This is a genomic window from Mycobacterium sp. ACS4331, assembly GCF_001667265.1.
GTDB lineage: Bacteria > Actinomycetota > Actinomycetes > Mycobacteriales > Mycobacteriaceae > Mycobacterium.
Map to the genome: position 1 here is coordinate 1 of NZ_LZHW01000051.1, position 55,026 is coordinate 55,026.

Genomic DNA, 55,026 nt, shown 5'->3' on the forward strand with positions numbered 1-55,026 from the left:
CGCACACCCGCCGAAGAACTCGACCGACTACTGTCAGACCCGTCCGCATACACCGCAGCGACCGGTTGAATCCGCCCCGTCGAACGCGTACAAACGCGGACGCTCGGCGTGGCACGGGGCGTGTCCTTAGACTCAGCGGGTGCGCTACCTCCTGCTCGGTCCGCTGCACGTGGTGCACGACGGGCGTCGCGTCGACATCGGCCCGCCCAAACAGCGCGCCGTGCTGGCCGTACTCCTGCTCGCGCGTGGCGCGGTGGTCTCCACCGACCGGCTGATCGACGCCGTCTGGGGTGACGATGCACCCGGCAGTGCGACCGCGAGCCTGCAGGCCTACATCTCGAATCTGCGCAAGGCGCTGCGCAGCGAGGAGGGCGCTGCCGCGGCGATCGTGCGGCAGGCCCCCGGGTACTACCTGGCGTCCGAGGACCTCGACCTGGTGGAGTTCAGCGACCACTGCGTGGCCGCCCGACACGCCGTGGCGGAAGGACGATGGCGGGCCGCGGCCGACGCCACCTCCGCCGCACTGGGCCTGTGGCGTGGTGGTCTGCTGGCCGATCTGGGCGACGAACCCTGGGTGCGCGAGGAAGCCGTCCGCATCGACGAACTGCACACCGAGTGTCGCGAGAACCGCGTCACCGCGCTGTTGGCGCTGGGGCGCATCGCCGAAGCGCTCGAGGACGCCGCCGAACTGCGCGCCGACGAGCCGCTGCGGGAGCGCGCCTGCTGGCTGCACATGCTGGCGCTGTACCGCGCGGGTCGCGGACCCGAGGCACTGACCGTCTACACCGAGCACGCCGCCCACCTCGACGCCGAACTCGGGCTGCGCCCCGGAACCGAACTGCGCGACCTGCAGACGGCGGTGCTGCAGCAGTCACCCGAACTGGCGGCCTGGCCGCGGTTGCCGGCCTGGTCCGGCGCCGACGCCGTCGTCACACCGAGCAGCAGCACTGTCGAAGCGCCGGCGCCGGTCGGTCCGCAGTCTCTGCTGGTGGGCCGAGACCGCGAAGTCGCCGTCGTGAAAAGGCTGGTCGCCGAAGCCATCCGGGGCTCCGTCAGGTGGCTGGTGCTCACCGGGCCGCCCGGAATCGGGAAGACCCGCCTGGCCGAAGAGGCTGCGGCCACCTTCGCGGCCGCCGGTGGACGGGTGGTGTGGGTCAACTGTCCCGACGAACTGGGCACCCCACCGTGGTGGTCGATGCGCCAGTTGGTGCGGGCGGTGGGTGCCGACGCCGACGACGTGCTGCAGGTCCCCGACGGTGTCGACCCGGACAGTGCCCGGTTCAGCATCTACGAGAAGATCCACACCCTGCTGCGAGACCAGGGCCCGCTCGCGGTCGTGATCGACGACGCGCAGTGGGCGGACTCCAGTTCGGCAAGCTGTCTGTCGTATCTCGCTGGCGCACTGCGGGAACAGCCCGTCGCCGTGATCGTCACAGTGCGCGACGGCGACCATGGGACGGAGCTGAGCCGCCTGTTGGCGACTGTCGCGCGCGGTGACCGCAATCGCCGCATCGACGTACCCGCGCTGGCCCCCCGCGAGGTGGCGATGCTGGCCAACCATGTCGCGGAGTCGCCCGAGGACAGGCTCAGCGACGCCGAGGCCGAGGTGTTGGCCGACCGCACGGGGGGCAACCCGTTCTTCGTCTCCGAGTACGCCCGCCTGCCGCGTGAGGAGCGTGAGGCCGGCGACATCCCCTCTGCGGTCAAGTCGGTGCTGGAACGACGCCTGGCCAACCTGGATCCCGCTGTACTGCAGGTGCTTCGGGCCGCCGCCGTCATCGCCGAGACGCTCGACGGGCCCGCGGTCACGGTGCTGGCCAAGACCACGCGACTGGACCTCGACACCCTGGCCGACCACCTCGACGAGGCGGCCGACGAACGAATCCTGATCTCCGCACACGACAGCACCGGTTACGAGTTCGCCCACGGCCTGCTGCGCGAACAGCTGCTGATCTCGATGCCCGCCCTGCGCCGGCAACGACTGCACGCCAAGGTCGCGGAAGTCTTGGCCGACAGTGCTTCCCGTGATGCGGTGAGCCGGCGCGCGCAGCATCTGATCGCCGCCCTGCCGTTGGTGGAACCCGCGGTGGTGGTCGAGGCCTGCCGCGCCGCCGCAGAGGAGGCCACGGAACAGTGGAGTTCGGACACCGCCGCGGGATGGTGGCGTGCCGCACTGGACGCCTATGACCTGCTGCCTGCGTCCGAGAGGGACGACTCCGAACGCGACGCTCTCACGGTCGCCATGCTCGAGGCGCTGGGTCGGGCCGGCCGTGGTCAAACGGTACTCGACACCGCGGCAACGGGGTTGGCTGAGGCGCTGGAGTCGTCCAGATCGGCGACCGCGGGCCGGGTGGCCGCAGCGCTCATCCGGGTCAGCGGCGGATGGCCCTGGCTGGCGCCGGGCAGCGACCCAACGGAGTTGATCGGACTCCTGATGCGGGCCGTGGAGGAGATTCACGACGACAGGGCGGCAGCGGCACGGGTCCGTGCCGCGCTCGCAATCGGGATGTGCTACCTCCCGGACGCCACGGTGGCGGCCGGACTCCTGTCGACGGCAGCGGAATTCGCCGCAGAGCTGGGGGATCCGGACGTGCTGGCGGATACGCTGCTCGGGCGTCTGGTCGCCTATTCCGGTGTGGCCGAGCACAGTGCGTCGAGTCTGGAGGCGGTCGACACGCTGCTCGCACTGCGGCACAGCCGAAGTCGCGAGGACACCGTCATCGCGCACTCGGTGGCGACGATGGCGGCCATGAACCTCGGTGACCTCGACGCCGTCGAACGGCACCTGCGGGCCGGTATCGAGGGCAGTGAGAAGCTTCGGCTTCCGGTGCTGCGCGCCCAGCTGCGGTGGATGGAGGCGGTGCTCGCGGTGTGGCGCGGGGATTTCCCCGAAGCGCACCGGCACCACACCATTGCGGCGCAGGTGCACGAGCGGACCGAACTCTACGAGGCCGGCAGCGGTCTGATCGCGGCGACCTCGCTGCTGCGGGAGCGCGGCGGATTCGTCGACGAGGTGACGCTGCTGGCACCGTACGCAGACATCGGCTCCGACGACGTGATCAGGGTGGCCAAGGGCATGCTGCTGACGCTGCGCCGCGACGAGGAGGCCCGCGCCGAGGCGGCCGAGATCCTCGCCGTCGGCGTCGACGTCGGTCCGCACGTCTGGACCCACCTGGGTCACACGACACTGCTGGCGCACCTGTGTGCAGACCACCGACTGCCCGAATTCGCCCCCGCACTGCTCGATGCTCTGCGTCCCCACACCGGGCGAATCGCCGCCATCGGTCAGGTCGGCAGCGCGGGGCCGGTGGCATTGGCGACGGCCCGACTGCACGCCCTGCTCGGTGACACCGGCTCGGCGCGGTCCGACGTCGCGTACGCCCAGGCGATGGCGGAGCGCAGCGGGGGTGTGCCGACTTTGCTGCGCTGCGCCCTGCTGCTCTGTGAACTCGATGCTGCGGCTGGGGAGGACGTTGCCGACCGTTTGGCGTCGATCGCCTCCGAGGCCGACCGGATCGGCATGCAGTCGGTGGCCGCACTGGCCCGCGCACTGGCTTAGCAACACTTGGAGAATTCTTGGCGTCCGCGGACCAAGGGTTCACCAAGGCCAGCCCGCCAGAGTTGGGGCAATTCGTTCCCTGACCTTCTGGAGTGACCAAATGACCCTCATGTCCGTCACCGATGACGCGCTCGCCGACGATCTGCGCAGCCGCATCTCCGGCACCGTCGCAGTGCCCGGCGACCCGGACTATCAGCGCATCCAGCCCTGGAACGTGGCCGTGCCCGTATCACCGCGAGCCGCGGTGTTCGTCGAGTCGGCGCAGGACGTGGCCGAGGTGATGCGGTTCGCCACCCGCTCGGGCCTCAAGGTGGTGGTGCAGTCCACCGGGCACGGCGCGGTGCCCGTGGGCCAGGACGCGATCCTGGTGCACACCGGGCAGCTGACCAGCTGCACCGTCGACGCGCTGAACCGCTTCGCCCGTGTCGGGGCCGGGGTGCGCTGGCAGCAGGTGATCGACGCGGCCACGCCGTACGGCCTTGCGCCGCTGTGCGGCTCGTCGCCCAGTGTCGGTGTGGTGGGTTTCCTCACCGGCGGAGGGATCGGCCCGCTGGTGCGCAGTCTCGGGGTGTCCGCGGACTACGTTCGGGCCTTCGAGCTGGTCACCGGCTCGGGGGAGGTCCTGCGGGTCACTCCCGCCGAGCACAGCGACCTGTTCTGGGGTCTGCGCGGCGGCAAGGCCACGTTGGGCATCGTCACCGAAGTTGAGTTCGAACTGTTGCCGATTCGTGAGTTCTACGGTGGCGCACTGTATTTCGACGGTGCAGATGCGGCCGCGGTGCTGCATCAGTGGCGTCGCTGGTGCGCGGATCTGCCCGAGTCGGTGACCACGTCGGTGGCAGTGCTTCAGCTGCCCGAGATGCCCGATGTGCCGCCGCCGCTGGCCGGCCGGATGACCGTCGCGGTGCGGTATGTGGCCCTCGGTGACGTCGAGGAGGCACAGCGTCTGCTGATGCCCATGCGAGAGGCCGCCGACCCGCTGATCGACGCGGTCAGCGTGATGCCGTACGCGGCGATCGCCGCGGTGCACGCTGATCCGGCGGACCCGATGCCCACCTATGAGAATCACGCTCTGCTGCACGAGCTTCCGGCCGAGGCTGTCGATGCGTTGTTGGCCGTCGCCGGGCCCGGCAGCGGCAGCATGCAGGTGATCGTCGAGCTGCGCCAGCTCGGCGGGGCGTTCGCGCGTGCGCCGCGGCATCGCAGCGCGTTCTGCCATCGCGACGCCGCGTTCACGCTGACCACCATCGGCGCCCCCGCACCCGAGATCGCCGAGGCCGTCGCGGCCCACGCGGACACCGTGATCGCCGCGGCGGGGCAGTGGTCGACCGGCGGGCAGCTGCCGAACTTCGCGCCCGCGGCCGACGCGGCCCGACTGGCGCGCTGCTATGACGAGGACACGCTGTACCAGCTGGCCGCGTTGGGGGAGCGCTACGACCCCGCCGGCGTCCTGCGGAGCGGCCAGGTGGCCCGCTACCCCCTGTGACCTCCGTCTCGCGAGAGGCCGTGTCTGTACGTGAACACGCCGCGGGGTGCGTACAGATCCGGCCGCTCGCGGGCCCGGAAACGGCCTCTGACCAGTCGATTTGGAGCTTCGGCGCAGCGTCAGTAACCTAGTGTTCACCCGTCGCGGGGTGGAGCAGCTCGGTAGCTCGCTGGGCTCATAACCCAGAGGTCGCAGGTTCGAATCCTGTCCCCGCTACTAGTAGGAAGTGGCCCTCAGGCGAAAGCCTGGGGGCCATTTTCCATTCCGCCGCAAGCACCTTCGTCGCAGCGGTGCCCCCCGGAACCCTGACCCAGCTTCCCTCGGCGGCGGCGCCCACTATTACGGAACTCTTGAATTCCGGAAACGTCTGGTTCACTATTGACCCCGTGCCGAGCAACGTGCCGATCGCCGCGCCGACGAGGGCCAAACGCGACGCCCCCCGGCGCGGGCGTCCCCGCGACGACCGACTGGACGCGGCGATCGTGGAGGCCACGATCGCCGAAACCGCCGCCAAGGGCTGGACCGGCGCGACGATCGAGGGGATCGCGGCGCGGGCGGGCGTCGGCCGCGGTTCGATCTACCGGCGGTGGTCCAGCAAGTACGACCTGTTCCAGTACGTCGCCAGCTGCATCACCCGGCCCGCCGACGGCGTGGACACCGGGTCCTTCGTCGAGGACCTGTTCGCGGCACTGCTGCCCATCGCCGAGATGCTCACGCAGCCCGAACTCTCCGCCATCCTGCCGTCGCTGCTGGCCGAGGCCGGCACCGACGAGTCGATCCGGTCCACGGTGCGCACCTTCGCCCGACGGTGCCGGCAGCAGACGTTCGAGGCGGTCCAACGGGCGGGGCAGCGCGGCGACATCCCCGCCGACACCGACGCCGACGCGCTCGTGGACATGCTCGCCGGCGCCCTGGTGTACCGGCGGCTGCTGCTCGGCGAGCCGACCGACGCCGACGCCATCCGCGCGCTGATCGACCAAGCAGTCCGAAGCTGTTCACCCGAACCCGAGAGGAAGCCGTGACTCACGTCCTGGATGTCGACCTGACGGATCCACAGTTGTATTCGGAGGGCTTCCCACACGAGCTCTTCACCGAACTGCGCCATCGCGGCCCTGTGCACCGCCACCAGGCGGTCGAGGGCAGGCCGGGCATTCCGCCGATTCCGTTCTGGTCCATCGTCACTCACCCCGAGATCCAGCAGGCCAACCGCGACTGGAAGACCTTCGCCGCCGCGGGCGGACCGATGATGGCGCCGGACCCACTGTTGGAGGCCGGCCCCACCCTGGTGTCGATGGACCCGCCCGAGCAGGCCGAGATGCGCCGCATCATCACCTCGGAGTTCACGCCCAGGATGATCGGCCGCCTCGAGCAGCTGATCGCCACCCGGACCCGAGACGTTCTGGCCGCGGCCGCCGGTGACACCTGCGACTTCGTCGGTGACGTCGCCTATCAGGTGCCCATGCACCTGATCTCCGACATCGTCGGCATTCCGGAGTCCGACCGGCCGTGGGTGTTCGAGCGTGTCGACAGGCTTCTGCGAACGGCCAACCCGTCCAACGGTTTCTCCGAACAGGACCAGCTCGCACTGCAGGTCGAACTCTTCGAGTACGCGCAGCGACTCACCGCCGACAAACGGGCCCATCCCACCGACGACGTGTGGACCAAACTCGCCAGCCGACTCGACGGTTTCGAACTGGAGATGTTCTTCATCATCCTGGCCATGGCCGGCAGCGAGACCACCCGGAACGCGTTGTCGCAGGGCCTGGTCGCGCTGCTGGACAATCCCGACCAGTTGGCCGAATTGCGCCGCGATCCCACGGTGGCCGCGACAGCGGCCGACGAGGCCATCCGCTGGGCCAGTCCGGTGCTGTTCTTCGGTCGCACCGCCACCACCGACGTGACGATCGGCGGCCAGGACGTGAAGGAGGGCGATCGGGTGCTGTTCTGGTACCCGTCGGGCAACCGGGATGAGGCCGTGTTCGAGGATCCGTTCCGGTTCGACGTCCGGCGAACACCCAACCCGCACCTGTCCTTCGGTGGTGGCGGGGTGCACTACTGCCTCGGTGCAAACCTCGCCCGCAAGGAGGTGCAGGTGGTGTTCGCCGCCCTCGCCGACTACGACATCGAGCGGGTCGGGCCCGCGGTGTGGGCCGGCGGGGGACCGGTGCACAACGTCGGTCTCGGAATCGACTCGCTGCCCGTGCGGATCACCGCCCGGCCGAAGGGATGACCCCGCCTACTCCGTGAACGTCAGCTGAGCCCAGCGCTCGCTGCGCTCCAACTTCCCCCGCGGCGGCACGTCGTCGGCCGCGGGTTCGGCGGGAGTCGGCAGCACGACGGCGTGGTGGGTGTCCTTGAGCGCGGTGAGCAGCTCCCGCTTGGGAATGGTGTCCTGCCAACGCTTGACCATTCCCCACGGCACCATCGCGTCACCCTTGTTGAGCCAGTCGTCCAGCACGAAATCCTTCGGGGTGGCGTTGTGAGAGCCGTGGTGGCCCACCTTGTAGAAGTCGACGCTGTTGATGAGCTCTTCGCAGGAGGGGTCGCTGCGGACGTGCTCCCAGGCGCCGTGTTGCGCGTCCCCGGGGAAGAGCATCAGAAACCCGTCCACGTCGAGGACGAAGAACAGGCTGGTGTTGTTGACCGACTGCTCCAGCACCGACGCCGCGGTCAGCAGGCCCACGTCGTCACTGACCGCCGACAGTGCGAGGGCCTTCTGTGCGGCCAGCAGTTCCGCCGGAACGCTCTCGCGCGCAATGGTGTACTGAGGCGCGAACAGGGGCCGGCCGTTGTTCACCGGAGGCGTCGTGTCGTCGTCGAGATTCAGGCGCAGCCAGCCCGCGCTCGAGGGCGGATCCATCCGTTTGAGCATCGCGGGATCACGGGACGGGCCCAGCACATGTGCGACGATCCCACACCGCCCGACCTCCACGACGTCGTCGCTGGTGTCCGGCTTCGGGAAGAACCGCACGTCGTGCGGTCCGGCGAACCCGCTGCCGTTGCGGCCCAACAGCCGGTCGATGGCCGCGGCGTTGCCGCGCGAGTTCGCCAGGAACGCCTGCGCCGCTGTGAGCCGACGGGACTCACCGGAGCGTTCGACGGCCAGGGCCAGACGGGTGGTGATGAGCGCCTCCAACTGAGTCACCGCCCTGTCCTGCTTGGCGCGCAGCGCTGTGGCATCCGGATCGTCGAGATCCTCGACGAAGGGCAGCCACACCGTGTCGACGGCGACGTCCTTCCACTCGTCACAGGCGAACCCGCAGATGTGGTCCTGGTGACGATGCGTGGCGACCAGGACATCGAGATGCGGTGTGCCGTCGCAGTCCTCGGTCAGGTCGGCGATCACGGCACGCACGGTCTCGGCGATCGGCGGCGCGTCGCTGCTCTGGGCATGCCTGCCACAGTCGATGAGCATCCGCCACACCTCGGTGCCGTCGCGGACCGTGATCCGGAATGCGTCGCCGAAACCCACGTTGTACATGCGGATTTCAACTTTCTTCCCGCCCATCTTCTCCCCACCTCCGTCAGTCGTTGAAGTGCAGATTGGCGAACGTGAGCCGACTGACGCCGGGTTCGGCCAGCCACGGGGCCAGTGGGTCGTCGTCGTCGACTTGGCCGACCCAGTTCTGCAGGTTGTGCAACCGCTCGGTGCCCAGGTAATGGAACAGCTGAGCGTCGCCCGTCGGTGGGACGGTGAAAGGCAGCGGCTTGGAGACCACATGGATCACGTCACCGCTGACCCGCGCGATCAGCGTGGTGCCGGCGCGCAGGGGGGTGCGTGCGGCCTCCGGCAGGCCCGGCTGCAGTTGGTTCTCGAGATCCTCACGGCGCTGGACCAATTGGATCACCACCTCGGGTCGAGGCTGCCGATCGTCGGCTAGCCGAAAGGTGACGTGCACGCTTTCGACCGCAATGGGTGATCCCGAATCCGGGTCAAGTCCCAACGCCACCGCGTTGCGGACGGCCCAGGCCTGGAGGCTCGGATAGACGTCCGGTCTGCCCTCGCCGGATCTGCTGTCGGTGTCCAGGTTCATCGTCGCCTCGAGAACGAGATCGGCCACCGGGACGTCGGGGGACAGGCTCAACGGTTGAATTGGGCCCGGCCACAGCAGCGCCTCCTCGCTCAGCGAGGCGACCTGCGCCGGCCAGATGCCGCGGCGACGCAGTGACTCCACCAGCCCGGCCCGCAGCCGCAGCGAATCCTCCGGGTACAGAGCATGATCGGCGGTCACGATCGCTCGGACGATGTCACCGAACGTGACGTCCACCGGCGGGAGGTAGTCGAAGGCACGCACCACCATGGCCAGGTGCCGATCGGCCGAGCGTACGGCCTCGGTGGTCACCCGGTTCACCAGGTCCGGATGCAGACGCCCGGGCGGCAGTATGCCGGTGCCGCCACTGGCGATCCGCCTCAGATCGGCGACCGATGCCTCGAAATGATCCAGAAAGGCGTCGAACACCGCGGCCACAAGACAGGCTCCGCGTTCGTGTGGTTCGGTCGCGGCGCGGAACCTCGCCGGTGTCCGCTGTTCCTCGCGTGGGACCTTGGGGTCGATGGCCCTGCGCAGCGCCTCACCGCGCCCCGTCGACCGACCGAATTCGTCGGCCAGGTCGAAGAGCACGCCGCCCCGCTCGAGGGTGCCCTCGGTCGTGGTAACCGCGTCGAACACCACGTCGCGATGGGTGAAGTGCTGGAACAGGGCGATCAGGTCGGCGAACGCTTCGTGCGCCGCCAACACGTCCCGGTTGGTCGCTTCGGAGAAGTACCTCCGCAACCGGTGCACAATCGCGTGCGTGACCTCATGGGCGATGATGTCCGAGGACAGGCACGTGAATATCATCTGATCCGGCAGGTTCGCCCCGGGATCGTTCGTATCGGCGCGGAAGTAGCCGAACAACACGGCTTTCCGTTTCGGATCGAAGAACGCATTGCGGCCCTCAAACGCGTGCGGCACCAGGCGGAGGGGTCTGTCGCCGCGCCACCGGAACCGGCGTCCCAGATAGCGCTCGAAGCGCTCCAGGACGCCGGTGGTGACGGCGTAGACGATCTGTTGGTGTGTCCGCGGATCGCCCTCGGCGGGTTCCATGCCGTCGTGCGCCAGGACGAACGGATCGTCCAGATCGATCATCGCCGACCAGGTGTCGTGCACCGGGTTGTAGTCGACGACCTCCACCGCCTGCCCACGCGGGCCGGGTTTCAGCCCCGTCTCGTAGGGCACGCTGACCGTGAGGTGCCGGCCCGAGAGGCGGGTGGACATCGGGTCGAACGCGAAGGTCCGCAGCCGCCGTCGCCGGGGTGTCTCCAGCCTGGGCCCGCCGATGTGCGCAGTGCTCATCGTGTGCCGACTCCACTGCTCCACAGGCCGGGCCAGTGCGGGTCGATCGGCAGCGGATAGCCGGAATCCGCACGGTCGGCCGCGATGTCGTAACGCACATACTCCGAGCCTTTGAACAGATAGGCCTTGCCGCCCGGCCATACGACGATCTCATCGATGCCCTGCGCGAACGCCGCGGGCAGGCCCGGCCAGTTGCCGGCGATCGGCTTCGGATAGCCGGGATCCACGCGATCGGAGGCGATGTCGTAGCGCATGTACTGCGAACCCTTGAAGAAGTAGGCCTTGCCGTTGGGCCACACCACGCCCGCGTCGATCCCGTCGGCCCACAACCCCGGCCAGTTGCCGGCGATGGGCCGCGGGTAGCCGGCGTCCACCCGGTCGTTGACGACGTCATAGCGGATGTACTGGTTGCCGCGGAAGTAGTAGGCCTTGCCGTTGGTCCACAGCAGGCCCGAATCGATCCCACTGGCGAAGTCGGCCGGGAACCCGGGCCAGTTGCCCGCGATCGGCAGCGGGTATCCCGCGTCGACTTTGTCCGCGGCGACGTTGTAGCGCACGTACTTGTCGCCCTTGAACAGATACACCCTGCCGTTGGGCCACATCGACGTCGGTGACACCGGACCGGGGTACAACTGTCCGGCGAAGGTGGCGTCGAGGTTGTTGATGTCGGGACCGCCCGGGACCGCGATGCCGTCCTTCATGATCTCGGCGGGCAGGCCGTAGCACATGATCGACGTCGGGTCGGTGACCGCGCTCGCGATCAACGCCGAGTTGTCGAACGGGGTCAACACCTGCTCGATGACCTCTGCCCGGCTCCAGCCCTGGGTGCGCATGAAGTAGGCGATGGCCTTCTCCCGGTCGATCCGGTCGACGATCGCCCTGCGGCGGTGCTCATGCGGGAAGCCCAGCGTGTGCCCGGTTTCGTGCCGCACCACCCGGTGGAATTCCGATTCCGGTGTGTTCATGCTGAAGCTGGCGAGGTTCATCGTCGGCGCGTTGGCCGCGATCGACAGGACGTCGGTGCCCAGGTAGGACCAGTAGCCGTCGCCGGCCTTGCGCGCGATGCGAACCTGACCGGTGCCGGCGGTCTCGGTGAACTGCACATTCGACCAGGCCCCCCAGGCGTTCATGTGGGACAGGATGCGGGCGCGCAGATCGGCGCCGGGGTTGTCGAGGAAGCTGACGGTCAGCCGGACGCCGGACTTCGGCCAGCGGCGTGCGGTGATCGCCGACAGTGGCAGGTCCGGCCCCAGCGCGGCCCGGTCCTGCGCGGTGGGCGCATTCTCCGGGTTGAGTTCAATGGCCTTGGCCGCCGCCTCCTCCGCGAGTTCGGTCGGCAGTGTCTTGATGCTGCAACTGATGTAAGACATGGATCCCCCCGGGTCTGGACGCGGGCTGCGTCGCGTGTTGGTGGGCCGAGATTAGGCATGGCGACGGGTACCGGTCGCGAGTAGTCGGCTACCCGATGCGCCGGCATCGGTTCCGGCTCACCGGAATCAGCGATGGGTGCCAGCACCAATGACACCGGGTGCGCGGGGTGCTGATCCTGAAGATGGAACAGGCCATCGAACAGGCCGCGAACGGGCAGGTGGGCGAACATGGCGAAGAGACTGAGAGCGGCCGTCATCGGCGGCGGCATCGGCGGACTGTCGACGGCCCTTGCGCTGCACCGGATCGGGGCACACGTGCGCGTCTATGAACGGGCGCATCGGCTCGGTGACGTCGGCGCCGGTGTCTCCCTGCAGCGCAACAGTCAGCGTGTGCTCGATCGACTCGGCGTCGGCGCGCGGGTCCGCCGGTTCGGCTCACTGCTGCCCGAGTTCGAGTTCTTCACTCCCGACGGGACGCTCGTTTCACACGAGATGTACAGCGTCGGCGCCTGGCCACTGGCACTTCGCCGTGCTGACCTGGTGGCCGCCCTGGCATCCTCCCTGCCGCCGGGCACCGTCTGCACCGGGCACCGCTGTGTGCTGTTCGGTCAGGACGAGGACTCGGCGGTGGTGGGTTTCGACAACGGCGCACTCGTGCGTGCCGATGTCGTGATCGGCGCCGACGGCATCCACTCCACACTGCAGCGTCACGTCCTGGAGGCGGGGGACCCGGTGTTCTCCGGCATGGTCGCCTACCGCGGACTGATTCCTTCCGGGCGGTTGCCCACCTGGCCGCGGGGACTGGTGACGTGGGGCGGCGACGGGCGCCACCTGCTGACCTACCCCGTGCGCGCCGGTCGCTTCGTCAACTATGTGGGCTTCGTTCCGGCCGACGAGGGGATGGTCGAAACATGGTCCGCCCCCGGTGATCCCGCTGCGCTGGTGGCGGCGTTCGCCGGGTGGGCGCCGCCGACCCGCCACCTGCTGTCGCGTGTCGAGTCCACCTTCAGGTGGGGCCTCTACGATCGCGATCCGCTGCCACGGTGGACGACCGGCAGGCTGGCCCTGCTCGGTGATGCGGCCCATCCGATGCTGCCTCATCTGGGGCAGGGTGCCAACCAGGCGATCGAGGACGCGTTGGCCCTGGCGATCCTGCTGCGCGGCGTGCCCGCCGCCGACGTCCCGGACGCGCTCACGCGCTACGAAACGCTGCGTCGCGGACACACCGCCCGCGTGCAGCACGACGCGCGGATCAACGGGCATCTCTTCGACTCCGCACAACCTGTGAGTCTGAACCATTCCTGGGTACAGGACTACGACGTGGAGAAGGAGGCTCGTGCCATCGCGTGATACCTGCTGGCTGGTAGTCCCGATGCAGGCCAGCGGTGATGGCGCGGCCGTGGGGGAGGGCAACTCTGGAAAGAGCAAGCCTGCAACGGATTCTCGAAGGAGCCCGATCATGCGTAGTGGAATCATCTACATCACAACGGCATTGGCGGCATGCGGTGCGGCGCTGACCATCGCCGCCGCACCCCTGGCCGGGGCCGACACCGGCACGGTGCGGCTGGCGGTGGTCTCGACGGCCACCGGCGGCGACATCGTGCCTGCCGGTCACGGATACGGGGGCCACGGTTATGGGGGTGGTTTCCATGGTTACGGCGGTTTCCACGGCTATCCCCACGGCTTCTATGGAGCTCCGGTGTGGGAGCCCTGGTGGCCCTGGATCTGATGCGTCCAGACCCGTGCGTCGCCACGGCCAGCCCCTAGAATTGCAGCGATGACGGGGCCGTTCAGCTGGGATCTGCCGTACGCGTGGCCGCACACACCCACTGTGGCGCGCAACGTCGTCTGCACGTCCCAGCCGCTGGCGGCGCAGGCCGGCCTGGCGATGCTCGCCCACGGTGGCAACGCGGTCGATGCGGCGGTGGCCGCGGCGATCACCCTGACCCTCGTCGAACCGGTGTCCAACGGCATCGGCTCGGACGCGTTCGCCATCGTGTGGGATGGGGAGCGCCTGCACGGCCTGAACGCCTCGGGACGTTCCCCGCAGGCGTGGACTCCGTCCTATTTCCCCGACGGCCCGATCCCCTCGCGGGGGTGGAACTCGGTCACCGTTCCGGGCGCGGTGTCAGCCTGGGTTGAACTGCACGCCAGGTTCGGCGGGCTGCCGTTCGCCCAGCTCTTCGAGCCCGCAATCGAATACGGCCGCAGCGGATTTCTCGTCTCGCCGACGGTGGCCGCCCAGTGGGCCCGACAGGCGCCCGTGATGCGCGCACAGCCCGGATTCGCCGGGGCGTTCCTGCCGGGTGGACGACCACCGGGGCCGGGGGAGCTGTTCCGTCTGCCGGAGCATGCGGCCACGCTGGCGGCCATTGCCGAGTCGGGGGGTGAGGACTTCTATCACGGCGAGCTGGCGGCGAAGATGGAGGCGCACTCCAGTGCCAACGGTGGCGCGATGCGGGCCGCCGACCTGGCCGCGCACCGTGCCGACTGGGTCGATCCGATCGGCATCGACTACCGCGGTTACACGCTGCATGAGATCCCCCCGAACGGTCAGGGCATCATCGCCCTCATCGCGCTCGGCATGCTCGCACACTTCGACATGCCCTCGTTCCCCGTCGACTCCGCCGACAGCGTGCACCTGCAGATCGAGGCGATCAAACTGGCCTTCGCCGACGCGCAGGCGCACGTCGCCGACATCGACCACATGACGGTGTCGCCGGATCGACTGCTGGACAACGATTATCTGAAACAGCGGTCGGCGCTGATCGACCCGATGCGGGCCACGGCCGCCGCGCCCGGCAGCCCGCCGAAGGGCGGAACCGTCTATCTGACCGCAGCCGATGCCGCCGGGATGATGGTGTCGATGATCCAGTCCAACTACGACGGCTTCGGGTCGGGGGTGGTGGTGCCGGGCACGGGGATCTCGATGCAGAACCGTGGCACCGGCTTCAGTGTCACTCCCGGGCATCCGAACCTCATCGGCCCGCGAAAACGGCCGTACCACACCATCGTCCCCGCCTTCCTCACCCGTGCTGGGTCTCCCGTGATGAGTTTCGGGGTGATGGGGGGAACCATGCAGCCACAGGGGCATCTGCAGATGATGGTGCGCATCGCCGACCACGGCCAGAACCCTCAAACCGCCTGTGACGGGCCACGGTTCCGGTGGGAGCACGGGATGCGCGTGAGCCTCGAACCCGGCTTCTCAGCGTCGACGGTCAACGAGCTGCGCACGCGAGGCCACGACGTGGCCGTCGTCGACGACACCGATCACTTCGGCAGTTGTCAGGCGATCTGGCGTCTGCGCGACGGTTATCTGGGCGCCAGCGATCCACGCCGGGATGGGCAGGCCGTGGGATTCTGAGCAGTCCGAGCCCCGGCAGACAAACAGAGCCGGGGCCCGAAGGCCGCCGGCTCTGGAATGGGGAGACGTCGCGTCAGGCGTTCTCACGCTCGTAGCGCTGCGCGATCGCGATCAGCTCTTCGCGCACCGTCGAGGCGGGCAGCGAGCTGATGCGGGCGTAGAGGCGCCGACGTCCGATGGCGCGCTTCTGTTTTTCGCGGAACTGCGCGAAGGACATGTCTTTCAACTCCTCTGTAGACCCCCCGGGTCGCGGGGGAGCTCATTTCTTGGGTGGCATCCACGGATCGAGGATCACTCGATGTGTGCAACACGACAATCATCGGTGTTAATTCCATGTAACGCAAAAAATTCTGGTGTGAGATTGGGTACAGCCCAACATTTTTCGGTGCACGTACGTGGTCGCCGTCACATGCGTGGGCGACGGCGTCGCTGGTCACAGTCACCCGGGCAACGCCGGATGCAGCTGCACCTCCTGCGCTTTCACCGCGAAGTACACCGTCTGGCCGACGTCGAGGTCCAGGTCGGCCGCCGCGGCAGCGGTGATGTCGGCGGCCAGTCCGACACCGCCGTCGGGAAGGTCGGCGCCACGGATCCGGACCCCGGCACCGTGAAGGTCGAGTTCGGCGATGGTCACCGGGATGACGTTGCGCGGGCTGCCATGCGGGGCGGACAGGTGCACAGCGACGGCGGCGGGCCGAAACAACGCGACCGCACCACTGCCAACCGTGACCTCGCCGACGCCGGAAATCGAATCACCCCAACCGGTTCGAAGCAGCCCCGGGGCCGAGACGTGACCCGGGATCAGATTGATGCCGGCGATCCGTGCCGCGAAGTCGCTGCGCGGGGACGCCAGGACGTCGCGCACCGCACCGCTCTCCACGACGCGTCCGTCCTCGATGACGACGGCCTGGTCGGCGATCGCCAGGGAATCCAGGAGGTCGTGGGTCACGATGATGGCCGTGCGACCGGCCTCACGCAGCACGTCACGCAGCAGTCGGCGCAGTGCCGGGGCCGCGGTGACGTCGAGGGCGGCCATCGGTTCGTCGAGCAGCAGCACCTTCGGCTCGGCGGCCAGCGCGCGGGCGACCGCCACCCGCTGGGCCTGGCCTCCGGACAACCGGGCGGGCCTGCGGTCGGCGAGGTCCGCGGCGCCCACGGCGTCGAGCCAGTGCCGTGCCGCCGCCCGCGCCTGCGCCCGGGACCGCCCTTGGCAGCGCGGCGCGTAGGCGACATTGGCCAGCGCAGTCATGTGTGGGAACAGCATGGCCTGCTGTGACAGCATGGCCACCCCGCGCGCGTGCGTCGGTACGAAGGTCCCGGTCGCCGTGTCGGTCAGCACCGTGTCCCCGAGATCGATGCGACCGTCGTCGGGATGCAGCAGACCCGCGATCATCATCAGCAGGGTGGACTTGCCGACACCGTTGGGTCCCAGCACGGCGAGCACCTCGCCGTCGGCCAGCGCCACGTCGAGATCCACGCCCCGTTGCGCGATCCGGGCGCGCACCCGCACGCTGCTCACAGCGGACCCGCCAAACGCCTGCCGGCGGAGAGGATGACGATCGCCGCCGCGACCAGGATCAGCACCAGCGACAGCGCGACCGCGGCGTCGGCATCGGTCTCGCGCTGCAGATAGATCTCCAGCGGCAGGGTGCGGGTCACGCCCTGCAGCGATCCGGCGAATGTCAGTGTCGCTCCGAACTCGCCGAGCGAGCGCGCGAACGCCAGCACCGCACCGGACAACAGACCCGGAAGCACCAACGGCAGCGTGACGGTCCGCAGCACGGTCGTGGGCCGGGCGCCGAGGGTGGCCGCGACGTGCTCGTAACCGGTTCCGGTCGAGCGCAGCGCACCCTCGAGGCTGACGACAAGGAACGGCAGCGACACGAAGGACTGCGCAAGCACCACCGCCGCGGTCGAGAACGCGATCCGAATGCCCAGCACCTCGAGTTCAGCGCCGATCAGGCCCTGTCGACCGAAGGTGTAGAGCAGGGCGATGCCGCCGACGACGGGCGGCAGCACGAGCGGCAGGAGCACCAGCGCCCGCAGCACCGACAGTCCGCGAAACCGGCTGCGGGCCAGCACAAGTGCCATCGGAACGCCCAGCAGCACGCACACCGCCGTGCTCGCGGCCGCGGTCTTGAGGCTCAGGACCAGTGCGGTCCGCGATGATTCGGAGGTGACGAGCGGGATGAAGTGGGCCCAGTCGATTCGCAGCAGGATCGCGATCAACGGCACGATCACGAACAGCGCACCGACCGCGGCCGGGACGTAGACCCATGTGGGCAACCCGACACGGACCGGCCCCCGCGTCCGACGCAGCGCGGTCATGGCTCTGCGAAGCCGGCAGCCGCCAAGGCCGCCCGGCCGACTGGCCCCGTCACGAGGTCGACGAACGCTGCGGCCGCCTCGGGGTTGGCCGAATCCTTCAGGACGGCGATGGGATAGGTGTTCACCGCATCAGCGGCAGCGGGGAACGCCAGGGCGGTGACCTTGTCGCCGGCGCCCCTGGCATCGGTGACGTACACCAGTCCCGCATCGGCCTGTCCCGAGGTGACCTTGCCCAGCACGTCGGTGACCGCGGACTCCTCACTGACCGGGGAGAGGGCGACTCCGGTGGCCTTCTCGACCTTCTCGGTGGCCGCCCCGCACGGCACCTGCGGTGCGCACACCACGACCTGGATGCCGGGCCGGGTCAGATCGGCGAATGTCGCTATCCCCTTGGGGTTTCCGGGCGCGGTGACGATGGTCAGGGTGTTGGTGGCGAAGTCGACGGGTTCGCCGCTCACACGATCCGCGGCCCTGGTCATGTTGTCGGTGTCGGCGGAGGCGAAGACGTCGGCGGGCGCGCCCTGGTTCAGTTGCGTTGCGAGATCCGAGGATCCGGCGAAGTTGAAGGTGACGGTGGTGCCGGGATGGTCCTGCTCGAACCTGCTGCCGAGTTCGGTGAAGGTGGATTTGAGCGATGCGGCGGCGAACACGATGATCGATGACGAATCCTCCTGTGAGGAGGTACATCCGGCGACGAGCAGGGCAAGGGTCAGGGGCACGAGGGCGGCGGGGGCCTTCATCAGCGTGCCGTCTCGACGACCACGTTCGTGGCCTTGACCACGGCCACGGCCGGGACACCGGGCTCGAGGCCGAGCTGCCGCACGGACTCGGTGCTCATCAGCGAGACCATGGTGAACGGTCCACACTGCATCTGCACTTCACTCATGACCTGATCGGAGGTCACCTTCGTGACCAGACCGACGAGGCGGTTGCGTGCCGAACTCCCGGCTCCGGTCGGGTCCGGCGGAGGCGACGCGTGCTCACGGGCGAACTCGGCGAGCACGTCACCGGCGATCACCTTCCGCCCCGACTCGTCCTTGAACGCCGGCAGGGTCCCGCTGTCGATCCAGCGGCGCACGGTGTCGTCGCTGACCCCGAGAAACGCGGCGGCATCCTTGATCCGAATGGCGGGCATGCTGTCCTCCGGGGCCGACTGAACCGCTTTTGCGGAGTTATCAGCCAAAAGTATCTGCGTCTGCGGATCTCAGGTCAACCGGCCCAACCGCACGGGGAGGCCGTCGGCCGGCGTCGGCCCCGTGCCCCAGGTCATTCGCGGCCGGTACCCGGCGGGCAGGCGCCAGGAGAAGTTGAGCAGCAGGTGATGCATGATCGCCTTGACGTTCATATCGGCGAACTGCTGGCCCAGGCACTTGTGCACGCCGCCGCCGAAGGGTGCGAACGCGTACCTGTGGATCGGTGTGGCATCCGCCCCCGCCAGGAACCGTCCGGGATCGAACTGGTCGGGATTGGGCCACCAGTCCTCCAGGCGCATGGACGCATAGACGCTGATGGCCACGTGGGTTCCGCTCGGGATGAAGTGGCCGGCCACCTCGGTGTCTTTGATGGTCTGCCGGAACAGTCCGCCAGCCGGTGCGTACATCCGCAGGATCTCCTTGAAGGCCGCGTCGAGGAGGGGGAATGCGTGGTCGAGATCCTCAAGGGACAGGTCCCCCGAGTACGCACGCGCCTCGTCGCGCAGGGCGTTCTGCCAGCTGATGTTGCGGCCGAGTTCATACCCGAGCATGGAGATGGCGATCGCGCTCGTGTCGTGGGCGGCCATCAGCAGGAAGATCATGTGATTGACGATGTCGGCGTCACTGAACACGTCCCCGTCCTCGCTGCGACTTCGGCACAGCATCGAGAACAGGTCGGTTCCCTCACCGGCGCGGCGGGCTGGAAGCTGGTGTGCGAAATAGCGTTCCAGGCGTTCTCTGGCGCGCAGCCCGCGAGCCCAGACCCCGCCGGGGACATCGGCCCGGATGATGGCCTGGCCGCCGCAGACCGTGTCGTGGAAGTCGCGCGACAGCTGATCGGACTCGGCGCCGAGGGTGGCACCGACGAACACCTCGGCGGCCTGGTCCAACAGCAGGTGCTTGACGCCGTCGTAGAGCGGAAACTGCTCTGCTGCAGGCCAATGCGTGATGGTCTGCGCGATTCCGGGTTTCATCAGGTCGAGGTAGCCGTTCAGCGCGCTGCGGGTGAATGCCGTCTGCATGATGCGCCGGTGGTCGCGGTGCTCTTCGAAATCGAGCAGCATGATGCCGCGGCGGAAGAACGGTCCGATGATCGGCGCCCATCCTCGGGTGCTGGAGAACGCCTTGTCGCGGTTGACCCATGCCGTTTCGAGCGCCTCCGGTCCGATCAACTGCACGACCCGTAACCCCACACCGCCCACCCAGGACACCGGCCCATGCAGTTCATAACGGCGGCGGGCGAACTCAAGGGGTTCGGCCAGGGAACTGAGGGCGTGACCGAGGAAGGGGAGTCCGTAGTCGCCCATGACCGGTTTGAGCCCGGAACCCGCCGGCGGAGAGGCCAGCGGCTGCGTCCTGCCGGGATAGCGCGACGCCAGGTTGGCGGCCGCGGTGAGGACACGCTGGCGGGTCGCCGAGAGCACGTCGGGGGAGGGGAGGGCTTCGAGAACGTGCACGGGCGCTCCTTGGACTGAGATCCGGATCCGTGACAATCTGGTACAGAACCGTCCCAGATGGCCGCGGTGGTGTCAAGGGTGTGAAGTGCGGATAGGGAGAACCGATGACCGATCAGCGAACCTACGGTGGCAGGTCCGCGCAGCAGCGGCGCTTGGACCGGCGGGCGCGGCTGATCGGCGCCGCACTCGAGGCCATGGCCGGCAACGACTGGCGAACCGTCACCGTGGACAAGCTGTGTGCCGCTGCGGGCCTGAACAAGCGCTACTTCTACGAGAACTTCACCGACCTCGACTCGCTTGCGGCCGCGGTCGTCGACGACATCGCCGACGAGGTGCGAACCGCGGCACTGACCGCCGCGGCCGAGACCGCGGCCGAGTCGCTGGAGCGGCAGGCCGAAGCGGCCGTGGGCGCCGTGGTTCGCACGGTCGTGAGTGATCCCCGCCGGGCCCGCGTGATCTTCGGGGCAGTGCCGAGTTCGGCTGCGCTTCACCAACATCGGGTCAGTGTCATGCGTGGGCTGACTCGGGTCCTGGTCTCGCGGGCGCGTGCGGTGCATGGCGTCGCGCTGGAGAAGGATCCACTGGCGCAGCTCGCGCCCGCGTTCATCGTCGGCGGCACCGCGGATGCGATCCTGGCCTTCGTCGACGGTCGGGCGCAGGTCTCGCTCGACGAGCTCATCGCCACTCTCACCACGCTGTGGATGCTCACCGGAGACGGCGCCGCCGAGGTCGCGCGCACTCGGCTGGGGCACTGACGGGTGCACCGGTCCTCGGCGCGCCCGGGCGGGGCGGCGACAGCCGGGTAGCATCCCATGTGCGCTGGCCTTACGGTGCTCAACGCGGAAGGGTGGGATGAATGGCGTATGTGCCCTCGGATGAGCGGCGCCATCAGTTCATCCAGGCCGCGGCGAAGGTGATCCGGGAAGAGGGGTTGGCCAAGGCGACGACTCGCCGGATCGCGCAGGAGGCGAAAGCACCGCTGGCGAGCCTGCACTACTGCTTCAGAAACAAAGAGGATCTGTTCGTCGCGGTGTCGCAGACGTTCGGCGAGTCCGGCACGGCCTACGTCGGACGCAATGTGGTGGCCGGCATGGGTGTCCTCAAGGCCACTCAGGAGCTGCTCCGGGCCTTCACGGAACTGGTCGCTGAGAGCAACGAGGCGCAGATCGGCGAGTTCGAGTTCTATGCGTGGGCCATGCGGTCCCCCGAGCGGCATCGAGCCTCAAAGGTCGTCTATGCACTGTGGACCTCGCGACTGGCGGGATACCTGACGCTGGCGTGTTCCGGTTCCGATGAGGACGTCGACCGGGACGTCGATGTGGAGTCGCTCGGCCGCGCGATCTTGGCCGTGACGGACGGCTTCTCGCTGCAGGTTCAGTTTGCCGGGGAGGACCGATTGGCCGCGAACATGGACCGCGCGGCTGCCGCGTTGGTCGCGGCGGTCGAGGCCGGGGTGTACCGAAACTCGGCACCGCTCCAGGGCTGACGCGAAAAAGCTCATCCGACACATCCGAAACGGTCAATTTCGCGTTTCTGCTTGACGTGGGCGCGGCGGCGTTGTTCTATGATCCGCATCACTAGTTGGTCAAGTGATCAGGTCAACCGACTAAGCATGGTCTGCCGGCCTGTCCCGTCGTCGCACGCGCGGCCCGCCAGGAGGAATCGCGACTTCACACACCCTGTCGTCGCCGCCGCACAACAGATGGCGCACAAGGGGTTTCGACCAGAGTCAGACGTAGCCACCGCTGACCCCGTCAGCTCAACCGGAGAAGGAACGTGACGCACGAATTGAGTGAGACGCCTGAGGTGGCGTCCAAGGACGGGGTCGCCGGGCAGCCGGCACTTCGGCGATCGATGGGCCTGTTCGGCCTCCTGTTCACCGTACTGGCGTTCAACGGTCCGCTGACCATCGTCGTCGGGTACATCACGGTCGTCATCGGCATGGGCAACGGTCTGGGCGCACCGGTGGCGTACCTGGCCACCGGTGTCCTGATCTGGCTGTTCTCCGTCGGATTCATCAAGATGGCCGGACACCTTCCCAACCCGGGCGGCTTCTACGCCTTCATCACAGCGGGTCTGGGCAGACTGCCGGGCCTCGGAGCCTCGTTCGTCGCGCTGATCTGCTACTACTTCATCCTGCTCGGTGTCTACGCGTTCAACGGCGTGCTGATGCAGTCGCTGGTGGCCGACACACTCAACGGCCCCGACATCCCATGGTGGTTCTGGGTGGCGCTGCTGATGGTCATCACCGGCATCCTGGGCTACCTCAAGGTGGAACTGTCGGCGCGCGTCCTGAGCTGGGTGCTGGCGACCGAGATCCTGGTGACGCTCGTCTACGCGGCCTGTGTGACCTTCCAGGGTGGTGCGGAGGGTCTGTCGATGGCCTCTTTCGAGCCCAGCAACTTCCTGTCCGGCTCCATCGGACTCGCGCTGCTCTTCGCGATCATGAACTTCGGTGGTTTCGAGGCCACCGCGATCTATCGCGAAGAGGTCAAGGACCCCGATCGCACCATTCCGCTGGCCTCGACCATCTTCATCTTCACCGTCACGGCGCTCTACGGCCTGGCCGCCTGGGTCATCGTCCAGGCGCTGGGCCCCTCACGGGCGGTCGAAGCCGCCGCGGCCGATCCGGCCGGGGTGGTCCCGGTGACCGTCGGCCAGTTCGTCGGCAACTGGGCGCAGCTTCTGGTCTCGGTGCTGGTGGTCAGCGGTGTCTTCGCGGCAATCCTGGCCAGCCACAACATCACGGCGCGCTACGCGTACAACCTCAGTGTCGACCGCATTCTGCCGAAGCGACTGGCCGCGGTGCACGGCGACCACGGATCGCCGCACCAGTCCTCGGTGGCGGTCTCCATCGCAGCCGTGCTGGGCCTGGCCCCCTTCGCGTTCCTGAATGTCGATCCGAACATCCTCTACGCGCAGTTGTCCGGTGTGTTCGGCTACGCGTTCATCCTGCTGCTCGTGATCACCAGCTTCGCGGTCCCGCTGTGGCTGCGGCGGCAGAACATTCCGGGACTCACCGTGTGGCACACCACGATTGCGCCAGGTCTGGCGATCCTCGGTCTGCTCGCGGCGCTGTATCTGACCACGACGAACTTCGCGCTCCTGCTCGGATCCTCCGACGGCTTCGCCTACTTCGTGATGGGCTGCATCTACGTCGTCTTCGTCATCGGCGTGGTGGTCGCGCAGGTGCTCAAGAACAGGCGTCCCGACATCTACGTCCGGATCGGGCGGCAGTGATCGAACCGGTGTAGTCCTGCACCCATCACCGCGCCCCGGCTGCACATCTTGAGACAAACCGCGTGACGATCCGGTCGTGAGGGGCAGGATGGTCCTCAGTGCGGCCACTCATCGGCCGACATCGAAGGAGGCGGGTCTCGACATGGCTGACTTCACCTTCGCACCGCTGACACCGAGCAGCCTGCTGCAGCGATCCGCCCAGGTGTTCGGCGACCGAGTCGCCGTCATCGACGGTGACCTCCGGCTGACCTACTCCGCGTTCGCACAGAGGTGCCGCAGGCTCACCTCGGCCCTGGCCGCCTCCGGTGTGCAACGTGGGGACCGGGTGGCCGCGCTGTGCACCAACAGCCACGTGATGCTCGAACTGCACCAGGCGGTTCCGGCCCGCGGAGCTGTCCTCGTCCCGCTCAACACCCGACTGTCGATTCCGGAGATGGAGTACATCCTCGGCCATTCGGGCGCTCGAATGCTGGTCGCCACCAGTGAATTCCGGCGCCAGGCGGAGGAGCTCGCAGCGCTGACGGGCCTCGAGGTGGTGATCGAGGGGGACGACGGCTACGAGGCGTGGTTGCCCGCCGAGGCGTCGCCCGATGATGAGGTCACCGTCGATGAACGCGATCTGCTCGCGATCAACTACACCTCAGGTACCACGGGGCGGCCCAAGGGCGTGATGTACCACCACCGCGGGGCCTACCTGCAGGCCGTCGCGATGGCGTATCACACCCGCCTCGGCCCGGCTGCGGGCTACCTGTGGACGCTGCCGATGTTCCACTGCAACGGTTGGTGCTTCACCTGGGCGATCGGCGCGGCGGGTGGCACCCACGTGTGTCTGCGCAGGATCGACTGCGCCGAGATCTGGCGCCTGTTGCGCGACGGCGGCGTCACGCATTTCAGCGCGGCGCCCACGGTTCTGACCATGATCGCCGAGGATCCGGCCGCCCAGCCGCTGGCCGAGCGGGTCCACGTCGACACCGGCGGTGCGCCCCCGTCGCCTGCGCTGTTGGCCCGGCTCACCCCGCTGGGCTTCGACGTCACCCACCTGTACGGGCTGACCGAGACCTATGGGCCGGTCGCGGTGAACGTCTGGCAACCCGAATGGGACGACCTGCCGCCGGACGAGGCCGCGAGGCTGCGCGCCCGGCAGGGCATCGGCAACATCATCGCCTGCCCCCTGCGGGTCGTCGACCTCAACGGCGTCGACGTGCCCCGCGACGGATCGACCATCGGCGAGATCGCCGTCCGCGGCAACGACGTCATGCTCGGCTACTACAACGACGACGATGCGACGGCCGCGGTCACCATCGACGGGCACTTCTTGACCGGCGACCTGGGGGTGATGCATCCCGACGGCTACGTCGAGATCCGCGATCGAGCCAAGGACGTGATCATCTCCGGTGGCGAGAACATCGCCTCCGTCGAGGTGGAGAAGGTGATCGACAGCCATCCCGAGGTGATGGAGTCCGCGGTGATCGGCGTGCCCGACGAGAAGTGGGGCGAGATCCCGGTCGCCTACATCACTCCGCGCACCGGGTCGACCGTGACCGTTGACGAACTCAAGGGCTTCCTGCGTGAACGCCTGGCCGGGTTCAAGGTTCCGCGCACGATGGTGTTCGCCGAGCTGCCGAAGACCTCGACCGGCAAGATCCAGAAGAACGTGTTGCGGTCCCGCGCCGGCGAGGGGGAGGGCCACTGATCGCCGGGTCGGGATGACCGCCGGCATCCGTTATCCTCTGTCCGGCGATTGACGCGTCCGCAGGACTGTCTCGTCAGCGCCCCCGTCGCCGGCCCAGGAACTTCGCGTGCAGACACTCCAACCCCTCCCGACCCTCACTGCGCCCGTCGGGCGACGATTTCGGGCCGATCTGATCGGGTTGATGGGGTTGGGCATCGCGCTGGTGATCGGCTACGACGTCTTCTCCGAGCGGGTCTCCGGGGGCGTCGACGTCCTGCTGGTGGTGCTGGGGTTCGTGTTCGGCACCCGCATGCTGCGTCATCTCGATGCGCCCGGGCTGCTGGCCGAACTGTCCTGGCTGGCCCGCCGACTCGTGCCGCCGCTGGTGGTGCTGCTCACGGTGTGCACGGTGCTGACCGTCGTCGTGCAGCCCCAGACCCGCTGGGAGGCCTTCGCCGATCAGACCCTGGCCAGCCTGGCTTTCTATCAGAACTTCCAGCTGGTCACCTCCGCCGCCGACTACCTGCAGGCCAGCGAGGCCGTGACGCCCCTGCAGCATCTGTGGGTGGTGTCGGTGCTCGGCCAGTTCTTCCTGTTCCTTCTGGTGCTCGCCGCGCTGGTCATCGTCCTGACGCGCGCTGGTCGGGCCCGCCGCACCGTGTTCGTCGCCGTGGCCGCGGTCGCGATGGTGGCGTCATTCGGCTACGCCACGGCGATGCAGTCCAGCAACCAACTGCTGGCCCACTACAGCAGTGTGTCGCGGGCCTGGGAACTGCTGGCGGGTGTGCTGACCGCGGCGATCGTCACGCGCGTGCACTGGCCGAGTTGGCTGCGGACGCTGTCGGCGGCCGCGGGTCTGGTGGCGATCCTGCTGTGCGGGCCGTTGATCGAGGGGACTCTGGAGTTCCCGGGCGTCTGGGCGCTGGTCCCGGTGCTGGCGACGGTGTTGGTCATCCTCAGCGGGGCGCAGACCGAAACCCCGACATGGCCGACGCGGATCCTGGCCGCGGCCCCGCTGGTGGCCGCGGGCACCCTGGCCTACGGGCTGTACCTGTGGCACTGGCCGCTGCTGATCTTCTGGCTCGCACACATCAACGACGACAGAGTCGGACTCCCAGACGGTGCGCTGGTGGTCGTGGCCGCGGTCATCGCGGCCGCTGCGACCTGGCGATTGATCGAGACCCCCTGGCGAGTGCCCCAGCACCCGGGTCTGCAGCGGGCGGTGGCCATCCCCACGATCGCGGTGATGGTCGTGCTGCTTACGCTGGCGTCGTTCGCCTGGCGCGGGCACGTCGCCGCGGCCCGGGCCACCGGAGCGGAGTTGAGCACGCTGCCCCTCCGCGACTACCCGGGTGGGCTCGCGCTCATCGAGCATCGGAAGGTCCCCAAGCTGCCGATGCGCCCCACCGCGCTGGAGGCGTCCGACGATGTGCCGCCCGCGACGGTGGACGAATGCCTGGCGGACTTCGCGGGCGAGGACGTGGTCACGTGCGTGTACGGAGACCCCAAGGCCGAGCGGACCATCGCGCTGGCAGGAGGATCGCATTCCGAGCACTGGCTCACCGCGCTGCATCTGCTCGGCCGGCAGCACGGCTTCAAGGTGGTCACCTATCTCAAGATGGGCTGCCCGTTGACCACCAAGGAGGTGCCGGTCCTCGCGGGTGCGTTCAACCCCTACCCGGCCTGTCGCACATGGTCGGACAATGCGTTGGCGCGCATCATCGCCGACCGACCCGACTACGTGTTCTTCACCAGCACGCGGCCGATCCTCAACGGGCCCGGCGACTACGTCCCCGACTACTACCTGGGGATTTGGGATGAATTGTCGGACAACGGGATTCCAATTCTTGGTATGCGGGACACCCCGTGGATGGTGCGTGACGGCATGTTCTTCTCGCCGGTCGACTGCCTGTCCGCCGGGGGCGACGCCCAGAGCTGCGGACTGGCGCGTCACGAGGCCCTGGCGCCGCGCAATCCCACCCTGAAGCACCTGCCGAACTATCCGACGATGACTGCACTGGATCTCAGTGACGCCGTGTGCCGGCCCGACGTCTGCCGCGCGGTGGAGGGCAATGTGCTCGTCTACCACGACGCGCACCACCTCTCCGCGACGTATGTGCGCACCCTGGCCGACGAGCTCGGCCGGCAACTGGCCGAGGCCACCTCGTGGTGGTGAGAGTGCTCCGATGCGCACGGTAGGGTCCGGCCATGAGTGACGACGCGCGCAGGCGGCGCAGGGCCAAACAGGCGCGACGCGACGCACGGCGTATGCGCGCACAGCACATGGCGAGCGTGGAGGAGACTCCCGAGGAGACTCCGCTGGTCGACGAGGTGCGCCACGCCCTGGCCTCCGACCACCCGCTGGACCTGCTCGCGCTCGTCGGCGTACTGCTCGAGGCGACGACGCAGGATCCGCTGGCGTTCGCCAACCCCGACGCCCCCGAACCGGTGAACATCGACGACCTGGTCACGGGCTTCATCGGCGTGCGGATCCCGGAGACCACGGCCCTGCTCGCAGTGCTGGTCGAACTGCTCGACGACACCGCACTGGCGGCTCGGTGCCGCGACGAGTTGGCCACCCGCGAGGACGCTCCACCGGCCTGGGTGCCGCGTCTGCCGCAGCTGCAGATCCGCCGAGTCGTGCGCATGACGCATGTGCTCGGGGAGGGCGACGAGGTGGTGATCGGGGCACGTCTGGCCGATGGTGCGGAACTGACCTGCGCGGTCCACATCGACCACACGTGGAATTCGCAGGCCAGCGATGCGTTCATTCTGCCGGTGTCGATCGATGAGATGACCGCCGTCGCGCAGGCCCACAACACCGATCCCGACACCACGTTCTGCGACATGGATCCCGCCGACGCCCGGGCCACGGTGGAGTACGGAATCGAGCAGGCGGAGCGGATCATGGTGCTCTCCCGATCCGACACCTGGCCGGCCTGTCGTCCGGTGCTGCGGTGGCTGCTCCGTCATATGCCTGACGGCGGTCGCCGGCATCAGCCGCCGCCGGTGGACGACCAGCAGGCCGCCGAACTGTTCGACGAGTTCTTCTCAAGTCACGCAGCGAGGTTCGCGGATCGCGGGCACCGCGAGATGTTGGAGGACATCGCCTCCGACACCGGGACGGGGGATCCGCTGCGGTGGAGTGCGAGCCGAATCGAGGAGGTGCTCAACCGGCCGACCGACTCCAGCAGCGTCTCGACGCAGTGCCTTCTGGACCTGCCCGATCTCCTGCGCGCGTTCGTCCCCTTCGCTCACGCGCGCAGCGGAATTCGTGAGGAGCTCACCGCCGAGGCGTTGGCCGTCCTCGACGACCCGGATTCCTGACCGCCGCGGCGCCGACGAGACCCGCGGGCGCAGACCCCCTAGCGCGGGCGAAGGGGTGTCACCACGCAGGCCCGGCGATCGAGGCGGTCCAGGGGGCCGGGTTGAAAGGACGGGTGCCTGCGCATGGCCTCGACGAACTCGCGCGAGTGATTCTCGGCCGACCGTCGAGACAGGCGAGACCTGAGGTCGACGACGGTGGTCGCGAGTTCTTCTGCCATGACGGCCTCCTGCTGTGTTCACCGAAACGGCTGTACTCAACCCAGCGTCCCCTCCGCGTCTGAGCGAAGGACCCCATGCAACCCGTGAACTTGCTGAGGAATGCCCACTGACCTGCCCGGGCAGACCCACTAACCTCAACAGCATGAAGAATCTGGCCAGGGTCGCCGTATCCGGCATCGTCGGGGTGGGTCTGATGGGCGTGGGTGTCATGGTGGTGCCGCAGGCCGCCGCCGAGTCGCCGTGCATTCCGGAGACCATGGCGATGTCGCCGCAACCCGTGCTGTCCTGCCCCGGCCAGGTGGCGGCGCCCTTCCCGAAGTCGGCGCCGCTGCCCGCTCCCGGCGCCCCGCCGTCTGGGAATGGCCTCCCAGCCCCCGGCCAGGCGCCGTACATTCCGCCGGTGACCAATCAGGACGGCACGCAGACCACCTTCGACCAGGGCGGATACCTCGGCGACCTGTGGGGGCAGTTCCACAACGGTGTGCCGTCCGACCTCATCTACGGCCCGCCGGTTCCGTAGCCGGATGGCTGTCACGGCGCGGGGGCTGGCCGCGGTCGAGCGGCTCGGCCTGACCCTGGTCGCCGGCGCGCAGGGCGGCGACCGGGAGATCTCGTGGGCGCACGCGATCGAATTGGCCGACCCCACTCCCTATCTGTCGGGCGCCGAGTTGGTGATGACGACGGGCATCAACATCGGCGCCGACGAGGAGGCACAGTTCGCCTATGTCCAGCGGCTGGCGGCTGCGGGGACAGCGGCGCTTGCCGTCGACACGGGCACCACGCTGTCCGCGATGCCACCGGGAGTGCTGGCCGCGGGGGACGCGCTGGGTCTACCGGTGCTCGAGGTGCCGGCGGAGACGCCGTTCATCGCGATCACCAGGGTGGTCATCGACGCGCTGCGGGCCGACGAACTGCGGTCGGTGCAACGCGTGGTCGACCAGCAGGAGGTGCTGGCCCGCGCCACCCTCGGCGGCGGCATTCCCGGGGTCGTCGACGCCCTGGCGGACTGCCTGGGGGCGACGGTCGTGGTGGTCGACACCGACGGCGCGGTGCTGGCGGCCGCTGGTGCCGATCAGGACCGCCTCACCGCGGTGCTGGGCGACACTGAGCTGACCCGACAGCACGCGGCATCGGTTCTGGCCGACGGGTCCGCCTATGTGACCGTCCAGGCGCTGCGGGCGGCCCGGCCCGTGCGGGGCCACCTCGCGGTGCGCACCGAGCGGCCGACATCCACCGCGGACCGGTTGCTCGTCGCGCACGCGGTGTCACTGATCTCCATCGCCGTCGAGAAGCCGGCCAGCATGGTTGACGCCGAGCAGATGTTCCGTGTCGCGGTGACTCGCGAAATGCTCTGTGGCTCAGGAATTGTCGACGACGGGGTGCTGCGTCACTTCGGGTTCGAGCCCGGCTCCGACGTCGTGGTGGCGGTGTGCGCGGACGTCGGTCCGGTGCTGGCCGCGCAACACCGAGTCTCGGAGGCGCTCGGCGCGGGTCCGCACCTGATGGTGCCGATCGGCGACGACGTCGTGGTGGTGCTGCCCGCCGCCCGAAGCCGGCGTCGCATCGAAGGGGTGCTGACCGTTCTGGGGTCCGAGGTGGCGGCCGGAGTGAGTCCGCCCGTGCGGATCCGCGACGTCGCGGTCGGCCTCGAGCAGGCCCGACTGGCGGCCCACAGCGGCGGCGAAGGACTGGTCGAGTTCGGCCGACTCGGGGGGCTCGGCGCGCTGTTGGGTGGCCGCGGCGCGGCCGAACTCCAGATGCTGGCCGAGCCCCTGCAGGCGCTGGGCGACGACCGGGAACTGATCGCCACGCTCACCGCATTCCTGCGGCACAACGGTCAGGTCGAGGCCGCGGCCGCCGACCTCGATGTTCACCGGCACACGCTGCGCAATCGGCTGCGTCGGATCACCGCACTTCTGGGCGACGATCTGGAGTCCGCTGATATGCGCACTCAGCTGTGGCTGGCGGTCAAGGCCGATCGACTGCTGACCGAGCGTCGCCGCGCAGCTTCGGCGGGCCGCAGCGATAGGTCACCGGAGTGGCCGACAGGCTGATGGGGTTGGCCACCTGCGGAGTGGGACTGTCGGGCACGGACACCGTCGCCTCGATGCCGAGACGCTGGGCGAACGCGAACGCCTCGGCCAGATCGTTGATCGGCCCGGTCGGCACGCCCACGGAACTGAACAGGTCGTACCAGTGGTCGGCCCCCTCGGCCTTCAGCGCGGTCTGCAGCTGCGCGCACAGCTCATCCCGGTGCGCGACGCGCTGCGGGTTGGTGACGAACCGGGGATCGTCGGCGAGCTCGGGCAGATCCAGCGCCGCGGTGAAGGCGCGGAACTGTTTGTCGTTGCCCACCGCGACGGCGATGGGACGGTCTGCGGTCTCGAACGTCTGATACGGCACGACGCTGGGATGCCGATTGCCCATGATGCCCGGCACCGCCCCCGCGCCCAGGTACCCCGAGGTCTGATTGACCATCGAGGACAGCAGTACCGCCAACAGGTTGGTGTCGACCCGCTGGCCCTCCCCGGTGCGATCCCGATGCGCCAGCGCCGCAAGGATTCCGGAGAGCGCATGCAGACCGGCCAGCACGTCCACCAGGGCCACCCCGGCTTTGGTCGGATCGCCGGGTTCGGTCCCCGTCACGCTCATCAACCCGCCGACAGCCTGCACCAGCAGGTCGTAGCCGGGCAGTGCGGAGCCCTTGTCGCGGCCGAATCCCGTGATGGAGCAGAAGATCAGGTCGGGCTTGAGCTCGCGCAGGTCCTCGTAGCCCAGGCCGAGCTTCTCCATGGTCCCCGGCCGGAAGTTCTCCACCACGATGTCGGCGCCCGCGACCAGCCGACGAGCCTCGTCGCGGCCCCGCGGGTCGGTCAGATCCAGCACGACCGAACGCTTGTTCCGGTTGACGGAGTTGAAATACGTGGCGACGCCCTCGGAGTCGTAGGGTGGACCCCACTGGCGTGTGTCGTCGCCGACCCCGGGCCGTTCGATCTTGATGACCTCGGCGCCGAAGTCGCCCAGCATCATCGTCGCGTACGGCCCCGCCAGCACACGGCTGAAATCGACGACGAGGACTCCGTCGAGTGCTCCACCGGTCATGCTCGGGGCGCTCCGCCGCGCAGGTAGACCGTGGTGGTGTGGGTGAAGAATTCGCGCGCCGCACGACCCTGTTCCTTGGGGCCCAGTCCGCTCTTCTTGGCACCGCCGAACGGCACGTGGGGGTCGGCGCCGGCCGATTCGGAGTTCACGTGCAGCACTCCCACATCGACGATGTCGGTCGCCTGCAGCGCCCTGGTCAGGTCCTGGGTGAAAATCGCTGCCGACAGCCCGAACTCGCTGTCGTTGGCCAGCCGGAAGGCCTCCTCGGGATCCGCGGCGCGCCGGACCGCCACCACGGGGCCGAACAGTTCCTCGGTCCAGACATCGGCGGGGGCACCGTCGATCTCGACGACGGTCGGGGCGATGAAGTACCCCTCGCCCAGCAGTCCCTCGGTGTAGGGCGCACCGCCGGCCAGCACCGTCGCGCCCTGCGCGGCGGCGGTGTCGATGCCCGCGGTGATGGACGCGTGCGCCGAGGCGCTCACCACGGGCCCCATCTGCGTGGCGTCATCGGTGGGATCACCGACCACCAGTGTTTGCGCCCGATCGACCAACGCGGCCAGGAATTCGTCGGCGATGCCCTCGGTGATCACCAGACGCGAAGTGGCGGTGCACTTCTGGCCGGTCGAGCGGAACGCGCCCAGCAGCACCTGCTCGAGCGCGAGGTCGAAGTCGGCGTCATCGAGGACGACAGCGGCGTTCTTGCCGCCCATCTCGGCCTGCGCGGGAACGCCCCGCGATGCCGCGGCGGCCGCGATGCGACGACCCACAGCGGTCGACCCGGTGAAGCTCAGGGCCTCGATCCCGGGATGGCTCACGATCGCGTCCCCGAGGTCCGATCCACCGATCAGCAGGTTGAGCACGCCCGGCGGCAGACCCGCCTCGGTCAGGGCCTGTGCCAGACGCAGCGCCAGCAGGGGGACCGTGCTCGCGGGCTTCCACACCACCGCGTTGCCGTACACCAGGGCCGGCGCGATCTTCCAGGCCGGAATCGCGATCGGGAAGTTGAACGGCGTGATGATGCCGACGACGCCGACGGGCCTGCGGGTCACCAGGATCTGCTCGCCGGCGCGCGGGGAGGTGTAGATCTCGCCGGTCTGGCGGTCACCCTCGTTGCCGTAATAGCGCAGGATCTGGGCGGCGCGGTGCACTTCGCCGACCCCCTCGGCCCTGGTCTTGCCCTCTTCGGTGGCCAGTTCCAGGCCCCAGGCCTGCGCGTTGCGGTCGACCACGTCGGCGGCCGCAAGGAGTACGGCCCCGCGCTGATGCAACGGGGTGGCGGCCCACGCGGACAAGGCCGTTTCCGCGGCCTTCACGGCACCGTCCACGTCGGACACGGTGGCGGCCGCGCCCTCGGCGACGACAAGACTTGGCCGCGTCGGGTTCACGCTGTGCACGGTGTCGCCGCGGCCGTCGAACCAGGCGCCGCCGACGAGGTGCTGGATGTTCGTGGTCATCAGCGGAACGCCGCCTGTCCGGTCAGGGCCCTGCCGATGGACAGCAGGTGCATTTCGGAGGTGCCCTCGTAGGTGAGCACCGATTCGAGGTTGTTGGCGTGCCGCAGCGGCGAGTACTCCAGCGTGATCCCGCTGCCGCCCAACAGGGTTCGGCATTCGCGGGCGATCGCGATGGCTTCGCGGACGTTGTTGAGCTTGCCCAGGCTGATCTGTTCGGGGCGCACACCCTCGGCGTCCTTGATCCGGCCCAGGTGCAGCGCGAGCAACAGGCCCTTGCCCAGTTCGAGGGTCATGTTGGCCAGCTTCTCCTGGGTCAGCTGATAACTCGACAGCGGTTTGTCGAAGACCTCGCGGGACTTGGTGTACTCGATCGCGGTCTCCAGGCTGTCGCGGGCCGCGCCGATGGCGCCGAAGACGATGCCGAAGCGGGCCTCGTTGAGGCAGGACAGCGGCGCGCCGAGGCCTTCGGCGAGCGGCAGCTGTGCCGACGCGGGCAGTCGGACGTCGTCGAGCACCAGTTCTGAGGTCACCGAGGCGCGCAGCGAGAGCTTGCGGTGGATCTCGTTGGCCGTGAATCCCGGTGTGTCGGTGGGGACAAGGAAGCCCCTGATGCCCTCGTCGGTCTGGGCCCACACGGTCGCGACGTCGGCGAGGTTGCCGTTGGTGATCCACATCTTGGTGCCGTTGAGCACCCAGTCGCTCCCGTCGCGCCTCGCACGGGTGCGCATCCCCGCGGGGTTGGAGCCGAAGTCGGGCTCGGTCAGACCGAAGCAGCCGATGGCCTCGCCCGCGGCCAGGCGCGGCAGCCATTCGTTCTTCTGCTCCTCGGAGCCGTAGCGGTGGATCGAGAACATCGACAGCGAACCCTGCACCGACACGAAGCTGCGGAACCCGCTGTCACCGGCCTCGAGTTCCAGGCAGGCCAGACCGTAGCTGACGGCGCTGGTGCCGGCACATCCGTAGCCCTGCAGGTGCATGCCCAGCACTCCGAGGCTGCCGAACTCCTTGGCGAGCTCGCGCGGCAGGGTCGCCGACTCGAACCAGCCCTCGACGTTGGGCCGCAGCCGGGTGTCGACGAACTGCCGCACGGTGCTGGCGATGTCGCGCTCGTCCTGGTCGAGGAGGCGGTCGATGTCGAACAGTTCCAACGGCGCGTAGGTGGTCTTCCTGGCCGGGGGTGCGGTGAGGTTCATCATGAACTCCTGGTTGGTTGTCTGCAGGGCGGCGGAGCCTCGGTGATCAGCCTGCGCACCGTGCGGGGAGTGCGCGGCCGCCGGTCAGTGTGTCGCGGTCATCGCCTCAGACTAGGTTCACCGGCAGGTCTACCGGGTGTCCCGACCGGACAATTCGGATGGTTCCATTGTCCATTATGGCCAGTGCGCATGCGCTCAGGATCGTCCGCCCGCCAGCAGCCCGGTCGAGGCGAACTTGAGCCCGCTGCGCAGCTCGTCGAGGTCGATCGGATCGTCGCTCTCGATGTAGCGCATCGTGGTCGCGACGGCCATGTTGAAGAACAGCCAGGCCAGGGCGCGCGGGCTCAGTTCATGGCGGTAGTGATCGCGGTAGTGGCCCATGTGCAGCGTCGCCATGGCCAGCAGGGTGGCGTTGAGTCCCGAGATGTTCTCGAATGTGCGCACATGGTCAGGCCGTTCGGCGAGGTAGCGGATCAGTCTGCGGTTGGCGATCGTGACGTCGATGAGGATGTCGATCGAGGACTGCATCGCGGTCCGCGGTTCGTCCATCGTGATCTTGCGCAGCATCTCCTCGATCGCGGGCGCCTGCTGGGCGGCCACCTGCTCGATGGCCGCGTTGATGATCTCCTCCTTGTTCGCGAAGTACTGGTAGATCGAGCCCTTGCTGATGCCGGCCTTCTCGGCGATCGCGTTGGTGGTGATCTCGTCGGGGCCCGTGGTGTGCATCAACAGTGCCGTGGTCGACACGATTTTCGCGACCATCTCGCGGGAGCGTTCCTGCTTCGGCGCCTTTCGACGCGTTGACCTGGCTTTATCGATGGGCATCGGGGTCTCCTAATGCGACTTGAATGCGACCTTAGGGTCACATTAGCGTCGCTGCATGACCACCACCCCGGACCGCACCGCCACCCCCGAACTCGGGGCTGTGTCCGACGAGTACGACGCCGGTCCACGGGAACTGGTGCCGCTGGACTCCCTGACCGCCGAGCACACGGGTCGGTGGACGTTTCTGATCGTCGACGGCGCCGCGTTCATGATGCAGGCCATGCACCCCGTGATCGCCGAGATCACCGGGCGCTATTCGGCGGCCTTCCACGGCGATGCGGGCGGGCGCGCGATCCGCTCGATCGACTCCGTGCTGCGCTGGACGTACGGGGGCACCGAGGCGCTGGCAGAGGGGGACCGGGTGCGGAACCTGCACAAACCGATCACCATGAAGAGCGCTGAGACCGGCAAGCAGATCAGTGCGCTCAACCCCGAGGCCTACCAGTGGGTCATCGCGACGGGCTACATCGTCACCGCGCGGGGAGGTCGTCTGCTGATCGGCCGCGACTTCTCCGACGCCGAGAAGGACGAACTGCTGCGTGACAACCGCCGGCTGGCGAACCTGCTTCACGTGCCGATGCGCGATTACCCCACGACGCGTGCGGAGATGGATGACTACTACGAGGCCATGATCGACCGGTTGCAGGGCACGCCGCAGGCACTGCGACTGGTCGAGGAGATGATCACCGGTGAGGTGGATCTGCTGTCGTCGGTGCCCAAGCCGCTGCACCCCGTCGCGAAGCTGGGACTGCGCCCGATGCTGCGGTTCAACTACCTGTCCATCGTGGGCCTGCTCGACCCGCGTCTGCGAGCCAAGCTCGGGGTCAGCTGGAGCGACGCCGAAGAGCGTCAGCTTCACCGCATCTACGCGACGATTCGGGGGGCGTACCGGGTGCTGCCCGACCGGTTCACCTACTTCCCGCTGGCCTACCACGCCCGCAAGCACCACCAGTGCCTGCAGAAGATGGCCAAGCGGCAGGAGAAGTCCTTCGCCTACAACCTGCCTTCGGGTGGCTGACCCGGGTTCCCCTCAACCCTGTGCGGAGGGGAACCGGGGCGCGCGCTTCTCACGCAGCGCGGTGTACCCCTCCACGACGTCGGGCCCCAGGAACGTCAGCATCTCGTAGGCCGCGGACTGCTCGAAAGTCGGTCCGGCGGTGCGCAACCAGTTGTTGAGGCTGCGTTTGGTCAGCCTGATGGCCTGCTGTGCTCCCGTGGCCAGGGCGTCGGCCACGCGCAGGGCCTCGTCGAGGACCTGGTCGCGGGGCAGGGCCTTGGCGACCAGGCCGATGCGCTCAGCCTCGGCGCCGGTGATCATCTCGCCGGTGAGCAGGTAGTAGCGGGCCTTGGCCATACCGATCAGCAGTGGCCAGATGATCGCGGCGTGATCACCCGCGGCCACCCCGAGTTTGACGTGACCATCACCGATGCGGGCATCCTCGGCGGCGATCGCGACGTCGGCGAGCAGGGCCGCCACCGTGCCCGCTCCGACCGCGACACCGTTGATGGCCGACACGATCGGCTTGTCGCAGTTGATGATGTTGTAGACCAGATCGCTCATCTCCGAGAGCATGTGCGAGACGCGGTCATAGTCGCCGGCCATGCGTTCGACCATCGCGAGGTCGCCGCCCGCCGAGAAGGCCTTGCCCGCACCGGTGATGACCGCGACGCGGGTCTCCGGGTCGGCCGCCACGTCACGCCAGATCCGGGCCAGCTCGGTGTGCATCTGTTCGTCGGCCGCGTTGTACTTCTCCGGGCGGTCGAGGGTGATCAGCAGAACGCCGTTGTCGCGGCGGGTCAGTGTCAGCTGCTCATAGTCGTCGAAACTCACGGGTGGCTCCTTCGCATCGGACCCTGCTCACGGTAGGGGATGGCGGTGCCCCGGCGGCGGGCGGATCTGCGCTGACCGCAGTCAGCTCGCCGGGCCAGGGGCTAGTGTCGTGGTCGGATTGAGGCGAAGGAGAGACATGGCGGTGGCGGACGGGCTGTCGGCGCGCGAGGCCAAGAGGCTGCAGACCAGGGAGCGCCTGCTGGGCGCGGCCATCGCGGAGTTCAAGCGATCAGGCATGGCCGCGGCCGAGGTGAGCACCATCGTCGCGGCCGCCGGCGTCGCGCACGGCACGTTCTTCTTCCACTTTCCCACCAAGGAACACGTGCTGTTCGAACTCGAGCGTCGCGAGGAGGAACGCATCACCAGGCAGTTCGAGCAGTATGTCGCCAAGCCGCACGATCTGCTGGGTGCGCTGCGCGAGGCGGTGCGGGTGGTGCTCGCGCTGGAGTCCCGACTCGGGGCTCTGCTGTTCAAAGACTTTCTGGCACTGCACTTCTCGCAGTCACGACCACCCGCCGAAGATGGACAGGACCATCCTCTGGTGGTGTCGGTCGCCCACGAGATCGAACGTGCCCAACAGCGCGGTGAGGTGGATGCCGAGGTCAATCCACTCAACAGCGCGGTGTTCTACCTGCTGGGCTTCTATGCGCTGATGATCACCACGAGCGACTGGCCCACCCGCGACGCCCTGCTCGACGAGTACGTCGCGCGCACCCTGCGCAGCATCGAGGCCCGCTCCTAGCCCAGCACGCGCCCAGTTCGACACCAGGACTGTGCGATGGCGCGTGCAACGACCGTGGCGTCGAACTCACGCGTTCCATTGCGTCGGTGACTAAAGTCAGTCACGATGACTCCCGAGTGGGAGGAGTGAGTCGTGAACGTGCCGACTTTCGGGCTGCGGCGCAACGGCGGGACGGCCGAGGTGTCGCTCGAGGATCACCACGAGCTGTCGCGCCGGGCGCAGCGTCAGGCGGACAGGTGGTTGATCTCGGGCTCACTGCTGATCGGTACGGCCGCGTTGGGCATCTTCGGGCTGCCCATCTTCCTGCGCGGCGTTCAGCTGCTGCGACGGGCGCAGCGAGAGGGACTCTCGGTGCGGCCGATGATGGTCACGCTGCTGGGGTATCTGGTGATCATCGACGCCGCGATCAACACCGTGGGCTGGGCGCTGGACCTCGTCGGCAACCACACGCTGCTGGCCCGAGTTCTGTTGAACGGCTGGGGAAACATGTTCGACGCCGGCTACTTCTGGCACTACAACGAGCTGTGGGTCGGCGGTGCGGCCGGGCCGGGCGAGAAGTCCTGGGAGGTGGCCCTGATCCTCACGGTCTTCACGATGCGCATCGCCGCGGGAATCGGTTTTCTGCAGATGAAGCGGTGGGGCCACCAGTGGATGATCGTCACCTGCTGGATGGGTGTGATCATCTGGGTCGGCTACGTGTTCAACATGACGATGTTCGCCGACGTCCGCTACGCCGGTGTGGTCTTCCCGGTGATCGGGTGGTGGCTCTACGACATCTTCTACATCACGCCGTTCCTCGCGATCCCGTATCTGCACACCGTGAACCGCGAGATCTTCACCGATTGATTGACTTCAATCAGTGACTCGACTACAAAGAGCAGCGCGTCGACGACGGGGAGGAACAGGTCATGGACATGCTCTGGGAACTGCTGCGCTACGTGGGAGCCTGGGGCGGCACCGGGCTGATCATCTGGTTCTGGTACTGGATGTTCTCCAACATCGGCACCTTCTGAGCCGATGGCCGACGCCGCTGCCGGACATGCCGCCGACCTTGAGCGCGCCTGCGCCCTGACCGCGGTTGCGCTGAGCGGAAACCGCAGGGAGGGCGCGAGACTGGTCACCGGAGACCGCCGCGCCTTCGGCCTCAACAGTGCGCTGACGTTCGTGCACGTCCCCTACCCGTTGGCGCGGACGTGGTCCCGACGGGACGTGACCTGCGCCGTGGCTTTGCAGTGTTCGCCGTCGAAGGAGCGCATCGTCGGCTACCGGCTGGGGGAGTTGAGCGCACGAGAACTCTCGGCGCTGACCCTGGTGGAGGCCGGCGTCGCGATCGGATGGGCGGCGGTCTGCTGGCCCGGCCTGCTCGGCGAGTTCCGCCGCCTGCTGCCCGCCGTGGAGATCCTCGACGCCGACATGGATGCCGAGGAGATGCTGGCGCGGGCGATCGCCTGGGCGGCGGCCGGGCGGCCCGCCCTCACCGATCCGCTTCTGGGTCGGCTTCCGTTGGCCTACACGGCATCCGGCGGACTCACCGACCGGCTGCGACGACAGTTCGGCCGGATGCCGTGGACCACGGCGCAGAAGCGGATGCCGCGCCCGTATTCGGTGCCGGTCGGCGGTGACGGGGGAGTGCGCAACCCCAACCTGCCGCCGCCGAGCCGGCCGCAGGACAACGACATGGACTCCACGCCCGAGCATCGGCCCGGCATCCCGTATCCGGAATGGAATGCCTGGACCCAGCGCTTCCTGCCCGACCACGTCGCGGTGCTCGAACTGGCGCGCGATGCGCACGTCGGTGAATCGCAGACCACGCCAGCGGATCTGCGGAAGTGGTTCGAGGAGCACACGCACCGGGCGATGACCAACCGCCTCGAGGACGGCGCGGACCTTGACGTCGACCAGTACGTGCGGCACTACATCGACCTGCGCACCGGGGAGGCAGGAGAGCCTCGAGTGTTCCGCGATCTGCTCCCGGCCTGCCGCGACGTGAGCACCGCACTGCTGCTCGACGGCAGTTCGTCGCTCGGCGTACACGGCGGGCGGGTGTTCCGGTTGGAGTTGGCGTGCGCGGACGCGCTGTCGCAGGCGATGACCCGGGCCCGAGAGAGGCACGGCATCTTCGTGTTCACCGGCAACACCCGGCATCGGGTGGAGGTGCGCTGCCTCAAGGACTTCGCCGATCCCGGTTTCGTCCCTCCCAGCGGGCTCGGGCTGTCCACCGGCGGCTACACCCGGCTCGGCGCGCCCATCCGCCATCTGACCAGCCGACTGCTCGCACAGCCCGCCGAGCGAAGACTGATCATCGCCATTGGCGACGGGATGATCTCGGACGAGGGTTATGAGGGCCGCTACGCGTGGGCCGACACCGCGCACGCGGTGGAGGAGGCCAACGAGGCGGGCGTCTCGGTCTACTACGTCGGGGTCGGTCCAGCCCGTGTCGACCCGCTGCCGGAGGTCTTCGGATCGCGCCGCTCACAACGGATTCGGCGGGTCGAGGAACTGCCGCGGGTTCTGGCCCACGTGCACCGCGAACTGGTCAGCGCGTGACCCGCGAGCACAGGAGGAGTCGATGACGTCCGAGAACTACTTCGCCAGCGGCGCCGAGGTCAGCCTGTTCGAGCAGGCGTATCAGCGCAACCTCCCGGTGATGCTCACGGGCCCGACGGGGTGCGGGAAGACACGTTTCGTCGAGCACATGGGCTCACTGCTGGGGCGGCCTGTGGTGACCGTCAGCTGCCACGACGACCTCACGAGCTCGGATCTGGTCGGGCGCTTCATGGTGACCGGCGGCGACGTCATCTGGACCGACGGACCGCTGACCCGAGCGGTGAAATCCGGTGCCATCTGCTACCTCGACGAGGTGGTGGAGGCCCGTCACGACTCGCTGGCGATCCTGCACTCCCTGACCGACCACCGGCGCGCGCTGTACCTGGACCGGGCCGACGAAGTCGTCCACGCGCCAACCGAATTCATGCTGGTGTGCTCGTACAACCCGGCCTACCGCAGCTCGCTGAAGGAGCTCAAACCCTCGTTCCGGCAGCGGTTCGTCACGCTGCCGATGACCTACCTGCCTGCCGACCGCGAGGCGCAGGTGGTGGTCTCGGAGTCGGGTGTCGAGCTGGCCACCGCCCAGCGTCTGGTGCGGTGCGCCACCGCGATCCGCACGGCCGACCGCGCCTTCCACTTCGAACCCCCGTCGACGCGCGTGCTCGTCACGGCCGCGCAGCTGATCAGCGCGGGCGCAACCGAATTGGAGGCGGCGCACGCCTGCATCCTGGCGCCGCTGAGCAGCGACGGGGCCATCACCGACGGCCTTCGCGAGGTCGCCGCCGCAAGCCTGCTCGGAGCCGACGCCGCGGGCGCGCGGCCACACTAGGGAGGAGTTCGGGACATGGTCGACCAGAAGGAGCGCAAGCGCAAGAGGGCGCTGATCGTCTTCCAGATCGTCATCTACGGCTATCTGCTGACGATGTTCCTCATCCAGCTGTACATGTCGTTCACCAGGGGATGGTGGGACCTGTGAGTGCCCCGGCGCAGGCCGGCAGCCTCGAGGATCATCACGACGAATCCCGGCTCGCGCAGCGCAGGGCCGACAAGTGGATGATCACCGGCGCGGCGCTGATGGGCATGTGGGCCCCGGGCCTGATCGGGTTCCCGATCTTCATGCGCGGCGTCTGGCTGCAGCGGCAGGCGCTGAAGTCCGGCCTGTCCGTGCGCCCCATGATCGTCACGCTGATCGGCTATCTGGTGCTGATCGACGGAATGCTCAACAGCCTGGGCTGGGCACTGGACCTGGTGGCCAACCACACCCTGATCAACCGAGTCCTGATGATCGGGTGGGGCAACATGTTCGACGCTGGCTACTTCTGGCATTACAACGAACTCTGGGTCGGCGGTTCGGCCGCGCCGGGTGAGAAGTCCTACGTCGTCGGGTTGATCTTCACGGTGTTCGCGATGCGTGTCGCTGCGGCGATCGGTTTCCTGCAGATGAAGCGGTGGGGCCACCAGTGGATGGTGGTCACGTGCTGGATGGGCGTCGTCATCTGGGTCGCCTACATCACCAACATGACGATGTTCGCCGACATCCGTTACGCCGGTGTGGTCTTCCCCGTCATCGGGTGGTGGCTGTACGACATCTTCTACATCACGCCGTTCCTCGCGATCCCGTATCTGCACACGGTCAACCGCGAAATCTTCACCGACTGACTCGCACGGAGAACGAGGAGACAACTGTGAGCATGCCGTCACCCATCGCAGACCAGGACGCGGCCGCCGACCTGCCGCCCGGCACCACGCCGTACTACGCGCGCATGCACAAGTGGATCAAGCGGGCCGTGCTGGTGTGCCTGGTCGCGCTGGTCATCGAAGGAGCCTTCACTCTGCCGTTCATGGCGGTGTACTACGGCTACCCGACGTTGAGCCTCACCGAGATCTGCAGTGAACTGCTCAAGGTCCGGTACTCCGACGACGACCTGGAGTGCAAGTACCCGTATCCGCCGCTAGGTCCCCCCGAAGGCGCCGAGGGCAAGGACACCGCGCAGGACGAATGGGGCATCCAGCCCATCCCCAAGTACCACCGCCTCGGATTCCGCGAACTCGTCCGCATCCACGAGGAGCGTGAGGCGCGTCAGGCCGCGGGTGGGTGAGTCCCGTCGGTAACAATTGACACTTCCGCAACGACTACACCGACATGCGCAGTCGATGCAGGTGTGCGGTCGCGGCAGTGGCGGTCGCGGTGGCGACAGTCCTGGGCCAGATCGCCCCGGTGGCCGCGGCCGCGGCCCCGACGCCGGTGGCCAAGGATTTCACCAAGCCGGCCATCGTGATCCTGGGCTACGGACTCAATCCGGACGGCACCATGCAGACCATCCTGCGGCGCCGCGTGCTGACCGGCCTGGCGGTCGCCCAGTTCTTCCCGCAGTCGCCCGTCATCGTCACGGGCGGCAACCCGCGCAGCGGCATCACCGAAGCCGAGCAGATGCGCAGAATGCTGGTCTCCCTTGGGTTTCCGAACCGACGGGTGATCGTCGAACCCAAGGCGAACAGCACCGTCCAGAACGCCGCGTTCTCGGTGCCGCTGGCCAAGAACGCCGGCACCACGGGAATCATTCTGGTGACCTCGTCCACCCACCAGGGCCGGGCCGACAGCAACTTCGTCGACGCGGGCGGCCATCTGCTCGCGACGGTCAGCTACCCGGACGGCAACCCGATGGTCAACATCGTGCAGTTCGCCCGCGATGCCGTCAGCCCCTTCACCAACTTCGGTTAACCCAGCGAGCCGGCATCGTCGGGCACGTCGACGGCGTGCTCACGCAGCACCTCCAACGGCACGACGTCCAGCGTCCGCTCGTGCGTGCACGCCAGCACCACCGGCGCGGCGCACCCGTCCTCGTGGGCGCGCAGCCAGTTGGCGGCGGTCACGCACCAGCGGTCCCCCGGAACGAGGCCGGGAAAGCGGTAGGCGGGCATCGGCGTGGTCAGGTCGTTGCCGATCGCGCGCTGGTGCGCCAGGAACTCGGCGGTGACCACCGCGCAGATGGTGTGCAGTCCGACATCCTCGGGCCCACTCGAGCAACAGCCGTCCCGGTAGAACCCCGTCAGTGGGTCGGTACCGCACTCCTGCAGCGGGCCGCCCAGCACATTGCGGTCAGGCATTCGTCGAGTATCGCAGCCCTCAGGGATTCGGGCGGGGTTCGAACGCGGGACCCAACAGGCGTTCCACGAGGGCGCGCTCCTGCGCGGGATCCTTGACCGGCCAGGACCACAGCGCCAGGAACACCCGGATGAGCATCTGGGTGTCCAACGGGTCGGGCGAGTCCTGTCCGAGCATCTCGGCCGCCAGTGCCGTGACCATCGGGGACGTGGTCAACCAGTCCGATCCCGGCTGCATCGTCCGCATGATGCGCCGCAGGGGATCTGACCGTATGCGCTGCAGCGCCACGACCGTGGCCGTCACCACCCGCTCGGCGCCGGTCAGTCCCTCGATCGCCGTGCGCACCTCCGCGACCACCATCAGCGCCTGACGCGCGACGACGGCCTCACGGATCGCGGTCTTGCCGCCGGTGTGCCGATAGATGGTCGCCGGCGAACAGTGCACCGCGGCGGCCAGCGCGTCGATGGTGAAGGCGTCGTAGCCGTGGCGCGCGATCAGGTCCGCGGCACCGGCGTAGATCCGCTCGGCCGCCGCGTCGGACCGATCCCCACCGACCAGCCAGTCGTTGCGTGACATCGATACAGAATCTCTCATCATGAGAGGAATAGCGAGCTTTCTCTCACCCTGCTCCGCAGGTCGGCGCCCCCGGGTGAGACGGACCCCGCTGCGCGGCGGCGTGCTCCGCCTGTCGACTTCGCCGCTGGTCATTGACGTTGTCGGGGCTGCGGCAGCAGCCTCGTTGCATGCCGGTTCTCGACGACCCGATGACGCTCTTCGGCGCTGCCGGTGTGCGCGATCCCTACCCGCTGTTCGACCAGATGCGCGCCGAGGCGCCCCTGCACCGCATCGGTGACTCCGGCTTCTACGCCGTGTGCTCCTGGGATGCCGTCGTGGAGGCCATCACCCGGGTCGATGACTTCTCGTCCAACCTCACCGCCGTGATGGTGTTCGGTGACGGCGGGGAGGTGACCCCGTTTCCCATGGGCGAACTCGATGGGCCGATCCATGCCCTCGCCACCGCCGATGACCCGGTTCATGCGGTGCACCGCAGGATTCTGCTGCCGCACCTGTCGGCCAAACGTGTGCAGGTCATCAGTGAGTACGCGCAGCGGACGGCGCGCCAGCTGATCGCGGACGGCTTGTCCGACGGCACGATCGACTGGATGGGCGGCGTGGCGAACCGACTGCCGATGATGGTCGTCACTCGCCTGCTGGGGCTTCCCGAGGACGACGTCGACAAACTGGTCGACCTCGGTTACCGCGCGGCCAGTCTGCTCGACGGTATCGGAACCGCCGAACACATGGAGAGCGCCGGGATGGCCGCCATGGAGCTGTCCGGTTACGTGCTCGAGCATTTCCACGCCGCCGCCGACGCGCCGACACCGGGATTGATCGGCGACCTCGCCAGCCGTTGTGCCGGTGGGGAAATCGAGGAGATGACGGCGCTGACCATGATGATCACGCTGTTCAGCGCCGCGGGGGAGTCGACCGCCTCGCTGTTGGGCAGCGCGGCATGGATTCTGGCGACGCGACCCGCCGTGCAGCGGCAACTGCGTGACGACCCGAATCTGCTGGGCGCCTTCGTCGAGGAGGCGCTGCGGTACGAGGCGCCGTTTCGAGGGCACTACCGGCACGTGCGTCACGACACCGCACTGGCCGGAGTGGACCTGCCGGCGGGCTCGCGACTGTTGCTGATGTGGGGAGCGGCCAACCGGGACGCACGGCAGTTCGACGCGCCGAACGACTTTCGACTCGACCGCGCCTCGGCCAAGGGGCACATCACCTTCGGCAAGGGCGCGCACTTCTGTGTCGGGGCGGCGCTGGCCCGGCTGGAGGCCAGGATCGTGCTCGGTGAGCTGTTGGCCGGCACCAGCTGGATCGAGGCCGACGAGGTGGGGGACTGGGTGCCCAGCGTCCTGGTGCGGCGCCTCGAGGGGCTGCGGCTCAGGGTGCAGGACTGAGCGTCCGGCGCGCGATGCCGCCCGGGTGGTCGGCGATTCTGGCATTCCGTGCCTTAAGGTCTGGCTGTGCCTCAGATGGATCGCCGGAGTTTGATGATGATGGCGGGTCTCGGTGTTGCCGCCGCCGCCCTTCCCCTTCCCACGGCGTTGGCCGAACCGCTGCAACCGGACGCCCCGGCGCCGGGGCCGCGGGCCCAGGCCCAGACCGGCATGCTGTTCGCCGACGAGTTCGACGGTCCGGCGGGATCGAGCGTCGATTACGCCAAGTGGCGTGTGATGCCGGCCCGCGAGCGGATCAAGAACCCGGTGTTCTGGGATCGCCCCGAGAACATGGGCGAATACCGCGACAGCCGGGAGAACCTGTTCCTCGACGGCAGGGGCAACCTCGTCATCCGCGCCACCAAGGAGGGCGACAAGTACTTCGGCGCCAAGATCGTCGGCACGCAGCCGGTGGGCATCGGCAGCACCTGGGAAGCCCGCATCAAGCTCGAGTGTCTGACCGCGGGCTGCTGGCCGGCGTGGTGGATTCTCAACGACAACCCGGTCGACGGTGGCGAGATCGACCTCATGGAGTGGTACGGCAACGGTGAGTGGCCGTCGGGCACCACGGTGCACTCCCTGCTGGACGGCACCTCGCACGTCACCCAGCCGATGGCCGTCGACGGTAACTGGCACACCTGGCGCGCCACGTGGGACCAGAACGGCATCTACTTCTGGAAGGACTACGTTCCGGGCATGGAGCCGTACTTCCAGGTGCCCGCGTTCTCCATGGATCCGTGGCCGTTCAACAATCCCGGCTACACCTTCGTACCGGTGCTCAACGTCGCGGTCGCGGGTTCCGGCGGTGGGGATCCGGCCGGAGGCTCCTATCCTGCGCAAATGCTGGTCGATTACGTTCGGGTCTTCTGAGTCGCCACTTAGCCGAGGTGGGCGTACCAGTTTGGTCATCACAGGGGTTATGCTCGGGCAGATACGGCAAAGGAGCCGCGGCGCAGGAGGGTCCCGTTGAGCACACGAACCGCAATCGAGCTTCCCCCCAGTCGACCGGTCATCGTCCGGGGCGCCGACGGCACCCGACTGCACACCGAGGTGTTCGGACCGGAGGACGGTTATCCCGTCGTGCTGGCGCACGGCATCACGTGCGCCATTCGGGTCTGGCGGGAACAGATCAACGACCTGGCCCGGGATCACCGGGTCATCGCGTTCGACCACCGCGGGCACGGGCGCAGCGGTGTCCCGCCGCGGGGGCACTACAGCCTCAATCACCTGGCCGCCGACCTCGACGCGGTTCTGGAGGCGACGCTGGCGCCCGGTGAGCGCGCCGTGATCGCGGGGCACTCGATGGGCGGCATCGCCATCGAGGCGTGGTCTGAGCGGTACCGGCACAAGGTGGCCGACCGCGCCGACGCGGTGGCCCTGATCAACACCACCACGGGTGAACTCGTCCGGCAGGTGAAGTTCCTCGCGCTGACCCCGCGCCTGGCCAACCCGCGGGCCGTCGTCGCCACCCAGGTCATCCGCAACTTCGGCGGGATCCCTGCGCTGCGTGCGGTGAAGGGCCCGAGCCGCGGCGTCGTCGCGCGGCTGGCGGTCGGTCGGGATGCGGACCCGGCGATCACTGATTTCGTCTACGAACTCTTCGCCACCACGCCGCCCGCGGGCCGCGGGGGCTGCGCGCGAATGCTGATGGATTCGGTCGAGAAGCGGCACATCCCACTCGACGGGCTGACGGTGCCCACTCTGGTCATCGGCAGCACGCATGACCGCCTGCTGCCGATTGCCGCGCAGCGCCGGATCGCCGACGTGGTGCCCAACCTCGTCGACTTCGTCGAACTGCCCGGCGGGCACTGCGGCATCCTCGAACATCCCGAGGCGGTCAACAGCCGACTGCGGTCGCTGGTCGACTCGGTGCGCGGCTAACCGGTCAGCGCGCCTTCGACCTCGTCGGCCGCACGCAGTCCCGAGCGGACCGCGCCGTCGAGGAACCCCGTCCAGGCGTCGGCGGTCTCGGTGCCGGCCCAGAACAGTGAGCCGACCGGCTCCCGCAGCACCCGGCCCACAGTGGTCCACGAGCCGGGTGGCACCGCGGCGGTCGGGCCACCCGGTGAGAACGGTTCTGTGCCCCAACTGAAGTCGAGATAGTCGATGGGATGAAGCGCGGCGTCGCCGAAGAGCGCCGCGAAGCCGCGCAGGGCGTGTTCCCGGCGCTGCTCGGGTGGCTGCGTGTCGAACTCGCGGGGGTCGACGAATCCCAACAGGATGCCCGGTCCGTCGCTGCGGGGACTGACATCGAACGTGATGAACACCGGCCCGGTGTCCGACAACGCCTCACCAGAGCAGCCGTCGGCGCGCCAGAACGGCGTCTCATACGCCGCGTAGGCCTTGCTGAGTCTGCCCTGCGGCCAGCGCGACGGCAGTTCGGCGTGCCCGTCCGGCAGCGCGGGGCTGAACTCGATGGCGGCGCGGTGCTGTGGAGGCACCGCGATCACGACGGCCCGCGCGCTCACCGATCCCGCCGCGGAATGCACCGTCGCCCCGTCGTCGGTGTGCTCGACACCGTAAACCGCGGCGCCCAGCACCACGGCATCCCCGAGTTCCTCAGCCATCCGCAGCGCGATCGACTGGGTTCCGGCGGCGAACCGGTCCTGCTGCGCGCCATTGGCCACGTCGAGCAGGCGGTCCAGTCCGCCCGCGGCCGCGACATAGCGCGCCGCGTGCAGCATGGACACCTCGGAGGGTTCCGCACCCCAGGTGACCCGCGACATGATCGCCATCAGGTCCAGCGTCGTCGAGGATGCGCGCTTTTTCGTGAGCCAATCCTGCAGCGACATCGAGTCGAGTTCGTGTGCGTGCAGGGCCGCGCCCGGCCTGTCCACGGGGACTCCGCGGGCCGCGCGGGTGAACTGCCAGCGCACGCGCGCGATGTTGAGCAGTCCACCGATCGACAGCGCGGGGACGGTTCCCGAGTACGACCGCACGCTGCCGCGCCAGTTGATCAGGTTCTTCCCGTCGCAGAACGTCGGCGTGGTGGGGCAGCCGAGTTCGGCCGCGAGCGCCAGCACCGCGTCTTGGGTGGGTCCCACGAAGGTGGCGCCGAGGTCGACCGGCAGGCCCGCCACCGCACCGGTGTACGACCGGCCGCCGACCCGGTCGCGTCCCTCGAGCACCAGGACCCCAAGGCCCCGCCGATTGAGTTCCCGCGCGGCGGTCAACCCCGCGAATCCGGCACCGATCACCACGACATCTGTCTGCGCACGCACGGGGTCCAGTCAAGCGCATTAGGCTGCGGCCCGTGAAGATCTTGACAGCGTTGTCCGGTCCCGTTGACGCGATCGAGCGCACCCGCGCGCTCAAGGAGGCCGGCGCCGCGGGTGTCTTCACGTTCGAGGGTCCGCACGACGTGTTCGCGCCGCTGACGCTGGCCAGCACGGTGGGCGGGTTGGACCTGATGACCAACGTCGCGATCGCTTTCCCGCGCAATCCGATTCACCTCGCACACCAGGCGGTCGACCATCAGCAGCTGTCCGGTGGGCGGTTCGTGCTCGGGTTGGGGACCCAGATCCGGACCCAGATCGAGAAGCGGTTCGGGGCCGAGTTCGACCGTCCGGTGGCGCGGATGACGGAGTTGATCGAGGCGCTGCGGGCGATCTTCCACACCTGGTCGACGGGTGAGCGGCTGACCTTCCGCGGTGACTTCTACTCGCACACGCTGATGACCCCGAACTTCAGCCCGCCGAGCCTGCCGTATGGCCCTCCACCGATTTATGTTGGCGCCCTTGGTCCCCGGCTGACACGGGCGACGGCCGAACACGCCGACGGACTGCTGGTGATGCCGTTCGGGACCAAGCGCTTCCTGCACGAACACACCATGCCGGCGGTGCGCGAGGGCGTCGCGGCCTCGGGACGGCGACCCGACCAGTTCACGGTGGTGCCCGAGATCATCGTGTCGCCGGGCGAGGACCACTCGGGGACTCGCCGCCTGTTGGCGTTCTACGGGTCGACGCCGGCCTACCGGCCGGTCCTGGACGCGCACGGGTGGGGCGATCTGCAGCCCGAACTGCACGCGTTGAGCAAGCAGGGCCGCTGGCAGGAGATGGGGGACCTGATCGACGACGACGTGCTGGGCACCATCGCGGCCGTGGGCAGTCCGGCCGACATCGCCGCGCACATCAAGGACCGGGTCGACGGGGTGGCCGACACCGTGTGCATCTACTCCGGTGGCGCGTTGTCGGTTCAGCAGATCGGCGAGATCATCGACGCGCTGCGGTGACCTCTGCCGCCGGCCCGGTCAGCGCAGACGCACCATCCGGGTGGTCGAACTCTCGTCGAGTTCGACCAAGTCCGACCGTGAGCGCAGGAAATCGCTGAACGACCGGAACCCCAGCGACTTCTCGCTGAACGACGGGTCCATGCGCTTCATCTGCGCCTTGACCGTCGAGTTGTGCAGCCAGTCGGTGTCGTCCTTGTCCATGCCGATGCGGATGGCGCGGGTCAGCAGGCCGGTGGCCTCGGCCTGCGCGTCGGGGGCATCGGGTTCGGCGCGGGCCGCGGTCCTGCCCCGCCGTTTTGGCGGTGCGGCGTCCTCGGTGGGGGCGGGCACGAACGCCGGAACGCTGGGCAGGGCGTCGTAGATGACGAACTCGTCGCACGCCGCGGCCAGCATGCGGCTCGACGATCCCGCCATGCCGATGCCGACCACGAAGCGGCCCAACCGTTTACAGCGCTGCGCCAGCGGGATGTAGTCGGAGTCGCCGGCCACGATCACCACGTGGGTGAGGTCGGGCAGCCGGAACATATCCTCGACCGCATCGACGGCGAGCCGGATGTCGGCGCCGTTCTTGCCGTACGCCGCCGCGGGGAACAGCTGCACCAGGTCGACGGCCCGGCCGACCAGTTGGCCGCGGTAGTCGGCGTTGATGTCGGCGGACCAGTCGGCGTAGGCGCGGGTGAGCACCAGGGTCCCGAAGGAGGCCGCGAAGTCGATGATCGCACCCACGTCGACGGTCGCGCGGGTGAGCCGGTCCGCGGCATCCGGCGGCGGTTTGGCCTTGTCGCGCTGGAACGAGTTGCGGCCGTTGACCTGGTCGTACCTCGAGATCACGATGTTGTCGAAATCGAGGTACACCGCGACGCGTGACTCGCCTGTCTCCGTCATCACCCCAGTGTCGGCCATGGGGAACGCGTCAGGCGGCCGATCGGCGGGCCAGGCTGCACCGAACGCTTTACATGACGTCGCTGCGCTGTCACAGTGGCCTGAGCCGAGGGGCCCGGCACACGGAGGTGCGACTCACGTGACAGATCTGGTGATCCGCAGGATCCGCTGGGACTTCGACGGAGGCGTGCCGTTCCTGTGGCAGCCGAACAACCCGGCCTTCGGCATGTTCTGCACGGTCTTCACGTTCATCGCGGTGCCGTTCGAGCACTACATCATCAAGGCCCTCAAACCCACGCAGGCGACGTTCACCGATCCCGCCGTGGCGGCTGAGGCCGACGCCTTCCTGCGTCAGGAGGGCCAACATGCCGCCGCGCACCGCAAGCACATGGACGCCCTGATCGCTGCGTATCCCGGACTGCAGCGCGCCTACGACGACGCGACCGCGGCATTCGACGAACTCGTCGCCACCCGCCCGGCCGAGTTCCACGCGGCCTACATCGCCAACCTCGAAGCCACCTTCACGCCGTTGTTCAAACTCGTTCTGGACAACCGTGACTCACTGTTCGCCGGATCCGACGAGCGGGTCGCATCGTTGATGATGTGGCACTTCGTCGAGGAGATCGAGCATCGCAGTTCCGGGCTGATGCTGTCGCGCGCGTTGAGCCCGGACAGGTGGTATCGCGTGCGGCAGGTGCGCGAGACGTTCCGGCACATCGGCGAAGTCGCGGCTGCCATCGGGGCGACCGTCGACGCCGTGGTGCCGGTCGAGCAGCGTGTGGTCTCGGCCGCCGACCTGATGAGTCCCGCGCTGTTGGTCGATGAGTTCACCCGCCGTGGCCCCTGGGCGCGACGTGCACCTCGGACGCAGGTCCCCACGTTGTTCAACGCCGTGCCCACCCGCGACCTGGCGCGCATGGTGTGGCGACTGGCGTTGTCGCAGATGCCGAATCACGATCCGGCGGACCAACCGCTACCCGAGTGGGCCGCGGTGTGGATGGCTGAATACGAGCGCGGCACCGACATGACGCGGTTCGCGGGGGCGGGTCCCAACCGAACATGAGCACACCGCCGCTCTCAGGCGGTCGTGAGGCGGAGCGGCAGGTGGGTCGGTCCACGTAGGGAGCTGTGGCTCGACCATCGTGCCGGGCCAGCGGGGGTGATTCGGCTGACGCGGGTGACGAGTTGGCGCAGTACTGCCTGGGCTTCCATGCGGGCCAGCGGTGCCCCCAGGCACATATGGGCACCGTAGCCGAAGGCTATGTGCTTGCGCGGGTCACGGTCGGCCCGGTACTCGTCGGGATCCTCGAATGCGGAGGGATCACGGTTGGCTGCGCCGAAGGACAGCAGCACGCGGGATCCGACGGGGATGGTGACGTCACCGACGCGATAGTCGGCTCGGGTGTAGCGGTAGAGGTTCTGGATCGGCGTGGTGATCCGCAGCTGCTCCTCCACGGCGAGAGGAATCAGATCGGGATGTGCGCGAATGAGGTCGTACTGGTCGGGGTGACGGGCGAGCGTGTCGAACATGCCGCCGAGCAGGTTGGTGGTGGTCTCGTTGCCGGCGATCAGCAGGTGGATGGCGATGAGCATGAGCTGTTGGTCGGTGAGTCCGCCGTCGGTGTTGTGCTCGATGAGCCGGCCAAGGACCGTGTTGGATCCTTTGAGTCCTCCCGTCGCGAACTGCCTTCTGAAGTAACGATGCAACGACACCATGGCCGCCATCGACTTGACCGCGTCGACGACACCGGAAGGGGTGGGCGTCAACTCCATGATTCCCACGCCGCGTTCCGACCATCGGCGAAAGTCGTCGACGTCGGAGTCTGGCACACCCAGGATCTGGGCGATCAGACGTATCGGCATCGGTATCGCAAGCCGTTGCACGACATCACATCCGGGGTCGTTCAGGATGTCGGTGACGAGTTCCACCGCCAGCCTCTCGGTGATCTCCTGCCAGGACTGCATGGCGCCCCTGCTGAATCCCGGTTGGACCTGTTTGCGAAGTCGGGTGTGCTCGTCGCCGTCGGTGAGCACCGCCAGCGGCGCAGAGAACCTGAGCCGGGTGACGCCCTGAGCGCTCGTGACCTCATCGGTGTCGCGTAATGCGGCTCGCACATCGTCGAGACGGCTGATGATGAATGTGGCACGCCTCGGGTTGTAGTGCACGCGGCCGCCTCGATGGAGGGCGCGGTACGCCTCGAAGGGTTCGGCGGCGGTGATTGGATCCTGCGGGTCGTAGTCGGTGTTGATCGCACCCGTCCAGCCGTCATAACCGCGCCGGCGCGTCCGGAAGGCGGCGGCGACGTTCATTCGAACGGCATTGGCCACCGGGTCGAGAGCATCGTGAATCCTGCGCTGGGCCTGTGCGATCGACATCGTGGGTCCTAACTGTGCGCGGCGGTGACGTGCCCGCGGCTGCGAAGGGTCCTCTGTTGGGTGATGAGGATGGCAGTCGCGAGATGGACGACGTAGCAGGCGGACACGACCGTGGACAGGCGACGGCGGCGCGGGTTCGCCATGAGGAGTCCGATCAGTGTTTCGATCGCACCGTTGATGTAGGTGAACGTGCGGGCATGGCGGGGGAAGCCGAGCCGGTTGATGGGGTCGAAATACCTCGGCGCCACGAAGTGCGCCACACCGACCACGCTGACCGACAGCCCCAGACGCCGCCGCGAGCGCTCAGTGTGGAAGTGCATCGTTAAGCGCTCCGCTCTGCTCAAGGCGATTGAGCAACCGCACTATTTACGAGAGAAATTTTCTCGTTAATGGTGACACATGCCGGCGCTCGTGGACAGGGGTGATGTCGAGCATTTCCTCTACGTTGTTCATGTGAGCCAATCCCGTCGAGGGCGACCGAGAAGCGCGGCCGTGCACGAGGCGATCCTGGAGGCCACCCGCACGCTTCTCGTCGAAGCGGGCTATCGGTCCGTTGCCATGGACAAGGTCGCCGCGATTGCTGGAGTGGCCGTTCAGACCGTGTACCGGCGGTGGCCGTCGAAGGCTCCCTTGGTGGCCGAGGCGGTGATGCAGGCCTACAACCAGGCCGACTTCACGCTGCCCGACACCGGAGACACGATCGCAGACCTGACGACCTGGATGCGTGCGTACTCCGAGATCGCCTCGTCCGCGGAGAACATCGCACTCATTCGCTCGCTCGCCGCTGCCGCTGCCGAAGACCTGGGCGATCGCGACACCCTCTACCAAGAACTCACTCGTCCGATGCACGACGCCATATCGCACCGCCTGCGCGTCGGGGTGTCGGCGGGCCAGATCCGCGGGGACGCCGACATCGACGCTGCCACCGATGCGTTGATCGGAGCGACGCTCTACCGGGTGCTCAGTGGCACCGCATCCGCGGGAGAAACGGCTGGGCGATATCTCGGAGTCGTTGATGCTCTGCTGCGTGGTATCTCGCGCTGAACTGATCGTTCGGTGACGGGGCGCCGCCAGTGCGGCCGCGAGGTCGCGGGTATGGGAAGCGCTCAGTGGAACGTGATGACGACTTTGCCACGCGCGCTTCGGTTCTCGAGGGCGGCGATCGCCTCTCCGGCACGTTCGGCGGGATAGACCTGGGGTTGGGGCGCGGCGACTTTGCCCGATGCGAGCAGCGCCGAGAGTTCATCCCACTGCTCGGCCAGATAGCCCGGATGCGACATCGCCCATGCACCCCATCCGACACCGACGGCGTCGACGTTGTTGAGCAGCAGTCGATTCACCTTGATCGTCGGGATGTCACCGCCGGTGAAGCCGACGACGAGCAGTCGGCCCGCCGGTGCCAGCGACCGCAGCGAGTCGGTGAACCGATCACCGCCGACGGGGTCCAGCACGATGTCGACCCCGCGGCCGCCGGTCAGTTCCGCGACGGCGTCCTTGAACCCGTCGGCGAGTACGACATCGGACGCCCCGGCCGCCGTGGCCACCTCGATCTTGTCCTCGGTCGACACCACGGCGATCGTGCGGGCCGCGCCGAGGGCGGGCGCCAGGCGCAGCGTCGCGGTGCCGATACCGCCCGCGGCGCCGTGCACCAGAACGGTCTCACCCGGCATCAGCCGGCCCCGGGTGCGCAACGCGAAATGCACCGTCAGGTCGTTGAACAGAATGCCCGCGCCCGCTTCGAAGGAGATGTTGTCCGGCAGTGCGAAGACGCGGTCGGCCGGCAGGGCCACCACCTCGGCCATGCCGTCGGTGATCATCGTCAGCCCCAGCACGCGATCACCGGGCTTGACGTGCGCTCCGTCGGGCGCGCTGCGCACCACGCCGGCGACCTCTCCGCCCGGGGTGAACGGGAGATCGGGTTTGTACTGGTAGAGACCGCGGCTCAGCAGCGCATCGGGGAAGGCCACGCCCGCGGCGTGGACGTCGATGACGATGTCGCCGGCGGGTTCGGCGACATCGTTGACCTCAATCGCCTCGGGACCGTCGAGCCTGGTGATCTGAACCGCGCGCATGCCCGCCACCTTAGCGATTTCGGCGCGGGGTTAGGGGGGGGGGGGGGGGGGGCGGGCGGCGGGGGGGGGGGGGGGGGGGGGGGGGGGGGGGGGGGGGGGGGGGGGCGGTGT

At 68.3% G+C, this 55,026-nt stretch carries 52 protein-coding genes and 1 tRNA gene; 31 read left to right on the plus strand and 22 right to left on the minus strand.

The genetic code is table 11. The annotated features are described in order from the left end of the window. Window positions 1–139: 139 nt before the first annotated feature. The 5 genes from A5727_RS12470 (at window position 140) to A5727_RS12485 (ending at window position 7,275) form a co-directional block, all read left to right on the plus strand. Window positions 140–3,559 carry an ATP-binding protein gene (locus A5727_RS12470; RefSeq protein ID WP_231992057.1) on the plus strand — a complete coding sequence of 1,140 codons (3,420 nt, stop codon included), beginning with the start codon at window positions 140–142 and terminating at the stop codon, window positions 3,557–3,559. Between the two features lie 100 nt (window positions 3,560–3,659). Beyond that, window positions 3,660–5,045 carry an FAD-binding oxidoreductase gene (locus tag A5727_RS12475; RefSeq protein WP_157521352.1) on the plus strand — a complete coding sequence of 462 codons (1,386 nt, stop codon included), beginning with the start codon at window positions 3,660–3,662 and terminating at the stop codon, window positions 5,043–5,045. 142 nt (window positions 5,046–5,187) lie between these two features. After that, window positions 5,188–5,261 (plus strand) — tRNA-Met (locus tag A5727_RS12480). Window positions 5,262–5,431: 170 nt separating this feature from the next. Next, complete coding sequence (locus A5727_RS26975) at window positions 5,432–6,067, plus strand: TetR/AcrR family transcriptional regulator (protein ID WP_157521353.1); 636 nt, start codon at window positions 5,432–5,434, stop codon at window positions 6,065–6,067. After that, window positions 6,064–7,275 (plus strand): cytochrome P450, encoded by a 1,212-nt coding sequence (locus A5727_RS12485; protein WP_082949766.1) that lies wholly within the window; start codon window positions 6,064–6,066, stop codon window positions 7,273–7,275. Before A5727_RS26975 ends, A5727_RS12485 begins: the two co-directional genes overlap by 4 nt. 6 nt (window positions 7,276–7,281) lie before the next feature. On the opposite strand, the gene A5727_RS12490 is transcribed toward A5727_RS12485, so the two are convergent. Genes A5727_RS12490 through A5727_RS12500 form a run of 3 tightly spaced genes read right to left on the minus strand, consistent with a single transcriptional unit; the run spans window position 7,282 to window position 11,751 of the window. Continuing rightward, window positions 7,282–8,553 carry a ComEC/Rec2 family competence protein gene (locus A5727_RS12490; RefSeq protein ID WP_157521354.1) on the minus strand — a complete coding sequence of 424 codons (1,272 nt, stop codon included), beginning with the start codon at window positions 8,551–8,553 and terminating at the stop codon, window positions 7,282–7,284. A gap of 16 nt (window positions 8,554–8,569) precedes the next feature. Beyond that, entirely contained in the window at window positions 8,570–10,381 is a 1,812-nt protein-coding gene (locus A5727_RS12495; protein ID WP_068249470.1) for a gluzincin family metallopeptidase, read from the minus strand. Then, window positions 10,378–11,751, minus strand: coding sequence for a hemopexin repeat-containing protein (locus A5727_RS12500; protein ID WP_068249471.1), 1,374 nt, complete (start codon window positions 11,749–11,751; stop codon window positions 10,378–10,380). Before A5727_RS12500 ends, A5727_RS12495 begins: the two co-directional genes overlap by 4 nt. 228 nt (window positions 11,752–11,979) lie before the next feature. Between A5727_RS12500 and A5727_RS12505 the strand changes: the two genes are divergently transcribed. The 3 genes from A5727_RS12505 to A5727_RS12515 all read left to right on the plus strand — a co-directional run bounded on the left by A5727_RS12505 (window position 11,980) and on the right by A5727_RS12515 (window position 15,115). Further along, window positions 11,980–13,101, plus strand: a complete 1,122-nt coding sequence (locus A5727_RS12505) for an FAD-dependent monooxygenase (RefSeq protein WP_068249473.1) — start codon at window positions 11,980–11,982, stop codon at window positions 13,099–13,101. Window positions 13,102–13,210: 109 nt separating this feature from the next. After that, entirely contained in the window at window positions 13,211–13,480 is a 270-nt protein-coding gene (locus A5727_RS12510; protein WP_157521355.1) for a hypothetical protein, read from the plus strand. 48 nt (window positions 13,481–13,528) lie between these two features. Further along, window positions 13,529–15,115 (plus strand): gamma-glutamyltransferase family protein, encoded by a 1,587-nt coding sequence (locus A5727_RS12515; protein ID WP_068249477.1) that lies wholly within the window; start codon window positions 13,529–13,531, stop codon window positions 15,113–15,115. A gap of 73 nt (window positions 15,116–15,188) precedes the next feature. On the opposite strand, the gene A5727_RS27860 is transcribed toward A5727_RS12515, so the two are convergent. From A5727_RS27860 to A5727_RS12540, 6 genes are all read right to left on the minus strand, one after another. Continuing rightward, window positions 15,189–15,332 (minus strand): hypothetical protein, encoded by a 144-nt coding sequence (locus A5727_RS27860; protein WP_197507651.1) that lies wholly within the window; start codon window positions 15,330–15,332, stop codon window positions 15,189–15,191. 222 nt (window positions 15,333–15,554) lie between these two features. Next, a complete protein-coding gene (locus tag A5727_RS12520; protein WP_082949767.1) occupies window positions 15,555–16,634 on the minus strand; it encodes a sulfate/molybdate ABC transporter ATP-binding protein in 1,080 nt (359 codons plus the stop codon). Further along, the gene (locus A5727_RS12525) at window positions 16,631–17,443 is read right to left on the minus strand and encodes an ABC transporter permease (protein WP_068249478.1); all 813 of its coding nucleotides are present in this window, start codon (window positions 17,441–17,443) and stop codon (window positions 16,631–16,633) included. The genes A5727_RS12520 and A5727_RS12525 overlap by 4 nt, the downstream gene beginning before the upstream one ends. After that, on the minus strand, window positions 17,440–18,183 hold the full coding sequence (gene modA, locus A5727_RS12530) for a molybdate ABC transporter substrate-binding protein (RefSeq protein WP_157521356.1): 744 nt from the start codon (window positions 18,181–18,183) through the stop codon (window positions 17,440–17,442). The genes A5727_RS12525 and modA overlap by 4 nt, the downstream gene beginning before the upstream one ends. Then, window positions 18,183–18,578 carry a TOBE domain-containing protein gene (locus tag A5727_RS12535; RefSeq protein ID WP_068249480.1) on the minus strand — a complete coding sequence of 132 codons (396 nt, stop codon included), beginning with the start codon at window positions 18,576–18,578 and terminating at the stop codon, window positions 18,183–18,185. Before A5727_RS12535 ends, modA begins: the two co-directional genes overlap by 1 nt. Before the next feature lie 69 nt (window positions 18,579–18,647). After that, entirely contained in the window at window positions 18,648–20,060 is a 1,413-nt protein-coding gene (locus tag A5727_RS12540) for a cytochrome P450 (protein WP_502687677.1), read from the minus strand. 137 nt (window positions 20,061–20,197) lie between these two features. On the opposite strand from A5727_RS12540, the gene A5727_RS12545 reads away from it, so the two are divergent. The 6 genes from A5727_RS12545 (at window position 20,198) to A5727_RS12570 (ending at window position 28,332) form a co-directional block, all read left to right on the plus strand. Beyond that, a complete protein-coding gene (locus A5727_RS12545) occupies window positions 20,198–20,848 on the plus strand; it encodes a TetR/AcrR family transcriptional regulator (protein WP_068249484.1) in 651 nt (216 codons plus the stop codon). 101 nt (window positions 20,849–20,949) lie between these two features. Next, window positions 20,950–21,579, plus strand: a complete 630-nt coding sequence (locus A5727_RS12550) for a TetR/AcrR family transcriptional regulator (RefSeq protein WP_068249486.1) — start codon at window positions 20,950–20,952, stop codon at window positions 21,577–21,579. Between the two features lie 290 nt (window positions 21,580–21,869). Beyond that, window positions 21,870–23,333, plus strand: a complete 1,464-nt coding sequence (locus A5727_RS12555; RefSeq protein WP_197507652.1) for an APC family permease — start codon at window positions 21,870–21,872, stop codon at window positions 23,331–23,333. A gap of 142 nt (window positions 23,334–23,475) precedes the next feature. Then, window positions 23,476–25,026 carry an acyl--CoA ligase family protein gene (locus A5727_RS12560; RefSeq protein WP_068249554.1) on the plus strand — a complete coding sequence of 517 codons (1,551 nt, stop codon included), beginning with the start codon at window positions 23,476–23,478 and terminating at the stop codon, window positions 25,024–25,026. 106 nt (window positions 25,027–25,132) lie between these two features. Then, window positions 25,133–27,181: an acyltransferase family protein gene (locus A5727_RS12565; RefSeq protein ID WP_068249488.1), complete on the plus strand. Its 2,049-nt coding sequence runs from the start codon at window positions 25,133–25,135 to the stop codon at window positions 27,179–27,181. 32 nt (window positions 27,182–27,213) lie between these two features. Then, window positions 27,214–28,332, plus strand: coding sequence for a hypothetical protein (locus A5727_RS12570; RefSeq protein WP_068249491.1), 1,119 nt, complete (start codon window positions 27,214–27,216; stop codon window positions 28,330–28,332). 38 nt (window positions 28,333–28,370) lie between these two features. On the opposite strand, the gene A5727_RS12575 is transcribed toward A5727_RS12570, so the two are convergent. Further along, a complete protein-coding gene (locus A5727_RS12575) occupies window positions 28,371–28,550 on the minus strand; it encodes a hypothetical protein (protein WP_068249493.1) in 180 nt (59 codons plus the stop codon). A 143-nt stretch (window positions 28,551–28,693) separates the two neighbouring features. Here A5727_RS12575 and A5727_RS12580 point away from each other — a divergent pair, with 143 nt between their 5' ends. Both A5727_RS12580 and A5727_RS12585 read left to right on the plus strand, forming a co-directional pair. Beyond that, complete coding sequence (locus tag A5727_RS12580) at window positions 28,694–29,071, plus strand: hypothetical protein (RefSeq protein ID WP_068249495.1); 378 nt, start codon at window positions 28,694–28,696, stop codon at window positions 29,069–29,071. A gap of 4 nt (window positions 29,072–29,075) precedes the next feature. Further along, on the plus strand, window positions 29,076–30,605 hold the full coding sequence (locus A5727_RS12585; RefSeq protein ID WP_068249497.1) for a PucR family transcriptional regulator: 1,530 nt from the start codon (window positions 29,076–29,078) through the stop codon (window positions 30,603–30,605). On the opposite strand, the gene A5727_RS12590 is transcribed toward A5727_RS12585, so the two are convergent. The 4 genes from A5727_RS12590 to A5727_RS12605 all read right to left on the minus strand — a co-directional run bounded on the left by A5727_RS12590 (window position 30,520) and on the right by A5727_RS12605 (window position 35,065). Next, window positions 30,520–31,653, minus strand: a complete 1,134-nt coding sequence (locus A5727_RS12590; RefSeq protein ID WP_068249499.1) for a CaiB/BaiF CoA transferase family protein — start codon at window positions 31,651–31,653, stop codon at window positions 30,520–30,522. The two genes, A5727_RS12585 and A5727_RS12590, sit on opposite strands and share 86 nt — an antisense overlap. Further along, window positions 31,650–33,110: an aldehyde dehydrogenase family protein gene (locus tag A5727_RS12595; RefSeq protein WP_068249501.1), complete on the minus strand. Its 1,461-nt coding sequence runs from the start codon at window positions 33,108–33,110 to the stop codon at window positions 31,650–31,652. Before A5727_RS12595 ends, A5727_RS12590 begins: the two co-directional genes overlap by 4 nt. Continuing rightward, window positions 33,110–34,303 carry an acyl-CoA dehydrogenase family protein gene (locus tag A5727_RS12600; protein ID WP_068249556.1) on the minus strand — a complete coding sequence of 398 codons (1,194 nt, stop codon included), beginning with the start codon at window positions 34,301–34,303 and terminating at the stop codon, window positions 33,110–33,112. Before A5727_RS12600 ends, A5727_RS12595 begins: the two co-directional genes overlap by 1 nt. A gap of 195 nt (window positions 34,304–34,498) precedes the next feature. Beyond that, on the minus strand, window positions 34,499–35,065 hold the full coding sequence (locus tag A5727_RS12605) for a TetR/AcrR family transcriptional regulator (RefSeq protein WP_068249503.1): 567 nt from the start codon (window positions 35,063–35,065) through the stop codon (window positions 34,499–34,501). Window positions 35,066–35,183: 118 nt separating this feature from the next. Here A5727_RS12605 and A5727_RS12610 point away from each other — a divergent pair, with 118 nt between their 5' ends. Next, window positions 35,184–36,146, plus strand: coding sequence for an oxygenase MpaB family protein (locus A5727_RS12610; protein WP_068249505.1), 963 nt, complete (start codon window positions 35,184–35,186; stop codon window positions 36,144–36,146). 12 nt (window positions 36,147–36,158) lie between these two features. On the opposite strand, the gene A5727_RS12615 is transcribed toward A5727_RS12610, so the two are convergent. After that, complete coding sequence (locus A5727_RS12615; RefSeq protein ID WP_068249507.1) at window positions 36,159–36,959, minus strand: enoyl-CoA hydratase/isomerase family protein; 801 nt, start codon at window positions 36,957–36,959, stop codon at window positions 36,159–36,161. Between the two features lie 136 nt (window positions 36,960–37,095). On the opposite strand from A5727_RS12615, the gene A5727_RS12620 reads away from it, so the two are divergent. From A5727_RS12620 to A5727_RS12650, 8 genes are all read left to right on the plus strand, one after another. After that, a complete protein-coding gene (locus tag A5727_RS12620) occupies window positions 37,096–37,701 on the plus strand; it encodes a TetR/AcrR family transcriptional regulator (protein ID WP_068249509.1) in 606 nt (201 codons plus the stop codon). Between the two features lie 153 nt (window positions 37,702–37,854). Continuing rightward, window positions 37,855–38,547, plus strand: coding sequence for a hypothetical protein (locus A5727_RS12625; protein ID WP_502687678.1), 693 nt, complete (start codon window positions 37,855–37,857; stop codon window positions 38,545–38,547). Between the two features lie 171 nt (window positions 38,548–38,718). After that, on the plus strand, window positions 38,719–40,248 hold the full coding sequence (locus A5727_RS12630; RefSeq protein ID WP_068249513.1) for a nitric oxide reductase activation protein NorD: 1,530 nt from the start codon (window positions 38,719–38,721) through the stop codon (window positions 40,246–40,248). 22 nt (window positions 40,249–40,270) lie between these two features. Beyond that, entirely contained in the window at window positions 40,271–41,077 is an 807-nt protein-coding gene (locus tag A5727_RS12635) for a CbbQ/NirQ/NorQ/GpvN family protein (RefSeq protein ID WP_068249516.1), read from the plus strand. Between the two features lie 15 nt (window positions 41,078–41,092). Continuing rightward, window positions 41,093–41,224 (plus strand): hypothetical protein, encoded by a 132-nt coding sequence (locus A5727_RS28375; RefSeq protein WP_264016589.1) that lies wholly within the window; start codon window positions 41,093–41,095, stop codon window positions 41,222–41,224. Between the two features lie 77 nt (window positions 41,225–41,301). Then, the gene (locus tag A5727_RS12640; protein WP_234812772.1) at window positions 41,302–41,907 is read left to right on the plus strand and encodes a hypothetical protein; all 606 of its coding nucleotides are present in this window, start codon (window positions 41,302–41,304) and stop codon (window positions 41,905–41,907) included. A 32-nt stretch (window positions 41,908–41,939) separates the two neighbouring features. Beyond that, window positions 41,940–42,347: a hypothetical protein gene (locus tag A5727_RS12645; RefSeq protein WP_068249520.1), complete on the plus strand. Its 408-nt coding sequence runs from the start codon at window positions 41,940–41,942 to the stop codon at window positions 42,345–42,347. Window positions 42,348–42,391: 44 nt separating this feature from the next. Continuing rightward, window positions 42,392–42,970, plus strand: coding sequence for a YdcF family protein (locus tag A5727_RS12650; protein ID WP_068249522.1), 579 nt, complete (start codon window positions 42,392–42,394; stop codon window positions 42,968–42,970). Here the strand turns inward: A5727_RS12650 and A5727_RS12655 are convergent. Next, entirely contained in the window at window positions 42,967–43,356 is a 390-nt protein-coding gene (locus A5727_RS12655; protein WP_068249524.1) for a DUF2237 family protein, read from the minus strand. The genes A5727_RS12650 and A5727_RS12655 overlap by 4 nt on opposite strands. 19 nt (window positions 43,357–43,375) lie before the next feature. Continuing rightward, on the minus strand, window positions 43,376–43,930 hold the full coding sequence (locus A5727_RS12660; protein WP_068249526.1) for a TetR/AcrR family transcriptional regulator: 555 nt from the start codon (window positions 43,928–43,930) through the stop codon (window positions 43,376–43,378). A 167-nt stretch (window positions 43,931–44,097) separates the two neighbouring features. Here A5727_RS12660 and A5727_RS12665 point away from each other — a divergent pair, with 167 nt between their 5' ends. The 3 genes from A5727_RS12665 (at window position 44,098) to A5727_RS12675 (ending at window position 47,235) form a co-directional block, all read left to right on the plus strand. Beyond that, window positions 44,098–45,315: a cytochrome P450 gene (locus tag A5727_RS12665; RefSeq protein ID WP_068249528.1), complete on the plus strand. Its 1,218-nt coding sequence runs from the start codon at window positions 44,098–44,100 to the stop codon at window positions 45,313–45,315. A gap of 75 nt (window positions 45,316–45,390) precedes the next feature. Then, complete coding sequence (locus tag A5727_RS12670; protein WP_082949770.1) at window positions 45,391–46,224, plus strand: glycoside hydrolase family 16 protein; 834 nt, start codon at window positions 45,391–45,393, stop codon at window positions 46,222–46,224. A 96-nt stretch (window positions 46,225–46,320) separates the two neighbouring features. Continuing rightward, entirely contained in the window at window positions 46,321–47,235 is a 915-nt protein-coding gene (locus A5727_RS12675; protein WP_068249532.1) for an alpha/beta fold hydrolase, read from the plus strand. On the opposite strand, the gene A5727_RS12680 is transcribed toward A5727_RS12675, so the two are convergent. Next, the gene (locus tag A5727_RS12680; protein WP_231992058.1) at window positions 47,232–48,575 is read right to left on the minus strand and encodes a flavin monoamine oxidase family protein; all 1,344 of its coding nucleotides are present in this window, start codon (window positions 48,573–48,575) and stop codon (window positions 47,232–47,234) included. The two genes, A5727_RS12675 and A5727_RS12680, sit on opposite strands and share 4 nt — an antisense overlap. 41 nt (window positions 48,576–48,616) lie before the next feature. On the opposite strand from A5727_RS12680, the gene A5727_RS12685 reads away from it, so the two are divergent. Then, a complete protein-coding gene (locus A5727_RS12685) occupies window positions 48,617–49,585 on the plus strand; it encodes a TIGR03617 family F420-dependent LLM class oxidoreductase (RefSeq protein ID WP_068249557.1) in 969 nt (322 codons plus the stop codon). Between the two features lie 18 nt (window positions 49,586–49,603). On the opposite strand, the gene A5727_RS12690 is transcribed toward A5727_RS12685, so the two are convergent. Beyond that, on the minus strand, window positions 49,604–50,470 hold the full coding sequence (locus A5727_RS12690; RefSeq protein WP_068249559.1) for an NYN domain-containing protein: 867 nt from the start codon (window positions 50,468–50,470) through the stop codon (window positions 49,604–49,606). Between the two features lie 136 nt (window positions 50,471–50,606). Here A5727_RS12690 and A5727_RS12695 point away from each other — a divergent pair, with 136 nt between their 5' ends. Beyond that, window positions 50,607–51,530 (plus strand): metal-dependent hydrolase, encoded by a 924-nt coding sequence (locus tag A5727_RS12695; RefSeq protein WP_068249536.1) that lies wholly within the window; start codon window positions 50,607–50,609, stop codon window positions 51,528–51,530. Between the two features lie 14 nt (window positions 51,531–51,544). Here A5727_RS12695 and A5727_RS12700 read toward each other — a convergent pair whose 3' ends face one another. Together A5727_RS12700 and A5727_RS12705 are read right to left on the minus strand one after the other, a co-directional pair. Continuing rightward, on the minus strand, window positions 51,545–52,843 hold the full coding sequence (locus A5727_RS12700; RefSeq protein WP_068249538.1) for a cytochrome P450: 1,299 nt from the start codon (window positions 52,841–52,843) through the stop codon (window positions 51,545–51,547). An 8-nt stretch (window positions 52,844–52,851) separates the two neighbouring features. Continuing rightward, window positions 52,852–53,163, minus strand: a complete 312-nt coding sequence (locus tag A5727_RS12705) for a DoxX-related protein (protein ID WP_068249540.1) — start codon at window positions 53,161–53,163, stop codon at window positions 52,852–52,854. Window positions 53,164–53,242: 79 nt separating this feature from the next. Here A5727_RS12705 and A5727_RS12710 point away from each other — a divergent pair, with 79 nt between their 5' ends. After that, window positions 53,243–53,887, plus strand: coding sequence for a TetR/AcrR family transcriptional regulator (locus A5727_RS12710; RefSeq protein ID WP_231992059.1), 645 nt, complete (start codon window positions 53,243–53,245; stop codon window positions 53,885–53,887). Between the two features lie 62 nt (window positions 53,888–53,949). Here A5727_RS12710 and A5727_RS12715 read toward each other — a convergent pair whose 3' ends face one another. After that, complete coding sequence (locus A5727_RS12715; RefSeq protein WP_068249542.1) at window positions 53,950–54,915, minus strand: NADPH:quinone oxidoreductase family protein; 966 nt, start codon at window positions 54,913–54,915, stop codon at window positions 53,950–53,952. Window positions 54,916–55,026 lie beyond the last annotated feature (111 nt).

Coding starts and splice junctions, on each gene's coding strand:
- A5727_RS12475 (WP_157521352.1), top strand. CDS start 3,660: ATGACCCTCATGTCCGTCACCGATGACGCGCTCGCCGACGATCTGCGC.
- A5727_RS12490 (WP_157521354.1), bottom strand. CDS start 8,553: ATGGGCGGGAAGAAAGTTGAAATCCGCATGTACAACGTGGGTTTCGGC.
- A5727_RS12495 (WP_068249470.1), bottom strand. CDS start 10,381: ATGAGCACTGCGCACATCGGCGGGCCCAGGCTGGAGACACCCCGGCGA.
- A5727_RS12500 (WP_068249471.1), bottom strand. CDS start 11,751: ATGTCTTACATCAGTTGCAGCATCAAGACACTGCCGACCGAACTCGCG.
- A5727_RS12505 (WP_068249473.1), top strand. CDS start 11,980: ATGGCGAAGAGACTGAGAGCGGCCGTCATCGGCGGCGGCATCGGCGGA.
- A5727_RS12510 (WP_157521355.1), top strand. CDS start 13,211: ATGCGTAGTGGAATCATCTACATCACAACGGCATTGGCGGCATGCGGT.
- A5727_RS12515 (WP_068249477.1), top strand. CDS start 13,529: ATGACGGGGCCGTTCAGCTGGGATCTGCCGTACGCGTGGCCGCACACA.
- A5727_RS27860 (WP_197507651.1), bottom strand. CDS start 15,332: ATGTCCTTCGCGCAGTTCCGCGAAAAACAGAAGCGCGCCATCGGACGT.
- A5727_RS12525 (WP_068249478.1), bottom strand. CDS start 17,443: ATGACCGCGCTGCGTCGGACGCGGGGGCCGGTCCGTGTCGGGTTGCCC.
- modA (WP_157521356.1), bottom strand. CDS start 18,183: ATGAAGGCCCCCGCCGCCCTCGTGCCCCTGACCCTTGCCCTGCTCGTC.
- A5727_RS12535 (WP_068249480.1), bottom strand. CDS start 18,578: ATGCCCGCCATTCGGATCAAGGATGCCGCCGCGTTTCTCGGGGTCAGC.
- A5727_RS12545 (WP_068249484.1), top strand. CDS start 20,198: ATGACCGATCAGCGAACCTACGGTGGCAGGTCCGCGCAGCAGCGGCGC.
- A5727_RS12550 (WP_068249486.1), top strand. CDS start 20,950: ATGGCGTATGTGCCCTCGGATGAGCGGCGCCATCAGTTCATCCAGGCC.
- A5727_RS12560 (WP_068249554.1), top strand. CDS start 23,476: ATGGCTGACTTCACCTTCGCACCGCTGACACCGAGCAGCCTGCTGCAG.
- A5727_RS12570 (WP_068249491.1), top strand. CDS start 27,214: ATGAGTGACGACGCGCGCAGGCGGCGCAGGGCCAAACAGGCGCGACGC.
- A5727_RS12575 (WP_068249493.1), bottom strand. CDS start 28,550: ATGGCAGAAGAACTCGCGACCACCGTCGTCGACCTCAGGTCTCGCCTG.
- A5727_RS12580 (WP_068249495.1), top strand. CDS start 28,694: ATGAAGAATCTGGCCAGGGTCGCCGTATCCGGCATCGTCGGGGTGGGT.
- A5727_RS12585 (WP_068249497.1), top strand. CDS start 29,076: ATGGCTGTCACGGCGCGGGGGCTGGCCGCGGTCGAGCGGCTCGGCCTG.
- A5727_RS12590 (WP_068249499.1), bottom strand. CDS start 31,653: ATGACCGGTGGAGCACTCGACGGAGTCCTCGTCGTCGATTTCAGCCGT.
- A5727_RS12595 (WP_068249501.1), bottom strand. CDS start 33,110: ATGACCACGAACATCCAGCACCTCGTCGGCGGCGCCTGGTTCGACGGC.
- A5727_RS12600 (WP_068249556.1), bottom strand. CDS start 34,303: ATGAACCTCACCGCACCCCCGGCCAGGAAGACCACCTACGCGCCGTTG.
- A5727_RS12605 (WP_068249503.1), bottom strand. CDS start 35,065: ATGGTCGCGAAAATCGTGTCGACCACGGCACTGTTGATGCACACCACG.
- A5727_RS12610 (WP_068249505.1), top strand. CDS start 35,184: ATGACCACCACCCCGGACCGCACCGCCACCCCCGAACTCGGGGCTGTG.
- A5727_RS12620 (WP_068249509.1), top strand. CDS start 37,096: ATGGCGGTGGCGGACGGGCTGTCGGCGCGCGAGGCCAAGAGGCTGCAG.
- A5727_RS12630 (WP_068249513.1), top strand. CDS start 38,719: ATGGCCGACGCCGCTGCCGGACATGCCGCCGACCTTGAGCGCGCCTGC.
- A5727_RS12635 (WP_068249516.1), top strand. CDS start 40,271: ATGACGTCCGAGAACTACTTCGCCAGCGGCGCCGAGGTCAGCCTGTTC.
- A5727_RS28375 (WP_264016589.1), top strand. CDS start 41,093: ATGGTCGACCAGAAGGAGCGCAAGCGCAAGAGGGCGCTGATCGTCTTC.
- A5727_RS12640 (WP_234812772.1), top strand. CDS start 41,302: ATGATCACCGGCGCGGCGCTGATGGGCATGTGGGCCCCGGGCCTGATC.
- A5727_RS12645 (WP_068249520.1), top strand. CDS start 41,940: ATGCCGTCACCCATCGCAGACCAGGACGCGGCCGCCGACCTGCCGCCC.
- A5727_RS12650 (WP_068249522.1), top strand. CDS start 42,392: ATGCGCAGTCGATGCAGGTGTGCGGTCGCGGCAGTGGCGGTCGCGGTG.
- A5727_RS12655 (WP_068249524.1), bottom strand. CDS start 43,356: ATGCCTGACCGCAATGTGCTGGGCGGCCCGCTGCAGGAGTGCGGTACC.
- A5727_RS12660 (WP_068249526.1), bottom strand. CDS start 43,930: ATGTCACGCAACGACTGGCTGGTCGGTGGGGATCGGTCCGACGCGGCG.
- A5727_RS12665 (WP_068249528.1), top strand. CDS start 44,098: ATGCCGGTTCTCGACGACCCGATGACGCTCTTCGGCGCTGCCGGTGTG.
- A5727_RS12670 (WP_082949770.1), top strand. CDS start 45,391: ATGGATCGCCGGAGTTTGATGATGATGGCGGGTCTCGGTGTTGCCGCC.
- A5727_RS12690 (WP_068249559.1), bottom strand. CDS start 50,470: ATGACGGAGACAGGCGAGTCACGCGTCGCGGTGTACCTCGATTTCGAC.
- A5727_RS12700 (WP_068249538.1), bottom strand. CDS start 52,843: ATGTCGATCGCACAGGCCCAGCGCAGGATTCACGATGCTCTCGACCCG.
- A5727_RS12705 (WP_068249540.1), bottom strand. CDS start 53,163: ATGCACTTCCACACTGAGCGCTCGCGGCGGCGTCTGGGGCTGTCGGTC.
- A5727_RS12710 (WP_231992059.1), top strand. CDS start 53,243: ATGCCGGCGCTCGTGGACAGGGGTGATGTCGAGCATTTCCTCTACGTT.
- A5727_RS12715 (WP_068249542.1), bottom strand. CDS start 54,915: ATGCGCGCGGTTCAGATCACCAGGCTCGACGGTCCCGAGGCGATTGAG.